This is a genomic window from Rothia amarae (assembly GCF_014705945.2).
Lineage (GTDB): Bacteria > Actinomycetota > Actinomycetes > Actinomycetales > Micrococcaceae > Rothia > Rothia amarae.
In genome coordinates, this window is the sequence record NZ_CP061538.1 from 461,372 (window position 1) to 519,042 (window position 57,671).

The 57,671-nt window shown below is 53.1% G+C and carries 46 protein-coding genes, 1 tRNA gene and 1 pseudogene (2 of these 48 running past the window's edge); 24 read left to right on the forward strand and 24 right to left on the reverse strand.

Features of this window, described 5'->3' with window-relative positions:
- The 3 genes from IDM48_RS02215 to uvrA form a co-directional block, all read right to left on the reverse strand.
- Nucleotides 1-283 carry the beginning of a hypothetical protein gene (locus IDM48_RS02215; protein WP_190617857.1) on the reverse strand. Its footprint begins 455 nt before the window's first position, so the window shows 283 of its 738 coding nt (coding positions 1-283); its start codon is at nt 281-283; the stop codon falls past the left edge of the window.
- Nucleotides 284-863: 580 nt separating this feature from the next.
- Nucleotides 864-1,400, reverse strand: a complete 537-nt coding sequence (locus IDM48_RS02220; protein WP_068169058.1) for a type 1 glutamine amidotransferase domain-containing protein — start codon at nt 1,398-1,400, stop codon at nt 864-866.
- A 245-nt stretch (nt 1,401-1,645) separates the two neighbouring features.
- The gene (gene uvrA, locus IDM48_RS02225; RefSeq protein WP_190617858.1) at nt 1,646-4,165 is read right to left on the reverse strand and encodes an excinuclease ABC subunit UvrA; all 2,520 of its coding nucleotides are present in this window, start codon (nt 4,163-4,165) and stop codon (nt 1,646-1,648) included.
- 294 nt (nt 4,166-4,459) lie between these two features.
- On the opposite strand from uvrA, the gene IDM48_RS02230 reads away from it, so the two are divergent.
- Entirely contained in the window at nt 4,460-5,659 is a 1,200-nt protein-coding gene (locus IDM48_RS02230; protein WP_145173747.1) for a glutathione-independent formaldehyde dehydrogenase, read from the forward strand.
- A gap of 195 nt (nt 5,660-5,854) precedes the next feature.
- Nucleotides 5,855-6,937, forward strand: a complete 1,083-nt coding sequence (locus IDM48_RS02235; protein WP_068169069.1) for an alkene reductase — start codon at nt 5,855-5,857, stop codon at nt 6,935-6,937.
- A 297-nt stretch (nt 6,938-7,234) separates the two neighbouring features.
- Here IDM48_RS02235 and IDM48_RS02240 read toward each other — a convergent pair whose 3' ends face one another.
- The 4 genes from IDM48_RS02240 to IDM48_RS02255 all read right to left on the reverse strand — a co-directional run bounded on the left by IDM48_RS02240 (nt 7,235) and on the right by IDM48_RS02255 (nt 12,174).
- Nucleotides 7,235-8,380 carry a VIT1/CCC1 transporter family protein gene (locus tag IDM48_RS02240; protein ID WP_151145277.1) on the reverse strand — a complete coding sequence of 382 codons (1,146 nt, stop codon included), beginning with the start codon at nt 8,378-8,380 and terminating at the stop codon, nt 7,235-7,237.
- A 376-nt stretch (nt 8,381-8,756) separates the two neighbouring features.
- Entirely contained in the window at nt 8,757-10,568 is a 1,812-nt protein-coding gene (locus IDM48_RS02245) for a S8 family serine peptidase (RefSeq protein WP_190617860.1), read from the reverse strand.
- A 325-nt stretch (nt 10,569-10,893) separates the two neighbouring features.
- On the reverse strand, nt 10,894-11,400 hold the full coding sequence (locus tag IDM48_RS02250) for a Dps family protein (RefSeq protein WP_068169077.1): 507 nt from the start codon (nt 11,398-11,400) through the stop codon (nt 10,894-10,896).
- Nucleotides 11,401-11,502: 102 nt separating this feature from the next.
- Nucleotides 11,503-12,174, reverse strand: a complete 672-nt coding sequence (locus IDM48_RS02255; RefSeq protein ID WP_068169080.1) for an HAD family hydrolase — start codon at nt 12,172-12,174, stop codon at nt 11,503-11,505.
- 37 nt (nt 12,175-12,211) lie between these two features.
- Between IDM48_RS02255 and IDM48_RS02260 the strand changes: the two genes are divergently transcribed.
- The 3 genes from IDM48_RS02260 to clpB all read left to right on the forward strand — a co-directional run bounded on the left by IDM48_RS02260 (nt 12,212) and on the right by clpB (nt 16,809).
- Nucleotides 12,212-12,799 (forward strand): hypothetical protein, encoded by a 588-nt coding sequence (locus IDM48_RS02260; RefSeq protein WP_151145283.1) that lies wholly within the window; start codon nt 12,212-12,214, stop codon nt 12,797-12,799.
- A gap of 17 nt (nt 12,800-12,816) precedes the next feature.
- Nucleotides 12,817-14,049, forward strand: a complete 1,233-nt coding sequence (locus IDM48_RS02265; RefSeq protein WP_151145286.1) for an MFS transporter — start codon at nt 12,817-12,819, stop codon at nt 14,047-14,049.
- 168 nt (nt 14,050-14,217) lie between these two features.
- Nucleotides 14,218-16,809, forward strand: coding sequence for an ATP-dependent chaperone ClpB (gene clpB, locus IDM48_RS02270; RefSeq protein ID WP_151145289.1), 2,592 nt, complete (start codon nt 14,218-14,220; stop codon nt 16,807-16,809).
- Nucleotides 16,810-17,059: 250 nt separating this feature from the next.
- Here clpB and IDM48_RS02275 read toward each other — a convergent pair whose 3' ends face one another.
- Nucleotides 17,060-17,803, reverse strand: a complete 744-nt coding sequence (locus IDM48_RS02275) for an SDR family oxidoreductase (RefSeq protein ID WP_068169089.1) — start codon at nt 17,801-17,803, stop codon at nt 17,060-17,062.
- Nucleotides 17,804-17,934: 131 nt separating this feature from the next.
- Here IDM48_RS02275 and IDM48_RS02280 point away from each other — a divergent pair, with 131 nt between their 5' ends.
- Nucleotides 17,935-18,825 (forward strand): Sir2 family NAD-dependent protein deacetylase, encoded by an 891-nt coding sequence (locus IDM48_RS02280; RefSeq protein ID WP_198924116.1) that lies wholly within the window; start codon nt 17,935-17,937, stop codon nt 18,823-18,825.
- Between the two features lie 68 nt (nt 18,826-18,893).
- On the opposite strand, the gene IDM48_RS11720 is transcribed toward IDM48_RS02280, so the two are convergent.
- The 3 genes from IDM48_RS11720 to IDM48_RS02290 are packed head-to-tail and all read right to left on the reverse strand — an operon-like array spanning nt 18,894 to nt 19,503.
- Nucleotides 18,894-19,025, reverse strand: a complete 132-nt coding sequence (locus tag IDM48_RS11720; protein ID WP_274382300.1) for a hypothetical protein — start codon at nt 19,023-19,025, stop codon at nt 18,894-18,896.
- A 30-nt stretch (nt 19,026-19,055) separates the two neighbouring features.
- Entirely contained in the window at nt 19,056-19,340 is a 285-nt protein-coding gene (locus IDM48_RS02285) for a cation:proton antiporter domain-containing protein (protein ID WP_068169095.1), read from the reverse strand.
- A 4-nt stretch (nt 19,341-19,344) separates the two neighbouring features.
- A complete protein-coding gene (locus tag IDM48_RS02290) occupies nt 19,345-19,503 on the reverse strand; it encodes a hypothetical protein (RefSeq protein WP_158004387.1) in 159 nt (52 codons plus the stop codon).
- Nucleotides 19,504-19,799: 296 nt separating this feature from the next.
- Here IDM48_RS02290 and IDM48_RS02295 point away from each other — a divergent pair, with 296 nt between their 5' ends.
- The 6 genes from IDM48_RS02295 (at nt 19,800) to IDM48_RS02320 (ending at nt 25,974) form a co-directional block, all read left to right on the forward strand.
- Nucleotides 19,800-20,447, forward strand: coding sequence for a DUF4956 domain-containing protein (locus tag IDM48_RS02295; RefSeq protein ID WP_068169098.1), 648 nt, complete (start codon nt 19,800-19,802; stop codon nt 20,445-20,447).
- A gap of 10 nt (nt 20,448-20,457) precedes the next feature.
- Complete coding sequence (locus IDM48_RS02300) at nt 20,458-21,360, forward strand: polyphosphate polymerase domain-containing protein (RefSeq protein WP_083147146.1); 903 nt, start codon at nt 20,458-20,460, stop codon at nt 21,358-21,360.
- Nucleotides 21,361-21,410: 50 nt separating this feature from the next.
- Entirely contained in the window at nt 21,411-22,994 is a 1,584-nt protein-coding gene (locus IDM48_RS02305) for a carbohydrate-binding domain-containing protein (protein ID WP_190617862.1), read from the forward strand.
- A gap of 289 nt (nt 22,995-23,283) precedes the next feature.
- Nucleotides 23,284-23,499, forward strand: a complete 216-nt coding sequence (locus IDM48_RS02310) for a DUF3073 domain-containing protein (protein ID WP_068169103.1) — start codon at nt 23,284-23,286, stop codon at nt 23,497-23,499.
- Nucleotides 23,500-23,746: 247 nt separating this feature from the next.
- Nucleotides 23,747-24,796, forward strand: a complete 1,050-nt coding sequence (locus tag IDM48_RS02315) for a phosphodiester glycosidase family protein (protein ID WP_190617864.1) — start codon at nt 23,747-23,749, stop codon at nt 24,794-24,796.
- Nucleotides 24,793-25,974, forward strand: a complete 1,182-nt coding sequence (locus tag IDM48_RS02320; protein WP_190617866.1) for a bifunctional glycosyltransferase family 2/GtrA family protein — start codon at nt 24,793-24,795, stop codon at nt 25,972-25,974. Before IDM48_RS02315 ends, IDM48_RS02320 begins: the two co-directional genes overlap by 4 nt.
- A gap of 142 nt (nt 25,975-26,116) precedes the next feature.
- Here the strand turns inward: IDM48_RS02320 and IDM48_RS02325 are convergent, their stop codons facing one another.
- Nucleotides 26,117-26,353: a hypothetical protein gene (locus IDM48_RS02325; RefSeq protein WP_190617868.1), complete on the reverse strand. Its 237-nt coding sequence runs from the start codon at nt 26,351-26,353 to the stop codon at nt 26,117-26,119.
- 106 nt (nt 26,354-26,459) lie between these two features.
- Between IDM48_RS02325 and IDM48_RS02330 the strand changes: the two genes are divergently transcribed.
- Nucleotides 26,460-26,645: a hypothetical protein gene (locus IDM48_RS02330; protein WP_190617870.1), complete on the forward strand. Its 186-nt coding sequence runs from the start codon at nt 26,460-26,462 to the stop codon at nt 26,643-26,645.
- A gap of 107 nt (nt 26,646-26,752) precedes the next feature.
- Nucleotides 26,753-27,235, forward strand: coding sequence for a class I SAM-dependent methyltransferase (locus IDM48_RS02335; RefSeq protein ID WP_190617871.1), 483 nt, complete (start codon nt 26,753-26,755; stop codon nt 27,233-27,235).
- Between the two features lie 173 nt (nt 27,236-27,408).
- Here the strand turns inward: IDM48_RS02335 and purM are convergent, their stop codons facing one another.
- The 5 genes from purM to IDM48_RS02360 all read right to left on the reverse strand — a co-directional run bounded on the left by purM (nt 27,409) and on the right by IDM48_RS02360 (nt 32,298).
- Nucleotides 27,409-28,551, reverse strand: coding sequence for a phosphoribosylformylglycinamidine cyclo-ligase (gene purM, locus IDM48_RS02340; protein WP_190617873.1), 1,143 nt, complete (start codon nt 28,549-28,551; stop codon nt 27,409-27,411).
- Nucleotides 28,548-30,269: an amidophosphoribosyltransferase gene (gene purF, locus IDM48_RS02345; protein WP_190617875.1), complete on the reverse strand. Its 1,722-nt coding sequence runs from the start codon at nt 30,267-30,269 to the stop codon at nt 28,548-28,550. Before purF ends, purM begins: the two co-directional genes overlap by 4 nt.
- Nucleotides 30,270-30,404: 135 nt before the next feature.
- Nucleotides 30,405-30,740, reverse strand: a complete 336-nt coding sequence (locus IDM48_RS02350; RefSeq protein WP_151145306.1) for a hypothetical protein — start codon at nt 30,738-30,740, stop codon at nt 30,405-30,407.
- A gap of 155 nt (nt 30,741-30,895) precedes the next feature.
- Nucleotides 30,896-31,279 carry a sterol carrier family protein gene (locus IDM48_RS02355; RefSeq protein ID WP_190617877.1) on the reverse strand — a complete coding sequence of 128 codons (384 nt, stop codon included), beginning with the start codon at nt 31,277-31,279 and terminating at the stop codon, nt 30,896-30,898.
- A complete protein-coding gene (locus IDM48_RS02360) occupies nt 31,279-32,298 on the reverse strand; it encodes an asparaginase (protein WP_190617879.1) in 1,020 nt (339 codons plus the stop codon). Before IDM48_RS02360 ends, IDM48_RS02355 begins: the two co-directional genes overlap by 1 nt.
- Before the next feature lie 246 nt (nt 32,299-32,544).
- Between IDM48_RS02360 and IDM48_RS02365 the strand changes: the two genes are divergently transcribed.
- The 4 genes from IDM48_RS02365 (at nt 32,545) to IDM48_RS02380 (ending at nt 38,337) form a co-directional block, all read left to right on the forward strand.
- On the forward strand, nt 32,545-33,237 hold the full coding sequence (locus IDM48_RS02365) for a TetR/AcrR family transcriptional regulator (RefSeq protein WP_190617880.1): 693 nt from the start codon (nt 32,545-32,547) through the stop codon (nt 33,235-33,237).
- A gap of 33 nt (nt 33,238-33,270) precedes the next feature.
- Entirely contained in the window at nt 33,271-35,970 is a 2,700-nt protein-coding gene (locus IDM48_RS02370; protein WP_238398012.1) for an MMPL family transporter, read from the forward strand.
- Between the two features lie 54 nt (nt 35,971-36,024).
- Nucleotides 36,025-37,311, forward strand: coding sequence for a phosphoribosylamine--glycine ligase (gene purD / locus IDM48_RS02375; RefSeq protein WP_151145315.1), 1,287 nt, complete (start codon nt 36,025-36,027; stop codon nt 37,309-37,311).
- 93 nt (nt 37,312-37,404) lie between these two features.
- The gene (locus IDM48_RS02380) at nt 37,405-38,337 is read left to right on the forward strand and encodes a phosphoribosylaminoimidazolesuccinocarboxamide synthase (protein ID WP_068170581.1); all 933 of its coding nucleotides are present in this window, start codon (nt 37,405-37,407) and stop codon (nt 38,335-38,337) included.
- Between the two features lie 296 nt (nt 38,338-38,633).
- Here IDM48_RS02380 and IDM48_RS02385 read toward each other — a convergent pair whose 3' ends face one another.
- Complete coding sequence (locus IDM48_RS02385) at nt 38,634-40,316, reverse strand: L-lactate permease (RefSeq protein ID WP_068170583.1); 1,683 nt, start codon at nt 40,314-40,316, stop codon at nt 38,634-38,636.
- A gap of 361 nt (nt 40,317-40,677) precedes the next feature.
- Between IDM48_RS02385 and IDM48_RS02390 the strand changes: the two genes are divergently transcribed.
- The 3 genes from IDM48_RS02390 to IDM48_RS02400 are packed head-to-tail and all read left to right on the forward strand — an operon-like array spanning nt 40,678 to nt 43,756.
- Entirely contained in the window at nt 40,678-41,478 is an 801-nt protein-coding gene (locus IDM48_RS02390) for a (Fe-S)-binding protein (RefSeq protein WP_068170584.1), read from the forward strand.
- A gap of 2 nt (nt 41,479-41,480) precedes the next feature.
- Complete coding sequence (locus tag IDM48_RS02395; RefSeq protein WP_190617882.1) at nt 41,481-43,115, forward strand: LutB/LldF family L-lactate oxidation iron-sulfur protein; 1,635 nt, start codon at nt 41,481-41,483, stop codon at nt 43,113-43,115.
- A complete protein-coding gene (locus IDM48_RS02400) occupies nt 43,115-43,756 on the forward strand; it encodes a LutC/YkgG family protein (protein ID WP_145173676.1) in 642 nt (213 codons plus the stop codon). Before IDM48_RS02395 ends, IDM48_RS02400 begins: the two co-directional genes overlap by 1 nt.
- Nucleotides 43,757-43,936: 180 nt before the next feature.
- Here IDM48_RS02400 and IDM48_RS02405 read toward each other — a convergent pair whose 3' ends face one another.
- Nucleotides 43,937-45,310: a cation:proton antiporter gene (locus tag IDM48_RS02405; protein ID WP_238398013.1), complete on the reverse strand. Its 1,374-nt coding sequence runs from the start codon at nt 45,308-45,310 to the stop codon at nt 43,937-43,939.
- A gap of 128 nt (nt 45,311-45,438) precedes the next feature.
- Here IDM48_RS02405 and IDM48_RS02410 point away from each other — a divergent pair, with 128 nt between their 5' ends.
- From IDM48_RS02410 to IDM48_RS02420, 3 genes and pseudogenes are all read left to right on the forward strand, one after another.
- On the forward strand, nt 45,439-46,452 hold the full coding sequence (locus IDM48_RS02410) for a hypothetical protein (protein WP_190617884.1): 1,014 nt from the start codon (nt 45,439-45,441) through the stop codon (nt 46,450-46,452).
- Between the two features lie 66 nt (nt 46,453-46,518).
- Complete coding sequence (locus IDM48_RS02415; protein ID WP_190617886.1) at nt 46,519-48,720, forward strand: MMPL family transporter; 2,202 nt, start codon at nt 46,519-46,521, stop codon at nt 48,718-48,720.
- A 154-nt stretch (nt 48,721-48,874) separates the two neighbouring features.
- Nucleotides 48,875-50,171: pseudogene (locus tag IDM48_RS02420) on the forward strand (IS3 family transposase).
- 57 nt (nt 50,172-50,228) lie between these two features.
- Here IDM48_RS02420 and IDM48_RS02425 read toward each other — a convergent pair.
- From IDM48_RS02425 to IDM48_RS02445, 5 genes are all read right to left on the reverse strand, one after another.
- A tRNA-Pro gene (locus tag IDM48_RS02425) sits at nt 50,229-50,302 on the reverse strand.
- An 84-nt stretch (nt 50,303-50,386) separates the two neighbouring features.
- Nucleotides 50,387-53,296, reverse strand: a complete 2,910-nt coding sequence (locus IDM48_RS02430; RefSeq protein ID WP_190617888.1) for an FAD-binding and (Fe-S)-binding domain-containing protein — start codon at nt 53,294-53,296, stop codon at nt 50,387-50,389.
- 101 nt (nt 53,297-53,397) lie between these two features.
- Nucleotides 53,398-55,215: an ABC transporter ATP-binding protein gene (locus IDM48_RS02435; RefSeq protein ID WP_190617889.1), complete on the reverse strand. Its 1,818-nt coding sequence runs from the start codon at nt 55,213-55,215 to the stop codon at nt 53,398-53,400.
- A complete protein-coding gene (locus tag IDM48_RS02440) occupies nt 55,215-57,068 on the reverse strand; it encodes an ABC transporter ATP-binding protein (RefSeq protein WP_190617891.1) in 1,854 nt (617 codons plus the stop codon). Before IDM48_RS02440 ends, IDM48_RS02435 begins: the two co-directional genes overlap by 1 nt.
- A gap of 54 nt (nt 57,069-57,122) precedes the next feature.
- On the reverse strand, nt 57,123-57,671 hold the 3' portion of the coding sequence (locus IDM48_RS02445) for a metallophosphoesterase (protein ID WP_190617892.1). 405 nt of this gene lie beyond the right edge of the window; the window shows 549 of its 954 coding nt (coding positions 406-954); the start codon falls outside the window, past its right edge; the stop codon is at nt 57,123-57,125.

The following is a 57,671-nucleotide window of genomic DNA, read 5'->3' on the forward strand; positions in this document are numbered from 1 at the left end:
CAACGCTAAGAGTGACTGAAAGGGAAGTGACGGTTTCATCCGCATCAAGACCATAAACGTCCATGCCGCCTGCATCAAGAGTGAAGTACTCAGTGGTGCGGTTAGTGTTTGCATCGACAATTTCCTCGCCATAGTCAAAGCCCGTGGCAAGCGACGCTCCTGCATCCAAGGCACAGATGTCCTTAGAAGCCGCATAGGCAGGAACCGCAGCGGTAGTAACAACAACGGGAGTTGCCCAGACAGCGCCTTTGGCAACCTGGCGACGAGTAAGGGAGGGGGACATAAGTATTCCTATTCTTCGGGGAGGGGGATGAGGGATGCTGAAGGAAGTTACCTGCGAGTGCGGGTAGAATCTGTTAGCTTACTCCGACAGTCTAAGTAATAAAAATTATTAAATCTACATTTGAATGAATTATTGTTCATTAAATTCAAAAATATGAGGCTTATTCGTTTTGATTGAAGCCCTCAAAATCGCCCTCCCAGCTGGGGCTGGCAGAGAAAGCATACAACGGGTTGAGGCTACTGACTCCGACTAAAACGGAAGGCCTCAGCGAAGATGAGAGTTGCGGTGAAATAGGATAATCGTCGGATTTGCGTTCGGTGGTTCAGCGGAACATTGCCCAGAATAAAACCTGGCGGGTTTTGCATACAGATTGCCCGGCACCCGTCGATCTTTGAAGAGACGGTTTTTTCTTTCCCAAGCCTGCCGAACTACTCCGTTATCGAGTTCAATCGCGCTACGCGTCAGGTGAATAAGTCAAGCCCCGAGGCACATGTATCAGTGCGCTCGGGGCTTGACGTTACTCTCCTCGCTACCGTAGAAGCGATATCAACAAGGAAAGTTCAGGCTTATCATTCAGGAATTAGCTTAACTTAGCGATAATTGCCTTATTGAAAGCCTCAAGATCACCGGGGTTACGGCTGGTAATGAGATTGCCATCTTCCACAACCTCTTCATCAACCCATTCGGCACCAGCGTTTTGAAGGTCTAGCTTCACCGAGGTGTAGGAGGTCAGCTTTTTGCCTTCAACCTTCTTGGAATCGATGAGCAACCAGGGTGCATGGCAGATTGCCGCAACGGGCTTCTCTGCCTCAAAGAACTGAACGGTAATGGAGCGAGCCTCAGGGTTGATACGCATTGCATCGGCGTTGAGGGTACCGCCGGCGAGAACAAGCGCATCGAAATCTTCAACGTTGACATCTGCCAATGCGAGGTCAGGGGTAAAAGTATCCGCTTTCTCCCAGTCGCCATTCATGCCCTGAAATTCCTTACCTTCAGGGGCTGCTAGTGAAACCTGCGCGCCGGCGTCCTTGAGTGCATCACGGGGTGAGGTGAGTTCAATCTGCTCTACGCCCTGGCTAGCGAGAATAAGAACTTTTTTATTGCTGAGGTCAGCCATGATTGCTCCTTGAATCTAGTGATACTAAGAAAACTTACTATTCTAACTGTAGTGGAGAGATGAAAATCTACAAAATACTTTCGAAGTTACCGAATCGGTCTAGCGCGATCAAAAGATGCTAACCGCCTCCCCCCCTATAAGACCGTCAGATGAGCCGGAGGAGGAGACAAGGTAGCCCATAAAGTTCAATACGGTACTCAATGTAGAAGGATTATAAACAAGTCTTCCAAATCATGAATATATTCTTACTTCAAGGCCGCCGCTAAAAATGGTGCGGAAACACTTTTTGCTGAAGTCGCCACCTGCGATGGGGTGCCAGCGGCAACAACCTGACCCCCGTCATCTCCTGCGCCAGGGCCCATGTCTATCACATAATCTGCCGCTGCAATAATTCGCATATCAAGCTCAACCATCACTACCGTGTTACCGGAATCCACTAAGGTCTGAAGATGAGACATCAAGCGGTCTGCATCAGAGCAATGTAAACCTGTAGTGGGCTCATCCAGTACATAGAGAGTGTCGCCCCGTTGAGACCTCTGCAATTCAGAGGCAAGTTTGACTCGTTGAGCCTCACCACCAGATAACTCTGTAGCAGGCTGCCCCAAACGCAGATAACCCAATCCAACATCACTCAGCGCAGTCAATGAACGCATAATATCGAACTCTCCCTCGAAAAAGTCCAAGGCTTCGTCCACACTCAACTCCAAAACTTCTGACACGTTCTTACCTCGCCACAAAATTTCCAAAGTGCTCGACTGATAACGAGTGCCGTGGCAATCAGGGCATTTTGTATAGACCGATGGCAAGAAAAGCAGCTCAACCATCACGGATCCTTCTCCCTCGCATGTGGGGCATCTGCCGCCAGCGACGTTGAACGAGAATCTGCCCGGTTTATAGCGGCGACGCTTGGCTTCTACGGTTTCCGCAAAACGACGTCGCACATGATCGAAAAGTCCGGTGTAGGTGGCAATATTGGAGCGAGGGGTTCGTCCAATAGGCTTCTGATCGATTGCAACAACGCGGCGGATACCGCTGAAATCTCCCTCAATGTTTCCGCTGACTGCGGCAGTCTGCTCGGCGCTTAAGAGATCATCTGCCTCTAAGGGGGGTTCATTTCCTGTCATATTCTTACCCAGACGGTTTCCTACTAGTTGAGGCAAAGCCTGGCTCACCAAAGTGGACTTACCGGAACCTGAGACGCCGGTGACCGCAGTAAGAACCCCGAGGGGGATCTCTATATCCACATTATGGAGGTTATTTCGGGTAACTCTCGAAAGTTTCATCCACTGACTGGGCTTTCGAGGAGTATGTTTTGGCAGCCCAGCGCCACCAAAAAGATAGCCTCGGGTGGCAGAATCCGCGACATGAGCCAAGCCCTCTACCTGGCCACTGTAGAGAACCCTGCCGCCCCGTTCACCTGCTCCTGGTCCCACGTCTACAATCCAGTCAGCATGTTGCATTACTTCAATAGAATGCTCCACAACAAAAAGGCTGTTTCCCCGCGCTTTGAGACCATCAAGCACACCGAGAAGCGCCTGAATATCTTGAGGATGCAGACCTGCAGAAGGCTCATCTAGTACATAGACCACCCCAAAAAGTTCAGATGATAACTGAGTAGCTAGGCGCAAACGCTGTAATTCACCACCGGAAAGAGTGGGGGTCATTCGATCGAGCGAAAGGTAGCCTAGCCCAAGGTCTATGATGGGGCGTAAGCGCTCAACGAGTCCTGCTCCTAGACGAGCAGTAGCGGCAAGTTTCTTAGAAGCATGTTCAACTTCTTCTTCCAATAAGTTGACTAACTCGTGCAGAGGTAGCTGAGAGAAATCAGCAATATCTACTCCTGCAAAAGTTACCGAAAGCGCCTCCGGCTTAATCCGTTTGCCGTGGCAGGCTGGGCAGGGGATGGAAGTGAGAAACTGTGCTACCTTACGTTTCATGGAGGCACTCTTAGTGTTGGCAAAAGTATCAAGCACATAGCGTTTTGCGCCCACATAGGTGCCGCTGTAAGAGGGTTCAGCACCTGCTTTTTTGGCTGCTTGAGCTTCGGCAAGCGTCATTCGAGAGTAGACCGGTACGTGCGGTGTTTCTTCAGTGTAAAGAATCCAGTCGCGGTCTTTTTTCGGAAGATCTTTCCAGGGCACATCCACGTCGTAGCCCAGAGCCACTAAGACATCTCGAAGCTGATGACCGTGCCAGGCGGTAGGCCAAGAAGCTATCGCGCGCTCACGGATGGTCTTGGTGGGATCGGGTACCATCTGATTTTCTTCCACTTCATACACCCTGCCAATCCCATGGCATTCCGGGCATGCACCTTGGGGTGTATTGGCGGAGAAATCCTCGGCGTAGAGCATGTTCTGGTGCTCAGGATACTGACCGGCGCGTGAATACAACATACGAACCAGACTTGAGATGGTGGTGATACTGCCAACGGTTGATCGTGAATTTTGTCCGCCTCGCTGTTGTTGCAAGGCAACAGCGGGAGGCATCCCTGTAATGGAATCAACCTCGGGCACTCCGGCTTGATCGATAAGACGACGGGCATAAGGAGCCACCGACTCGAGATAACGCCGCTGTGATTCTGCATAGAGGGTTCCAAAGGCAAGAGAGGATTTCCCCGATCCTGAAACACCGGTGAAGACGACGAGAGAATCGCGGGGCACAGAAAGATCAACGTTTTGCAGGTTGTTCTGGCGTGCTCCCATTACTCGAACATCTGGTTGAATGTGAGTTTCCTTGTCTGTGATGCGTTCATGTAAGTAGCTCATAGATAAATCTGACCAATCGCTTCTGTGTAAGGTGCAGGTAGCCTCAAAATCTTTGTAATCTCCTGCCGTTTGCAACTTTACTGTCTATTTCGTGAATGTATGACGACGATTCTTTATTCTCTTCTAACGAGTAGGTTATGATTTCCGTCCGCCACCCCTATGCTAAGCTTGCTTGGCAGCTAAGAATCCCTCGGGGATTGGTGAAACATCCGCTTTCCCGAGCGGTTATTCTCATCCAGAGCTTAGCTTCTATACCCAATAGCTTTCCCAAAGAAGAAAGTAGTGAGGAAGAACGTGGCTGATAAAAATCGTGCAGTAGTATTTCACGGCGTCAAAGATATGCGTGTGGATACTCTTGATTTCCCCAAGCTTGAGATGCCTAACGGTAAAAAAGCACCCCATGGCGTTATCGTAAAGCTTATTGCCACGAACATCTGTGGTAGCGATTTGCATATCTACCGTGGCTCATTCCCCGTGCCCGAAGGCATGGTCATGGGGCACGAAATGACTGGTGAAGTTGTAGAAATCGGGTCAGATGTTGAGTTCCTCAAGCCAGGTGACATCGTTTCTGTACCTTTTAACGTAGCCTGTGGTCGTTGCCGTAACTGTCGCAACGGACGCACTGAGGTGTGCGAGACTACTAACCCCGAGGTTTCGTGTGCCGCATATGGCTTCAATCTCGGTGGCTTCGCAGGTGGTCAGGCAGAATACATGTTTGTGCCTTACGCCGACTTCCAGCTTCTTCGTTTTCCTGACAAAGATCAGGCAATGGAGAAAATCCTAGACCTTGCAGTGCTGTCAGATATTTTGCCCACTGCTTACCATGGTCTGGTCGAAGCCGGTGTTAAGCCTGGTTCTACCGTCTATATTGCAGGTGCGGGTCCGGTTGGGCGTTGCGGTGCCGCTGCTGCTCGCCTCATGGGCGCATCCTGCATCATCGTGGGCGATTACTATGAGGATCGTCTGGAATTGGTTCGCCGTAACGGTTGTGAAACCATCAACCTTTCCGAGATCGACTCAATCAATGATGGAATTGAAGCTATCCTCGGCACCCCCTATGTTGACTGTGCAGTTGACTATGTAGGCAACGAAGCACACGGCCTGGGTCAAGAGGCTGAGGAGACGAAATCGTCTTACGCTATCAACCAGGTTCTGGATGCAACCCGTCCCGGCGGAGCAACCGGCATCATCGGTGTTTACGGTGCTAATCCCATCTCTCCTGTTCCTGCAGAGCGTGAGGGTGTTTACTCTCTCAATTTCGGTGATGCTTGGATTAAATCGCCTCGTATCGCCGGTGGTCAGGCGCCCATTATGCACTACAACCACGAATTGATGATGTCGATTCTGTGGGATCGCATGCCTTATCTTTCAGATATGCTCAACATCAAGGTCATCAGCCTGGATGAGGCACCTCAGGCATACGCGGACTTCGATAAGGGGTCATCATTGAAGTACGTTATCGACCCTCACGGTAGTATTCCTGCCGCTCGGTAATTCTATTCTGAGAAAAGGATGAAGAGGGAGGGAGGGAATTGGTGGTGACCAATTCCCTCCCTTTTCCTTGTTACTAGGAAGCTTGATGTACCTTAAGCACTCTTAAATAGGCACGCGCTTTAATGAGAGGGGAATATTACCCAAGTGCTCTCTGTTGTACTTTCAGCCAGAAAACACATCAACTGAAAGACAAAAATGCCGACCCTTTTTGAACCCGCCACCGCCGGCGCCCTTGAACTGAACAACCGCATCACTATGGCACCCTTGACCCGTTCCCGTGCTGGTCAAGACGGCGTTCCTAGCGATATGCACGTGGAATACTACAAGCAACGCGCGAATAACGGTCTGATTGTCACTGAAGGTACATTCTTCGAAGACATCAACCGCGCATTTTTAGGTCAGCCGGGGATCGCCACCGCCGAACAACAAGAAGGCTGGCGTAAGGTTGCTCAGGCTGTTCATGAACAGGGTAGCAACATTGTGATGCAAATTATGCATGGAGGCCGCCTTACTCTACCTTCTATCAATGGATTTGACCAAGGAGAGTCATCGAGCGCCATTGCCCCCGGGGTCACTTTGCACGGTGATGGAGAGTCCCGAGAAGAGGTGCCCACTCCCGTTGCTCTCGATGCCGAGGGTATTGAAAGGGTTATCCAGAAATTTACTGAAGGCGCTCGGCGAGCCATTGACGCAGGTATGGATGGTGTAGAAGTGCACGGTGCTAACGGTTATCTTCTTCATCAGTTCCTCGCCCCTAGTTCTAACGACCGTACAGATGAGTATGGTGGTAGCCCTGAGAATCGCGCTCGTTTAGCCATTGAGGTGATTCGCTCTATCGCAGATGAAATTGGAGCTGATCGTCTCGGTCTACGCATTTCGCCCATGCATAATATCCAAGGTTGCCTGGAAGAAGATGAGGATGATGTTCGTGCTACTTATAAAGCATTGTTGGACGGTATTGCTGACCTGAATATCGCTTATCTCTCTATTTTGTATCATGATGCAGAAAGCGACTTGGTTGCTTATTTGCGAGAATCCTTTGGTGGCTTCACAATCCTCAATACCGGTTTTGGCGTGGTGACAGAGTTGGAAGAGGCTCGTCATATCGTGGAGGATGACTTGGCTGATGCGGTGGCGGTGGGCCGTGAGATAATTGCTAATCCTGATTTGTCCTATCGGTGGAAGAATAATCTAGCGTTGAATTCAATTGATTCCGATACTTTTTATACACCCGGTCCTCACGGTTACATCGATTACCCCGCGGCGGAACAAAAATAGTTATCTCGGAAGGTGGAAAGCTCGTTTATTTCTTCCTGCGGTTTGAGCTCAGAGGCAATCCAGCTAAGTCTGCGGATACCAGAATGCTACACAGAAGTTTCTCTTCTTAGCACTGGTTTACTAAGCACCGAATAAAAGATCAAGGCGGGGATTAGAACTTAAGTTCTAATCCCCGCCCTATATCATAGAAGGCTAAGACTGCGAAATCTCTATTTACAGGAAATCAGCAGAGCACTAGAGTCTGGAATCTCCCGCAGGCAAAATAAAGTGAATCTTACCGGTGAAACTTGATGTTAGCTAGCCAATAGTTGTATTAAAGAGTAGCCCCAATGCGTAGGTCACCAACGCCGCTCCGAGACCAATGGCAATTTGGCGCAGTCCGCGCTTCAGCGGCGATGCGCCCGATAGCAAGCCCACCACACCACCGGTAAAGCCTAGAGCGATAGACACCAACACCAGCGATAGCACTACACCCAACAAGCCTGAGGCACCAAAGATATAGGGCAAAATCGGAATCAGTGCGCCGGTTGCAAAGAAGCAGAAGGACGCCGCCGCCGCGCCAATATCGGTACCCAACGCGGCGTTGTTGCGTTCGTCGTCGGGGTCCTCTGCTGGATCCTTGAAAGAAAGCGAAGGGTCGCAGTCACAATCCAAGTGACCGAAGCGTTCTAGCGCCCGATGATGTGCCGCTTCTTCACTCATACCGCGAGCCTTGTAAATGAGTTCCAGCTCGTTTTGATCAATGTCGAGCTGATGGGCGACGTCCAGAGTCACCTGGGTGGGGGAGGATGCATCCAAGAGTTCGCGTTGAGACCTTACCGACACAAACTCTCCGGCGGCCATAGAGAGCGCGCCCGCCAGCAAACCTGCGATACCAGAAAGCAAAATCATCTGAGAACTCGCACCGGATGCCCCAATACCCATAATCAGCGCGACGTTTGAAACCAAGCCATCATTGGCACCAAATACTGCAGCACGAAAATTTCCCGAAAGCTTTTCGCGGCCAGAAGTAGAAAGCGCGCGAATAATTTCTTCGTGGATAGCTTCATCGGCTGCCATAGCATCGGTGGCATCGGGGTCTTCGGCGTAAGGGGAACGCCCCTCGGCACGCTGCGCTAAAGCCAGCACAAAGACCGAACCAAAATGCTTAGCCAAGAATTCCAGAGTGCGTGCAGAGACCGACGGCGTCGGTTCCGGCGTAGCGTGTGCACCCAATAGGTTGCGCCAATGCTGTTGGTGCCGTTCTTCTGCCTGTGCGACTTCGCGTAAAATTTCGGCGTCTCGACCCGTCGAACGCTCGGCAAGAGCCGAATAAATGCGCGCTTCGGAGATTTCCTCTGCCAAATAGCGGCGCCAGCGGCGAATCTGTTGGGATGTGGGGTCAGGGGAGCCAACGTGTCTGCTGGAGGCAGTAACTGAGGCTGAAAGTTCGTTTCGGTCCATGATGAGCCTTAGGGTCAGACCGAAATCATCTAAAAATGAGACTTCGGCCGTTGCTTGCAATATAGCGCGATGATTTAAGGACATCACGGTATATATTTCGGGCCGAAGGTCTCGTTCGCCTGAATTCTGAGAGCCAGAAACTACAGGTGGTTTACCGGGCGCATTCTCTGCAACCAGTATGTCGATAAACCGCTTAGATTAGAGGAGATCCACAACGAATCACATCTAACCTGTGGGAACTACTCCCCTTCGCTGGCATAAGCATAGCGAAAAATAACCTCTCACTGGAACCCAATGTGACTCAAATGAAACCTAAAAAAGACCGGCTTGGAAACCCAACAGGGATTCAAAGCCGGTCTTCAGCTGCCAACATAAGTTAGTTAGCTTGAGCGAAGCGGTAGACAAAAGCCGCCATAGCGCCACGTGAAATAGGTTCCAGCGGTCGGTATGTGCCGTCGCTCCAACCCGTGGTTATTTCTTCTTTGGCTAGCCAAGATACTTCTTTATAGAAGCTACTGCCGCGAGGGTAATCGGTGAAGGGGCTGCGCGCACTCGGTGTATAGGCAGGGGATCCAGCCATACGGTAGAGGAAAGCTGCCATAGCCTCACGTGAAATAGAGTCATTGGGTCGGAAGGTGCCGTCGCTCCATCCTGTTGTAATTCCCTTGCTGGCTAGCCAAGAGACTTCTTTGTAGAAAGGATCACCGGGACGAATATCTTTGAACGGTGAGCGAACCGGAGGCGCATAGGTGGGTGAGCCCGCTAGACGATAGAGATAAGCTGCCATAGCCGCACGAGAAATACCTTCCTCTGCGCGATAGGTTCCATCAGCCCAGCCGGTAGTTACACCCATGTTGCGAGCCCAGCTAATTTCTTTGCGGAAAGGATGGTTCGCGGCGACGTCGCTAAAAGGAAGCGTGACGTGCGTGGGAGTAACTGCCTGAACAGCTCGTTCAGCGTTGACAAATTTATAGTCACCCACGTAGCTCCCAGTCCCTTGCAAAATGGAACGGATAGTTTCGACCGGAAGGTCAGGATTGCGCTCCTTCATCAAAGCAATGACGCCTGCAACGTGAGGTGCCGCCATAGAGGTGCCGTTGAGCGGACCGTAGCTTGGATTGCCCGGTCCCTGAGTGCCGTCGGTGATAGTGGACCATACATCAGTACCCGATGCACCGCCAGGTGCCAAAATATCAAGGGGCCAGCCCCAATTGGAGTAACCAGTCATGGCTTGCCAGCCGTTACCTGCGGTAGCGCCTACAACGATTGCACCCCAGCAGTTGGCGGGGGCGTACTTCCCGGCGTCGTCCCCGTTATTACCGGCTGCCACCACCACGGGAACGTTGCGTTCATGAGCTGCCCAAATGGCGTCTTCAAACACCTTGGGGCAGGTATTGGCAGGGAAAGCCGCAGAAATATTCACGACGTCGGCGGGTGTGGGATTGAGTGGTGCACCGGGAACGTAAATACCCGCTGACCATGCGACACCGGCTGCCATATCTGATACGTAGCTATCACCACCAGCACCCAAAATACGGGCATGCTGAACAGATGCGCGCGGTGCAACGCCTGCTACGCCCAGGCGATTGTAGGCTGATCCAGCGGCGATGCCAGCCACGTGCATGCCGTGCCACATCGAGTTTCGACCGTCTGACCAGTCACCCTGATCTTGCGGGTTAGAGTCCCATCCGTTTCCGTCGCGAGAAAACTCTGAGCTGGTGAAGTCATAACCGGGTAGTGTGCGGGCGTCCAACTCGGGGTGTGTGGAATATCCTTCGTCGGCGACGCCGATGACCACGCCGTCGCCCACGTTAGTTTCCCAAGCTTGAGGAGCGTTAATGGCGCGCATGTTCCACTGCAGATACCACAGGGGGTCAGTGGGAGTGACAGGAGCATATCCGGCATCAGTGTTCTTGACGCGCAAATCTGCCTCAGCGTATTCCACACTGGGATTGGCGTTCAGGGTCTTGACTACCTCTGTTTGCTCGCTGGGGGAGAGCTCCGCAGTAGATTTCACGACGTCGGCTGAAGCGACGGTCTGGCTTACTACTTCGGTGGTGGAGTCATCCAGTGCCGATTTCTTTGCGGTGGACTCTAGAACTTTCGCTTTGGTGTCTTCGGCGGTGCCCTCTTTGAATTTAACGACCACCTGATCGGTATCTTCTTCAACGGTGGGAGCGTTTTTCACGCTGGCTTCTGCGTGAGTGCCTGCGGTAAGCGAGGGGTCACCTTGAGAGTGAGGTGCGGAAGTGTCCGCGCCTTTGGGGGCCGCTATTGCAGGGGAGGTTAATCCTAAAGTCAGCAGGACAGTAAGAGACGATGCGAATACGATTTTGGGAGTGCGATGTGAAATTTTCAAGGGGGGGAGGGCTTTCGGGGGAGTCGAAGCTGATGGGTACCGATTCAGGTTACCCCAAATCGAGGTTTTATTAGGTGGTTTAGGGGACAAAAAATAATCTGCCCCGGGAAATCGGGGCAGATTGAGAAAATAGGATGGGTATAAGCGACGACGCTTACTTGATGTCACCCTTTGAATTTTCAAGATGCGCACGTACAAACCACTGGAACTTTTCAAGCTCGGCAGTCTGTCCAATGAGCAAATCCTCGGTTACGGGGTCGAGTTCTCCCGCTTTTGCAATAGCGGCGCGGTGATCCTCAATGACGCCGTCGTAAACCTTGTTGATAGCTTCTAGATGTACGGTGGTGTCTGCGCGGCCTACCGAGTAGTCTTCCCAGGAGCGTTTAGCTACTAAATCGCCGGGAGTGCCCACCGGGGATACACCCAGGGTTGCCATGCGTTCTGCGACTTCATCGGCAAAGCCGCGGACTAGCTCAATCTGAGGGTCAAGCATTTCGTGTACACCGATGAAAGAGGGGCCGACGACGTTCCAATGAGCATGCTTCAGGGTGAGCTGAAGGTCATTGAGCGCGTGCAGGCGCATTTGAAGCAGTTCACCTACTTGATGACCGGTCGCTTCAGTAAGTCCAGGAACGGTATAAGGTGCATTGGTTGCAGGCATGTTCAATCCTTTTCTGAGCTCGGGAATTATTACACATACGCAGTAATATCTTGGAACCTGCGTTCACTTACCATTTTAGTAAGCGCATCCCCAAAGTCAAGATTATTTTGAATTATTCATATTAAGGATTTTGGCTAGTGTGAGCTCTTCATGTTGCATTCGAGCATGCCCTAAATCTTCCGGTACGGGCACTTCACCGGGAACCACAATGACCTTCATTCCTGCTGCTAGTGCGCTTTGCACGCCGGAGGGGGAATCCTCAACAGCTACACACTGGGTTGGATCAACGCCGAGCTTCTTGGCTCCCAATAAGTATGGTTCGGGGTTAGGTTTCGGGTGAGTCGTTTGTTGGTCGCCAATCAAAGCGGTGAAATAACCGGGCGCGAGTTCGGACGTGCGCTGGGCAACCGCCGTCGTCGCGTTGGTGACAATACCCATGGGAATTCCTGCCTGATGAATCTCATCGAGTAGCGGGCGAATGCCAGGGAGGAAATCGTAAGAGCTTCGTGAAAATTCCTCCATCATGTAGGTGATGAGTTTCTTCTCAATCTCAGGCAGGGGCAAATCCACTCCTACCTTTTGGAGCTGTTCAAGAGTCTTGCGAATCGAATAACCCAACACCGCCAGGGTGTCTTCAGAAGTCCACGTGGCATTGTGCTCAGCTGCAATGCGCTGCTTGGCTGCTTCCCAGAGGGGTTCGGTGTCCACTAGGGTGCCGTCGTGGTCAAAGAGAATAGCTGCAGGGTAGTTCGATGTGCTCTCATTTTTACTCATAATTCCAGCCTATCCTGAACTGAATCTTTAGGGGGCAATGACCTACTATTACAGTGTGGATAACCAGTCATCTGAACAGATTTTGCACCGTCCATCGTCCGCTTTTCAGCGCCTGATGCTCTGGGCCGCAGTACCCGGCGCCTTGCTGTGCGCCCTGTGGATTACTGCCGGACGAGCTTTGTTTGGCGCCGGCGGTTCGCTGGTGGGTATTTTTGCCATCAGCTTTGGTCCGGCGCTTTTGGCTATCTTGGGGGTTGCTGCATGGTGGATGTGGCACGACGCCAAGCGGTACGAAGGATCGGCGGGGACGACGTCGACGTTAGCGGTTCTGCAACTGGTGACCTGGGCAATTGCTTTCATTTTTGGAATGCTCTGCCCAGACGTGGTGGATGGTAAGACCGTTTCTGCGGCGTCGAAAATTTTGGGTGAAGACTTTATTGGACTCTCGGCAGGGTTTGGCAATACTTCAGGAATTTTGACGTTCGTGGCAGCATTCTCTGTATTTTTTGTGGCGTGGGGTGAGAACAGGCGCTCGCGTAAACGTGCAGCAGGAGTGAGTGAAGAAGACGAAGAGCTCATTGCCCGGCAATACAGCGAGTATGAATTTTTGGATGAGATGGAATAAACGGGGAGCTTGCGTCTATGAGTCACAATGAATCTGTGCTTGCCCGGTTGAAGCCGCTTATTATTCCGATTTATCTGCCCACGCTGGTGTATGCGGCAGGTGGCTCTATTGTGGTGGCAGTTCAGGTTCTACTGGCTCTTAAGCTCGGATTAAATGAAGCTGGCGTTGCCACTCTCATTACCGTTTTGGGAGCCATCGCTATTCTTTCCTCGCTGGTTGCTGGATTCATCGTCCAGCGATTCGGTGAAAAACGTGCGGTTGCTGGGGTCAGTATCTCTGGTGCTGCAATTCTTTCAATCGCCTGCGGATTTATCTATTGGAGTAACGAGCATGCTCTTTGGATCTTTCTGGGAGCGCTCGTCTTTTTCGACGTGGTTGATGCGGTCTGGGCAATTGCCCGCCAAGGGATGGTATCCGACCTTGCTCCGGCGGACTTGCGGGGTAGGGCAACTAACCTCTATGGAGCGTGCCAGCGTATTGGCAGAGTATTTGGACCCCTGTTTGCAGCGCCTTTTCTTCTTTTCTTTTCCCCCGAGTGGTTATTGCCCATTGCTGGTGTCATTATCTTATTGGCTTCAGGTATTTTGGTGCGTTTATCTCCGCTTGCGAACAAAGTTGAAGTGCAAGATGTAAAAGCTACTGGTCAGACGCTCGACAATGAGATAGCACCTACCAGTGTGTGGAAACCCTTTATATTTTTAGGGGCGGGCATCATGGTACTTGCAATGCTTAGAACCTCCCAGAGCACCCTCGTTCAACTCTGGGGGAAAACGGGGATTGATTTAGCTGATTCCACCCTTGTCTTGGTACTGGGGCTAGCTTCTGCTATGGAACTGATCCTTTTCTGGCCTGCAGGAATTGTTCTGGATAAATGGGGGCGCATGCCTGTTATCGTGACTGCATTAGTTTCGATGGGCTTAAGCATGATGGTCCTACCTCTTAATGCGACTCTTGCCTGGTATGCCATTTTTTCGATGACTATTGGTCTAGGAAACGGAGTAGGATCGGGAATTATTAAAACGATGGGAATGGATATAGCCCCGCAGAGGGGACGTTCTACATTTTTCGGACGATGGCAGGCGATTGCCTCGACGGGCGCGCTACTGGCACCTGCTTTATCTGCAGTCGTTATGACACATGGATCGATTTCGTTGGCGCTTATGGTGATTGGCGGAATAGGCATGCTGGGCGCTTTTTGGATGGCCTGGTGGACCCCTCGCTTTATCCCGCGCGTACGCCGTTCCGGGTGACCGTTTTCAGGAAATTTATTGTAATTTATCCTGTGAAAAACTCTTGCCTTAATAAGTTGAGTGGAGTAGACTCAAGTTAATAGATAAATAGAAACGCAGGGTTTGGGCCTAAATTCCGTATTTCTCAGTCTCTAACAGAGAAAACTTCAACTCGAAAGGAAGGCTTTCATGGAACAAAAATTCACCACTAAATCACAAGAAATCATTAGTAGCGCGAACATGAACGCGCAAACCGCCGGGAACCCCAGCATCGAACCTGCCCACTTACTCAAAGCGCTCATGGATCAGCGCGACGGCGTGGCTGTAGCTGTACTCAAAGCTGCAGGAGTGGACATCGACGCCGTCTCCGTTGCTGCCTCCAATGAAATCGCCAAGCTGCCCAAGAGCAGTGGCTCATCGGTAGCGCAAGCACAATTCAGCCGCAACGCACTGCGTGCAATTCAAACCGCTCAAACCAAAGCAGAGCAATTCGGGGATACTTTCATCTCCACCGAAATGATTTTGCTCGGGCTTGCATCAAACGACGACGCTACAGCGAAAGCTCTGGCGGATAACGGCGCTAGCGCCGACGTCATCGCTCAGACCATTCCGCAGGTAAGAGGAGATCGCACCGTGGACACTCCAGACCCCGAAGGCACTTTCCAAGCGCTTGAAAAATTTGGTACCGACCTCACCAAGATTGCTCGCGAGGGCAAACTAGACCCTGTGATTGGTCGTGACTCAGAAATCCGTCGCGTCGTGCAGGTACTTTCTCGCCGTACCAAGAACAACCCCGTTCTTATCGGTGAACCAGGTGTAGGTAAGACCGCTGTGGTAGAAGGTCTTGCTCAGCGCATGGTTTCGGGCGACGTTCCTGAATCTTTGCGCGGCAAAACCCTGATTTCTTTGGATCTTGGCTCAATGGTTGCCGGTGCAAAATACCGCGGTGAGTTCGAAGAGCGCCTCAAAGCTGTTTTGGATGAAATCAAGAAGTCCGAAGGCCAAATTATTACCTTCATTGACGAGATTCATACCGTCGTCGGTGCTGGCGCTTCCGAAGGTTCGATGGATGCCGGAAACATGCTCAAGCCCATGCTGGCGCGCGGTGAGTTGCGTTTGATTGGCGCTACCACCCTCAACGAATACCGTGAAAATATTGAGAAAGACGCCGCTCTAGAACGCCGTTTCCAGCAGGTCTACGTGGGTGAACCCAGTGTGGAAGACACCATCGGTATTCTGCGTGGACTCAAAGAACGCTACGAAGCGCACCACAAAGTAGCCATTGCAGACTCGGCTTTGGTCGCTGCGGCAACGCTGTCCCACCGCTACATTCCCTCGCGTCAACTTCCCGATAAGGCAATCGACCTCATCGACGAAGCTGCTTCGCGCCTACGCATGGAAATCGACTCGGCACCCGAAGAAATTGACATGCTCCGGCGCCAGGTAGACCGCTTGACCATGGAAGAACTGGCACTTCAGAACGAAACCGACCCAGCCTCAGTAGAGCGCCTGGAACACCTTCGTGCTGAAATGGCAGACAAACGAGAAGAACTCGACTCTCTCAACGCACGTTGGGAAGCCGAAAAAGCAGGACTCAACCGAGTCGGCGACATCAAGAACAAAATTGATGAACTGCGCTCTCAGGCAGAGGTTGCTCAGCGCGAAGGTAATCTCGGTGAAGCCTCACGAATTCTTTACGGTGAAATTCCTGCCCTTGAAGGCGAACTGCATGCAGCGCAGCAAGCTGAAGAAGAGCACACCGAAAAAGAATCGATGGTTTCTGAAGAAGTAACCGCCGATGACATTGCCGAGGTTATCTCCGCTTGGACGGGCATTCCCGCCGGCAAGATGCTACAGGGCGAATCGGAGAAACTGCTGAACATGGAAGACGAGCTGGGCAAGCGACTCATCGGACAGAAGCAGGCGGTCACCGCCGTAGCCGATGCCGTGCGTCGTTCACGCGCAGGCATTTCTGACCCCGACCGTCCGATTGGTTCCTTCCTCTTCCTTGGCCCAACCGGCGTCGGCAAAACCGAACTCGCCAAATCACTCGCCGAATTCCAATTCGACGATGAAAAGGCACTGATTCGTATCGACATGAGCGAATTTGCTGAAAAGCACAGTGTCTCACGTCTGGTGGGTGCCCCTCCCGGATACGTTGGTTACGATCAGGGCGGTCAGCTCACCGAAGCGGTCCGCCGTCGTCCCTACTCCGTAGTGCTGTTGGATGAGGTGGAAAAGGCTCACCCGGACGTCTTTGACATCCTCTTGCAGGTACTCGATGATGGCCGCCTTACCGACGGTCAGGGGCGTACCGTAGACTTCCGCAACGTCATCCTGATTCTTACCTCTAACCTGGGATCACAGTTCCTGGTTGATCAGAACATGGAAGAAGACGCCAAGAAGCAGGCGGTTATGAACGTAGTCAACGCTTCGTTCAAGCCCGAGTTCCTCAACCGTTTGGACAACATCATCATGTTCGATCCTCTTTCGGCTCAGGATCTCTCTAAGATTGTGGACATTCAGATTGACGCGATGGCACAGCGCCTGGGCGCCCGCCGCATCAATTTGAACGTTACAGATGCCGCTAGCGAATGGCTCGGACTTGCTGGCTACGACCCCGCCTTCGGTGCTCGTCCGTTGCGCCGTCTGGTGCAAACCGAAGTGGGCGACCGTCTGGCACGAGGAATCCTCTCCGGCGCCATCCACGATGGCGATACCGTAAAGGTAGATGTGAACCCCGATGTTGCTATCGATGGGCTGACGGTGACGGCTGAGTAATGTTGCTTGGCTGAGCTATGTGATATTTCGCTCTAGCTAGGTTGCGGCTTCGTCAGGGACAAACGCTTGAGCTCAAACATTAAGAGGAGGACGCCGCCCGGTCGGCTCTTACGGAACTTTTAGTCCGAGGGAGCTGAGGGGGGCGTCCTCCTCTTATAACTCGCCTGCGCATTTATCCCTGCACTCCACCACGAGATGAGCTGGGGCGCGTAACACTGCTAGGCTCAGCTTTTTACTCAATCCAAGCAGATTACTGCTGCCTCAACCATTGTTCGAGGGTGGGTTCGAGGATGATGGCGTCGACCGGTGCGTAGAGAGATCCATCGGCAAGCGCCGGCAGGACGGCGTCCACGGTGGTGACCTTGCGGGAATCGTTCGTAGCTGCGAGATAGCGCTCGGTCAGCTCAGGCAAGGTGAGGCGTTCGCCGCCTGCAACGGTGATGAGCCCTTCCCCGTGTTTACCTTCCGCGGCTTCTACCAAGAAATCTGCGACGGCGCCCATAGGGGCTGGCTGGATAGCCCAGTTCTGTGCCTTCACCTCATCATCGGAAACTTCGGAGCCAGCGGGATTGAGCACAAACTCAAACCACTGCACCGAGCGAACCACGACAGATTCGAGCTCCGCCTTCTGAACGAGCTGTTCCTGCTCGAAGCGTGCCTTGTAGAAGGGGAATTCCTGGAGCTGGGGCTTTTCTACGCCGTTAATGGAGAGCATCACGAGGCGGTGAACGCCAGCTTTTTCTGCGGCGTCGATAAGGTTTTTAGCGCCGTCGAGGATAGGGGTAATCGGATCGTCAGAAGCAGGATCGCCCACCTGAGAAGCATCAATCACAGCGTCAACGCCGTCGAGCTGCTCCAGAATGCCCTCGCCAGCGAGCAAATCTACGCCTTCGGAGCGGCAAATCTTGACGACATCATGACCTGCTGCTTCAGCTTTTTCAACAATAACTTTTCCCATAGCGCCGGTGGCGCCAGCAACTGCAATCTTTAACATTCCTTTATTCTATGCCTGCTGATGTTTGCCTTGCTATGACTTGTAATAATAGAGGGGTGAACTTTGAATCATCCTCCCGCGCGTCTTCGTATGTTTCTGATGCGGAAAGTATTGCCCGCCCCGATATTGCGATGGCGCACCGTTCGGCAATTCGCTCGATTGAGCGGGTGGTCAGTGAAACGGCGACACCTCACGATCCAGTTTTTGCTCGTGAGGGTATCGCGGCAATGTTGGATGCCGGGGGAGTGTTGGTACTCACCGGTGCGGGAGTATCGACCGGTTCGGGAATTCCCGACTACCGCGGTCCCAACGGTTCGCTCAAGAAACACCGCCCCATGACCTATCAGGAATTTAGATACGACGACGGCGCTCGCCAGCGCTACTGGGCACGCTCGTTCGTGGGCTGGCGGCATATGCGCCGCGCCGAACCTAACGCAGCTCACTACCTACTGGCTAAATTTGAAGAGCGAGGCGCGCTAGCCGGTCTCGTGACTCAAAACGTGGATGGTTTGCACCAACGGGCAGGGTCAAAAAATATCGTGGCGATCCACGGTGATCTTGACCGGGTGATTTGCCTGATGTGCAGGCACCTAGAAAACCGCGCTCATATGGACACCCGCATCGACGCCATCAACCCCGGCTACCTTGCGCGGTTAGAAGGTGAAGAGCTGCAGGTTAACCCCGACGGCGACGTCGAACTTTCAGACACCTTCATTCGCGATTTTAAAATGGCAGGGTGCGAGAACTGCGGTTCCACCCGCTTGAAACCTGATGTGGTGTATTTCGGCGAAAACGTGCCCGCCGAACGCAAGGCTGCAGTCGCAGAGATGAAAGCTGACTCGAAATCCCTGCTCATTGTGGGTAGTTCGGTAGCGGTGATGAGCGGGTACAAGCTCGTGCTAGACGCGCAGAAGCAGGGCAAACCCATCGGCGTCATGAATGGTGGCCCCGGACGCGCGGACACCCGTGCAGATTACCTCTGGCGCACTGAAGTAGCAGCAGGGCTAGCTCAACTGATCTAGCTCCGAACAAAAAAGCCGTTCACCGAAAAATGGTGAACGGCTTTTTCTACACTCTGAGCCCTGAACTTTTAACGGTCAGGGGACGAAAGGTTGTAGCTAATTTCGAAAGCATCGAGCCGCTCCAACTCATGCGAATGGGCTTCGAAAGAGAATGAGCCAATTTCGCGTGCATCCAGCAAAGCCGCAGCTTCTTTCTGCACCAGTTCAGGGTCTTCACCCTTAGTCTTGACTCAGCTCACCACTGCGCTGAGAGTACTGCCCTGAATAACCAGCGAAAGAAGCGCCACGAGAAAGGCGATAAAAATCAGTAAGGAACGCTGCGGAGTTCCTTCGGGAAGGGTGTGCACCGTAGCCAGGGTAAACGCACCGCGCATACCTGCCCGCACCAAAATAACCGAGTGCTGCCACGTCAGCGGGCGCTCCATCTCGTAGCGAACCGTGGTTCCTACCCGTCGAATACGCTTAATCATGTTTTCCTGCTTGCGGAAAAGACGCTGCTGAGAGCGTTCAGACACCGACTCAAAATCTTGCGGCTGAGGGTTCTTCCGACAGCAATGCTTTCTCTGGGGTACCTCTCAAAACGAGCAGGATAGGCGCGGTAACCCGAACCCGGTTTTCGAGGGAAGCAACCACGGCGATAACCGCCAGAGCGAGAACGATAGAAATAATAACGATCATAGGCAGAAAAACCTTCAAGCGCTGGAGAACAGCTAATCCTTAGGGTACTGCCCTCACTCGAACAGAGGGGGGCAACGGCACGGGTTGAGATAGCTCCAGGTCTGCGAGATACCAGAAAGATGAATGAGATACCGCCTCGAAACGGTACCTGATGAACTTTTCTAGTATCTCGACGTCGACTCCTTACAACATATTTTAAACGCTTAAGTTAGCCCTACATCCAGCACAGCTTAAACATAGCTACAGGTACGAATCTATAAATAACGCAAATTCCCCATGATTCGAAAGACCTGAAAATGTACCTCACTCTGGCATTCGCCGCACTTGACCTAGCCGCCATCCTCGCTCTCTGCGCCATGTACGTTCGCCGCCATCGCCGTCGCGACCTGGTGGTTTCATACCTGGTGATTAACGTGGGCGTCTTTGCCGTGACGGTCGCGCTCGCCAACGCCGACGCCACCAGCGCAGGCATGGGAATGGGGCTTTTCGGTGTGCTTTCGATTATCAGGCTCCGTTCCACCGAGCTGGACCAGCGCGAGGTAGCCTACTTCTTCGCCGCACTCGCCCTAGGTCTGCTTGCGGGAATCGGTCTTGAGCCTGTAGGCCTGGCTATAGCGCTGATGGCAGTGCTACTGATAGCGATGCTTGCCGTGGATTCGCCTCAAGTCATGGCAAACCTCCGCTCGCAAACCGTGACGGTCGACCGCGCCATCAGCGATGAAAATATCTTGCGCACTTACCTACAAGATCAGCTGGGGTACGTGATTGAAACCGTGAACATTCTAGAACTTGACCTTATCAACGATAAGACGGTAGCTGATATCCGATTCAACGCAGGTAAAGCAACTGTCCCTCATACTCCCGATCATCCCGAGCTCTACTCCGACCAGCATCCCCTCACCCCGAATACCGCCACTCTGACCTCCCCTGCCCAACATCGCTAAGGAGAAAACCATGAATGAAAACACCCTCAAACTTCAGCCCCTGACCTTCGCGAACCAACATGAAGCGGCGCCGGCGTCCATTGTTCCCTCCCACTGGCGCCCCATCAACCTCGAAGAACTCAATGCACAGGCTGCCATGCAAACTCGCGTAGACCGCAAATATATTGTGGATGCGAAGCTGGCTCAGAAGGTGCTGGCTACGCTCCCCGCACAGGCGGCGGTGCTTACGATGGATGGCAAACGCGATTTCGCCTACGACTCGGTGTACTTCGATAACCCGGCGCTACAAAGCTACCGGCTAGCAGCCCACGGGCGACGCAACCGCTTCAAAATCCGAACACGCACCTACTGCGATACCGGAGATACTTTTCTTGAAGTCAAGACCGAAGGCGCACGAGCTGTCACGGTCAAAGAACGAATTCCTTATCAGATAGCTGATCGCGCTCGTCTGAATACCGAAGGGCGCAGATACGTGAACGAAGCCCTGGGCGACATGCTTGAATGCCCGGTCACCGACTTTGAACCGGTACTGGCTACCAACTACCGCCGCACCACGGTGTTCCTGCCAGAGGCAGAAAACAATCCGGTGAACTCCCGAATGACCATTGACTGCGCTTTGACCTGGACGCCGCTAAGCGAACTGGCGCTCTCACCGGCAACACCTTTTGAAGTGGGTGAGCACTATGTGGCGGAGGGGATGGTGATTATCGAAACTAAATCTTCCTCCGCCCCCTCGGTAGCAGATAAACACCTGTGGCAGGCAGGAATTAGACCGACAAAAATCTCCAAATTCGCTACGGGAATGGCGGCTCTCAACGCCCAGCTCCCCGCTAACAAATGGCGGCGGACGATTCGTCGGAACATCCATTTGAGCCCCACCGAGAAAACCCGCAGCCTTCATTTTGCCGCCTAATCAGCGTCCCCAGATTTACTCCAACAACTCCAAGCGAAAGCAAAAACATCATGAAACTCAAGAATAAATTCTCTAAGTCAGCTCTTTCCCTCGCCTTTGTAGGAATCATCGGGCTCTCGGGCTGCGCCGCTCAAGAAACATCCAGCACATCCTCTACCACGAGCGTAAGCGCAAGCTCAGCAAGCTCCACTGCTTCGTCAAGTTCATCTGCTTCCTCTAGCTCAAGTAGCACGCTCTCCTACGACACCCATTTCAGCCAGGGCGATTTGAGCTGGGACGATTCTTCGGTCAAGACCATCGATCTCTCTAATCCTGAAGCGACCGATGGTGTGACGGTCAAGGACGGTGTCATCACCATTACCACCGCTGGTAACTATAAGCTCACCGGCACTCTTGAAGACGGGCAGATTGTAGTTTCTGCAGGCGATGAAGATATGGTTCGCTTGATTCTCGATAACGCGTCGATTACGAATTCTGACGGTTCAACAATCAATATTCAAAGCGCTAACGAAGTTCTGCTGTACTCCAATTCAGGAACAACCAACACTATTAGCGATGGTTCCGAGTACAGCTCAACGGGAGAGGACGACCCTGATGCAGCGATTTACTCTAAGTCAGATTTGACCTTGGCTGGCGAGGGAACACTCAACGTCACTGGCAACTACAATGATGGTATTACCTCCAAAGACGGCCTCGTTATTGCCTCAGGCACCGTTGATGTAACCGCTCAAAACAGCGGTATCAAGGGTAAAGACTATGTAGATATTCTCGATGGCACCGTGAAGGTTACCGCTACCGAAGGCGATGGCATCAAGGCCACTAATTCGGACGAAGAGGGGCGAGGCTGGACTCGTCTTCAGAGCGGTACCGTAGAAATTTCTGCCGGCGATGACGGTTTCAAGGCTGAAAAGGAACTTGAGATTGACGGCGGAACTCTAACCATCAGCCAGTCCAATGAAGGTATTGAAGCGCAGTACATTACTTTCGCCGGCGGTGAAATCACTGTGGCATCAGACGATGATGGTGTCAACGCCAGTGTGCCCGATACTGATACTGACTCGACTTCAACCGATTCGGCTGACTCAACTTCAACCGATTCAAGTACTACCGATCAGCAGCAGGGACAGATGCCTTCAGGTGACATGGGCGGTCAGGCACCCGGCGGTGACATGGGCGGTGGCGGTGGCATGGACACCGTTGAAGACGCCAGCATTACTGTTACCGGCGGCACCATCAATGTGACTGCTGAAGGCGATGGCTTCGACTCTAACGGTACTGCCACCATGAGCGGAGGTACTCTGACTGTCAACGGTCCCTCACGAGGCGGCAATGGCGTCTTTGATACCGCCGGGGACTTTACTCTAACGGGCGGAACACTTCTAGCTGGTGGAACCTCGGATATGTTCGTGGCGCCCGCCGCAGACGGCCAGGGATATATCAAATCAACCGATTTGAGCACTTCAGAAGGTGACACCGTGACCGTGGTGGATTCTTCAGGCAAGACCGTGGCTACCTATAAAGTCACCGACAAGGGAACACAGGTATTCTTCGCCTCAACCGAAGGAATCACCGCCGGGCAGACCTACACTTTGCAGGTCAACGGTGAAGACGCCGGAAGCGTCACCGCCCAGTAACTCCGCACCGTATCGGATAGTGGGACGGTGGTGAGACCCTCCCGCCCAATGACGGCACCGAAATATCCGCCCGAACGTGATTCACGACGCCGAAGAGTGTAGTTTCCCCTACACTTTTCGGCGTCGTCCAGAAAAAACTTCAGATGAATTTTCGCCCAGCGGGATATCAATCTGCATATAACGCTAAAAACATGTACGCTTAAGAAAAGAAAACTGTAAGCATTCCGGTGGCTTAAGTGCGCCTGCACGGTAGCCAAAAGCGGACCCGACGGATAAAGGGGGTCACGCCATGGGGCGCGGCCGTCAAAAGGCTAAAGCAACACGGCAGGCTCGGGAAATGAAGTACTACAGCCCCGAGACCGACTACACTGCGCTTGAACGTGAGCTCAGTAGTGCCAAAAAAAATTCATCAAGTGCAGCTCCGGCGTCAACCTATGACGACGAAGATGACTACTCAGCGTACGCAGACAAGTACACTGACGACTACGCCGATCGCCGCCGCTAACCGGGAAACCGGATAGTAGGCAATCAGCACATCACAAGACAGCCTCGGCAACGCGCCGGGGCTGTTTTGTTTTAAGAACTAGTGGAAACTTCTTGAACACTTACGCTCGGTATTACATTCGCTACGCTCATAGCCTTCAATTCGGAAACCTCTTGTGTGCTCGCGCGCTCGCACCCGGTTTCCTCATCACAGGAGAGGCATAGGTTTGGCAAATCCTGCACATGGGAACGCACCACATGCTTAAACCATGACAAAGACCGAACAGCACCCCACTGAACCCCTTACCCAGCAACAACCAGCCACTGGCTCCACCGCCGTCGACCAAAACCGCGGTTTCTGGCAGAAAAAAACCACCCGCCGCACAGCCCTCTTCGGAGGAGTCGGCGCACTTGCCGCAGCAGGCCTGGGTGGTGGCTGGGCATACAACCGCTACCTCGCCGAACACACCGAAATCTCCGACGTCGCCGCCTACGAAGCCGCCGCAACGGCATCCTCAGGGAGCACCAAAGCTGCAGCAACCGAGCTCACCAACGTCTCGGTGACAGACAGCGGACTTACCGCAGATAACGGTTCCATAGCCATCAACAAAATCGTCAACGGCTCAGGTAGCGATACCGTCACCGCATTCTCCGCCGAAATCAAACTCGACGATGCCACCCTTCTCAAATCGGCTTTCGCCAACAACGAATTCGGTTTGAACATCATCGACGTACCCACCGCCATCGCCGCCGAACACAACGCAATCTGGGCAATCAACGGCGACTACTACGGCTTCCGCGAAACGGGAATCGTCATCCGCAACGGCGTCGTATACCGTGACGCCAGCGCTCGCGAAGGTCTCGCTTTCTACCGCGACGGCTCGGTCAAGGTCTACGACGAAACCACCACAAACGCTCAAACCCTGGTCGATGCAGGAGTCTGGAACACTCTTTCCTTCGGTCCCTCTCTGATAAGCGACGGCGCAGTTGCCAGCGGTATCGAAGATTATGAAGTGGATACAAACTTCGGCAACCACTCGATTCAGGGAGAGCAGCCTCGCACGGGCATCGGCGTCATCGGCGATAACCACCTGATGGTTCTTGCAGTAGACGGGCGTTCCGAAGGTTACTCCCGCGGCGTCACCATGACCGAATTTGCCCAAATGTTCATCGATCTCGGCTGTACCACCGCTTACAACATCGACGGTGGTGGCTCAACCGATATGCTCTTCAACGGCTCGCTCGTCAATAATCCACTGGGCAAGGGCGAAGAACGCGGAACCAGCGACATTCTCTATATTGCAGGAGCGGCATCATGATTATCCTGATTCCTGCTTATCGCCCTGACGAATCGCTCGTCGAGCTGTGCAAGAAACTCATTTCTCGCGTTTCCTCAAGTCAGTCGCGGATTGAGATACTCATTGTGGACGACGGCTCAGGCGAAAAATATAGCCCCATCTTCCGCGTGGCCGAAGCCCTCAGCTACCGGGTTCGCATCCTTACCCTGGCAGAAAACAGCGGCAAAGGCGCGGCGCTGCGCGCGGGGTTCATCTGGTGTCGGGAAAACCGGGCGGGGCAGTGCGTCATTACCGCCGATGCCGATGGCCAGCACCTGGCCGCCGACATCCTTGCGGTGGGCGTGGCAACAGAGTTACGCGCTCAACAGGGTCTCTCAGCAATGGTGTTGGGTGTGCGCACGGTAGATGATCCACTGGCACCTGAGCCTGCCCGAGCGCCCTTGCGCTCTCGATGGGGCAACGCCATTTCGGTTGCATTCTTTAGACTCGCTACCGGGCAAAAAGTAATTGATACACAGACCGGTTTGCGCGGTTTTACCCCCGAGCTGCTGCCCTGGCTCGATATGATTCCGGGAAACCGCTACGACTATGAATTCACCATGCTGCTGCGAGCCACTCGCACCGACATGCTGATTGAGCAGGTGGCGATTACAAAAGTTTACGAGCCCGGTAATCCCACCAGCCATTTCCGGCCGGTACGCGATTCCTTAAAAATCTATGCTCCCCTGCTGGGGTTCTTGGCTACCTCACTGGCTGGATTCGCTATCGATACGGTCGCTTTGTTGAGTTTCGTAGCGTTGGGAATACACGTGATTCCAGCGGTAATCTGTGCGCGTTTGGTATCTGCTCTATGCAACTTTGCCTTGAATCGGGTGATTTTGCACGACGGCGGCGCGGCACCTGCCACCCGCACGTCCCTGGTGCGCTACGGTGTGCTGGCAGCGGGCATTCTTGCCACCAACGCTGGACTGATGGAACTTCTCACCTGGGCTGGTCTGCCACTCATTGTTGCCAAGGTGCTGGTTGAAGCTACCCTGGTTCCCCTGAGTTTCGCGGCGCAGAAGCGATGGGTTTTTGGCGAGCGTGAGACAGCACTGGAAACTTTACGACCGGATGCATCTTTTGCTACCCGCGCCCCGGTCGCAGCCTCGCAGGGGGAGCTGCCGCCCGCGCGTCGACGTCGCGAGTTAGTGGGTTAGGCTTGGGCGAAAGTTAGCTAGGTACAGTCAAAGTGGCGTTCTGGGGCGCAAAAATGGAGCGCAGAACGTCGCTTTAGCTAGCAGTAATGGGTCGGGGCCAGGGCGGGCGCCTAAACTTGACGTCGACGCGCGGGCCAGGAACTTACCGGCTCATCGCCCGAACCACGTTAATTCCGTGGCACACGAACCCAATCATAAAAAGGACCATACCGAGAATCCCTAACAGATTATTGATGCCTTGAGCGACGCCAATCAGAATAAATCCGGGGATAGCCGTCAGAATCGTGACGATAAAGAGTGGTTTATTAATTTTAGAAAATGCGCCCTGCATGGACAGCTGACCGTAAGATCCACCGGTGTCCTGCTTATTCTGTTTCAAGAACCTGAAGCCAAAAAACGTGAACGCGATACCGGCGCACAGAAATAGAATGCCCGCCAGCGGAAATGAGTCAGCACGCAGTTGAAAATACGTGAGGAGACCTCCGATGAGGAAGAAACCGAAAGATAAGACCGAGACCATATATCGGGGACCGGGGCGTAGCATGGGGAATACTTCACTTTCTGAAGAAGTAGGATGTGGTTTATCCTACGGTTACGGCGAGGTTTTCCCTAGCCAGGGCGAAATAAATACTTTCTTGGAAGAAACAAATGACCGTCGTAGCGTGTTTTGACCAGGTATACCTGGTCAAAACACGCTACGACGGTCAGAAACATTTGGGAGTGGCGGCCAAATAACCGGCCATAATGGGAATAACTGAACAAATCTAGAGGAGACCGGATGACAGATTCCCAGCCTTATGAAGATTTGCTTGCCCGAATCTACGACGAAGATAATCCTGACGGGCCGGACCACGACTTTTACCGGGAACTGGCGGATGAGGAGAGCGCTAAAAATCTTTTAGATTTAGGGTGCGGCACAGGAATTCTTACTGTGACATTTGCGCAACAGGGGCGGTCAATCGTGGGTATAGACCCATCCGAATCAATGCTCAATATTGCGCGAGAGCGCCCTCAAGAGAGCGGAATTGAATGGAGGATAGGAACTTCTCAAAATATTGAGACTAACAGGTTTGATTTTGCAATTCTGAGTGGGAACGCCGTCATGCATATCTTGGGTGAAGACTGGCACAATGCATTGGCGGATATAGCACGAGGTCTCAAGAAAGGTGGGACCCTCGCCTTCGAAACGAGAAACCCAGAGGCAAAAGCCTGGGAATCGTGGGGTCACGAAAAGTATCAGAGACAGACATCGGTAGGGTAGGTTTGGGCGCATGTTAGCTAGGTACAGTCAAATTGGCGGGGTGGTCGGAAAACGAAACCCGATCTTGCCTCTCCGCCTCTAAAGCGTTGAGGTACAAGAAAGGGTCAACTTTTCGTGAAAAAGTTGACCCTTTCTTACATCTCAACGGGATGGGCCGATATGAACGTAAAATCCTAACGGTACTGGTTCAGCAGAACCGCTGCGCCGCCGTCAACACCCTTAGCGCCCTGAACATAATCAGAGTTCGAGGAGTACGAACCGTCGTCCTTTTGCACGGTACCCAGAATCCACGAGGAAAGCCCTCGGTCATTCAGGCGCGCAACAGCGGCATCGGCAACTGAAGGATCAACCACGGCAATCATGCCTACACCCAGGTTCAGCGTGCGTTCCAGATCAGCCTGGGGCACCCCGCCGAGCTCTTCGACGAGACGGAAAATCGCGGGAATTTCCCACGTGGAACGATCAACCAAACCAACAGTTCCTACCGGGAGGACGCGCGCCAGGTTAGCCGCCAATCCGCCACCGGTTACGTGGGAGAATCCACGAATACCGGACCCGGTCTGACCATCTTCACCGTTGACGGGGAAAGCCTCCATCAAATCAAGGCAGTCTGCGGTGTAAATACGGGTTGGCTCCAACAGTTCTTCACCCAAGGTGCGACCGAGCTCGTCTACCTGACGCTCCAAACCCCAGCCTGCCACGTTGATTACCTTGCGCACCAGCGAATAGCCGTTGGAATGGATGCCTGAAGATGCCATCGCGATGAGAACATCTCCCTCACGAACGCGATCTGGGCCGAGTAACTCGTCGGCTTCAACAATGCCGGTTGCCGCACCTGCGACGTCGTATTCGTTCTCCGCCAAAAGACCGGGGTGCTCGGCTGTTTCGCCACCTACCAAAGCGGTTCCAGCGAGCGAACAACCCTCTGCAACACCGCGCACAATATCAGCGACGCGTTCGGGAACTACCTTGCCGGTAGCGATGTAGTCGGTCATAAAGAGAGGGCGAGCACCGGTAACTACGATGTCATCGACCACCATACCCACCAGGTCTTGACCGATGGTGTGGTGAATATCGAGTGCCTGCGCAATAGCAACTTTGGTGCCGACGCCGTCAGTAGAGGTCGCCAAGTAAGGCTTCTTGAAATCCTTGAGAACAGAGAGATCGAAGAGACCGGCAAAGCCACCTACTCCGCCCACAACTCCGGGGCCGTGAGTTGCTTTGACGGCGTCTTTCATGAGTTCGACCGCGCGGTCGCCGGCTTCGACGTCCACACCTGCGGAGGCGTAAGTTACTGGGTTGGGGGTTTCACTCATGAGTTGTCCTTCTCAGTGGTTGCTTGATCTGCGGGTTCTTTATCTTCGGGCAGAACGAGGTTCTCTAAATCAGAATCGGGGCCGGGTTCGCAGGAACCGGTGGTGTTAGGCTCGGTAGCTAACTTATTTTCCAGCTCTTCGGTGCCGGGGCGGGTCTCTACCGAAACCGCGTGGGCATGTTCGGGCTTGTGCGCGACGGGGCGCTCAACGGTCACCTCGGCAATGGAGCTAGAAAGCGGGCCCGCAGAGCCGTCCTTGGTGTCAAAGAGATTCTTGCCGATTCGCTCGGGAATCGGAATAGGGTAATTGCCGGTGAAGCAGGCGGTGCACAGATTTTTGCGTTCCTGCTTGGTGGAGGCAATCATGCCCTCTTCAGAGATGTAACCCAGCGAATCAGCGCCGAGCGAATTGCAAATCTCTTCCGCTGCCAGCCCATTTGCAATGAGCTCGGAGCGGGACGCAAAGTCGATGCCGTAGAAGCAAGGCCACTTAACGGGCGGCGATGAAATACGAACGTGCACTTCGGCAGCGCCGGCTTCGCGCAGCATACGGACCAGGGCGCGCTGGGTGTTGCCGCGAACGATCGAATCGTCAATGACGATGAGGCGCTTGCCTTCGACCACTGATTTGAGCGGGTTGAGTTTGAGCCGTATGCCGAGCTGGCGGATGGTCTGTGAGGGCTGAATAAAGGTTCGCCCCACGTAGGCATTCTTCACCAAACCGTTGCCAAACGGAATACCTGATTCTTCGGCGTAGCCAATCGCTGCAGGCACACCGGATTCAGGGGTAGGCATCACAAGGTCAGCCTCAACTTGGTGTTCGCGGGCGAGCTGGCGACCCATTTCCACACGAGACTCATAGACCGAGCGTCCGTTGATGGTGGTATCAGGGCGAGCCAGATACACGTATTCGAAGACGCAACCGGCAGGCTTTGCTTCGGCAAAGCGGCGTGAGCGGAGACCACCTTCGCGGTCGATGATAATCATTTCGCCCGGTTCAATTTCGCGGACGAACGATGCGCCCACAATGTCTAGCGCAGCAGTTTCAGATGCCACCACCCAGCCGCGTTCAAGACGGCCGAGAACCAGCGGGCGAACCCCTTGCGGATCGCGTGCGGCGTAGAGGGTGTGCTCGTCCATGAAAGTGAGGCAGAAAGCGCCCTGAAGCGAGGGGAGTAAATCGAGGACGGCGTCTTCGAGCGAACCAAAATCGCTGTTATCAAGAAGTGCCGTTACCAAGGCGGTGTCGGTAGTGTTACCCTGCGCCAGCTCGCCACGCAACGGAGCGTCGCCGCCGTTGCGTTCCAGCAGACGGTCGTAGAGTTCAGCAGAATTAGTGATGTTGCCGTTGTGAGCAAGCGCCAGCGTGCCATAAGGAATATCGCCCAGAGTAGGCTGCGCATTAGCCCAGTGGGAAGCACCGGTGGTGGAGTAACGGCAGTGACCAACCGCCATATGCCCTTTCATCGGAGCGAGCGTTGATTCATCAAAAACCTGGGAAACGAGACCCATATCTTTGTACACGCTAATGCGGTTGCCATCGCTGGTTGCAATACCAGCGGATTCTTGACCTCGGTGCTGCAGAGCGTAGAGACCGTAGTAGGTCAGTTTTGCGACGTCTTCGCCCGGTGCCCAAACGCCAAAGACACCACATTCGTCTTTGGGGCCGTGGTCGATTGGATCGAGATCGTGTGTGAGTTTTCCGTCAGGACGAACCAATGAATGCCATCTTTTCGAGGTTGGAGATGCGGTAGAAGCTCTTAGAAATTGGTGTATTTCTGTTTGCTCAGACGCTAACCAGTGTAACCGATAGCACTGGTTGAGTGGAGAAATATTGAGACGTGAGGTGTGGTCTTATTGGTCAGATGTTTCAACGGCACGTAGAGTTTCCGGATTTTTTGCCGAACGACGGTCGAGAATCAGAGCAATGATGATGCCGACGGTCGCGCCAATTGCCCCGATAACTACTGCCAGGACGCCGAATACAGCTGAACGAGAATAGTCCAGGGTCAGCATCTCAGTGGGGGTGAAGATGAAGGTAAGCAGAGTTGCCACAATTAGACCGATAACCCCACCTGTAATGGCGAATGCCGGGATAGACGGGGCACGACGGACACTTACAATCTGATCGCTGTGATCGTCCTGGTGTGTTGTGCGCGAGGTGGGGCTGGTATTTTGCTCGGTGCTCATGGGTCTTAACGTTACCGTATGAGACTGGCCAGGGGTTTGTGCCCGAAATCGAAAGCACACCATATGCCCACAGCACACGGTTCTTAGCTGTGTTGGTGGGCAAATGGTGTGTTCTCGAAGGTGGCATAGGTAGCGACGGCTGGGCGCCGGGCGTCCTAAAGAATCGGCATCCGATCTGATAAATCCGAGCGTAACCCTGAAGCGGAAATCTTAGTGGCGTTCTCTTCCCACGTAGATACGCCCAACGCAACCGAACACCAGGTGAAAGCGTCGATTTCCACCACATTTGGTGGGGTTCCGCGTGTATGTCGCGGACCGGCAATACACTGTGTGACGCCGAAGGGCGGCACTCGGGCTTCCACCGAGTTACCGGGGGAGAGGGTGGCTAACTCCTCCAAAAGATAGCGCACCGCAGTGGCGCGCTGGTTGCGCGAGAGTGCCTGAAAAGAAGCTTCCGGTGAATCTGAGGAAAGCGCTGCACGAACCGCAGAAATTGCTGCTGCACCGTCGTCCTCAGAAATTCTGCGCCGAATCGCCATTAGGAATCAGCTCCCAGAGACTCCTTCAACTCTTCAACTGCCAAGCCTAGCTCAATCGAACCGACGGGCTCACCGCCACCGAAAATGGGTCTGACGACCGCATCAACGCACTCATCGGCAAGGGCGGCAGAAATATAACCGCACGCTTCCAAAAGTCGCACAGCCACCAGCGAAGTTGCCCGCGAAGAACCGTCTAAAGCCTTTACTGCCACCGAAGCACCCGAGCGCAGACCAATCGCCAAAATGCCTTCGGCGCCGTTCTTCACCACGGCATCCAGTTTTTCAATGAGAACAGTGACCGGCTCCCCATATCCCTGCACGAACTCGGGATAATCCACCATTGCGGTGGCGACCGTGGCAGCGCGGGCATCGGCGCGAATGTTTTCTACAGCCGCTCCCAACGTGGAGTAAGCGCGAGCTAAACCGGTGAGGGAAATGGCGGCAACGGGGGCACCACAACCATCAACACCCACTGCGGAGATTTCCTCTTGCGCATACTCACTGATAGTTTCTAACGTAAGTTTTTGGAGGGGATGCTCGGCATCCAGATAAGTCTCAACCGGCCAGTCGCTCTTCTTGCAGCCCCACAAAAACGCCGCATGCTTACCGGAACAGTTGAAGGCAAGTTTTTGCTTGGGGTGTCCGGCGGAAACCAGCGCGTGATAGCTCGACTCATCACTGGGCCAAGCGGCGGGGCACTGAAGAGCGGAAGCGTCGAGGGAAGCTTCTTGAAGGATCGACTGCGCCACCTTCATATGTTCAAAAGAGCCGGTATGGGATCCCGACGCCAAAGCAATCTGTGCACCCTGTAGTTCAGCCCCCGCGTTCATCGAGGCAATCGACTGGAACGGCTTGAGCGTAGAGCGCGCAAAAATAGGGGTCGTGACGTCACCGAGAGCGGCAACAACTTTGCCTTCGGGGGAGAGGACGACGGCGGAGCCCACGTGGCGGGATTCAACGAATCCGCTTCGGACGATGCGGGCGAGTTCTACGGCGTCAGAGGCTGAAAAGGTCTGCATGTTTTAAGTATTCCATAGGATTTGCACCGATAGCTCGGCGCAGCGGGAGGCAAGCTGGCTGGGTCTGGCGTGAATCGCATTTGCGAGCGCTAGCGAGCCATGCGAGAAGGATCGCTTGCCAACGCTGTGCCGAGCGGAGGGTAAGGGCATGGATACTCAAACTTTGTGCAGTTTCTGCATTAATGTGGCACAAACTACTCCCGAAAGTAATTGCAGTTTCTGCATCGTTGCAGTTACTGTAAATTTATGAAGTTTCCACATTCCTGCATACGTGCGGACGAGCGAGAGGGTTTTTCTGACAAGCGAAAAGCCCGTGCTGCCGCCACGCATCAAGCCATTTTGCAGGCGGCAGAAGAACTCGCTCTGCGAGAGGGGCGGCAGGCTCTCACCACCAAGAGGTTGGTGGCTGAGGCCGAAGTCTCCGAGCGAACTATCTTCAATCACTTTGAAAACATTGACGCTATTTTGCTGACCAGTCTGGGTCAACACCTGGCTGATTTGGTAGATGTCAATGCTTTCCCTGCTCAGATAGAACTTTCCCAACTGCCCCTGGCTTGCGAGGATTTTCTCATCCAAAGCTTGCAGCGGGAGCGAAGCGCTGAAGCTCTTGACCACTTCGTCAATCTCGCGGCTACTTTTGGTTCCGCAGAAGACATAGGGGAGAGCATCGGGCAAAAAGTCTTTGCCACCGTGCAGAGCATGAGTATGGCGCTCTGCCAGCATGTGCAAGAACTTTACCTCGCAGAAGATGATTTGCGAGTGGTTGAGCTGGCTCTGTATCTGCAGAATCTCCTCACGGGGATGCTCTTTGGCATGTGGCGTTATATGTACGAAAATCCACAGCTGCAAGAGAATCCTTCGCAGTACTCAAATTCGGAAATTCGTCAGAACATGATGTGGGGAGTCACCCAGGTGAGCACCGGACGTCCGAAGTTTTAGAACCTTATAAATTTTCCCAAGAGTTAGAAGATTATGTCTAAATTTTTGTATCGGCTCGGCTATTTTGCCGCGAGAAAGGCCTGGACTATTGTTGCTCTCTGGGCAGTGATTATCGCGCTTTTAGCCGGCTCATTTTCCGCTTTCCGCGGTGAAATGACTAATCAGATTACTATTCCCGGTACCGAAGCTCAGCAGGTTCAGGAAACTCTTTCGGAGAAGTTTGATACGAATACCACTGCTGGTTTTGGTCAGGCGATTCTTGAGACCGAGAATGGTTCTGCTTTCACTGAGGATCAGAAGAAGGCAGTTGCGGACGCCGTCTCTCGTGCTGAGGGCGTTGACCAGGTTGATTCCGTAACCGATCCGTTTGCCACCGCTACGAAAATTGCCGACGGCAAGAAGCAACTAGAAGACGGCAAGACCAAGGTTGCCGACGGCGAGAAGCAGATGGCTGATGCCCAGAAGCAGCTCGACGATACGCAGAAAAAAATCGATGATGGCTCACTTGAATCTGAGGCTCGCGCCAAGATTGAAGCAGGTCAGGCTGACATCGATTCGAACCGTCAAAAACTTGAAGGTGGCCAGCAGCAACTTCAGATGGCTGAAACCCTTCACCTGCCTCTCACTCCTGACATGCAGGAGCAGAAAAAGCAGCTTGAAGAGGGGCAGAAGAAGCTTGAAGAAGGCCAGAAAGAGCTTGATGCTCAGAAAGCAAAGCTTGAAGATGGCTCTCTCCTTAAAGATGCTCAGAAGCAGGTTGACGACGGTCGCACTGAGCTAGAGAAGAAGCGCCCCGAACTTGATGCGGCGAAGAAGGAATTGGATCGCAACCAGGCTCTTCTGGATATGACTTCGGATGCGGCGTCTATCTCTGAGAACGGTTCAGCAGCTATTGCAACAGTTTCTTTTACCGATGACATTATGGCTGTGAGCCCTGAACATCTGGCGAATACTCGTGACGCGTTTTCTTCTTTAGAAGATCACGGGGTTAAGGTCTTGTACGATACCAACCTCTCTGGTCAGCGGCCTGAAATGGGTATGACCGGTGAAATGATTGGTATTGCTCTGGCTCTGATTATTCTCTTCGTCATGCTGGGCACGTTGATTGCTGCTGGTCTGCCTATTTTGATGGCGGTCATTGGTGTTGCTGGTGCCATGATGGGTACTCTGGCCCTTTCTGGCGTAGTGGATATGACGTCGACTACTCCGACCCTCGGTTCTATGCTGGGCCTGGCTGTGGGAATCGACTACACCCTCTTCATCTTGAACCGCCATCGCAATAACTTGGCGCAGGGCATGGACATGAAGAAGTCGATTGCTCTGGCAACCGGCACCTCTGGCGGCGCTGTTCTCTTCGCGGGCACCACGGTTATTATCGCTTTGCTTGCTCTCAATGTGGTGGGAATTCCCTTCCTTTCGGTCATGGGTAACGCTGCGGCGTTTGCCGTGTTCATGGCGGTTGCCGTAGCGGTCACGCTCTCGCCAGCCATCCTTTCTCTGGTAGGACGCCGCATTATCAGCAAGAAGCGGTGGGCAGATATTGACCGTCGCTCGGCTCTTCATACCGACGACGCTGAAACCGCTGAAGCTGCGCATGTTGCCGCTACCGAGAAAGAAGAGCGCCCCACTGGCTGGTTGAAGGCGATTTTGGCTAAGCCGGTAGTGACTATTATTGCTGTGGTGCTTGCGCTGGGCGCTGTGGCGATTCCTGTGAGTGACATGCGTTTGGGCCTTCCCACCGGTGCAAGCCAGAAGGAAGATACCCCTGCTCACCAAACTTACGAAGCAATTAGTGAAAACTTTGGCGAAGGTCAGAACGGTACCATCATCGCTGCGGCGAACCTGCCCGATGGAACTACCGAAGATCAGGCTAAGGATTTGCAGGTTGAAGTAGGGCAGAAGCTCCTGGAACAAAACGATGTCAAAGCGGTTATACCCGCGTTGATTTCTAAAGATAATTCCACTCTGCTCTACCAAATCACCCCCGATGCGGGACCATCTGAGGTGTCCACGGAAAATCTCGTTTCGAATATCCGCGACTTGAAGCTGGATACAGACGACGGCGAAGTTACTTTTGGTGTGACCGGACAGACCGCAATGAACATTGATATTTCAGAGAACCTGGCAAAGGTACTCCCCATTTACATCGCTATTGTGATTGGGCTGTCCCTGCTGGTGTTGATTCTGGTGTTCCGCTCCATTTGGGTTCCGCTCACTGCAACCCTGGGGTTCCTCTTCTCCCTCGCTGCGGCATTCGGTGCGACCACCGCCGTCTTCCAATGGGGTTGGGCAGCTAGTCTCTTTGGGGTAACGACCCCCGGGCCTATCCTCTCTTTCTTGCCGATTATTGCCGTAGGCGTGCTCTTTGGCTTGGCGATGGACTACCAGCTATTCCTGGTTTCGTCCATGCGCGAGGCATACTCGCATGGTCGAAACGGTAAGAAATCAGTGGTGGTGGGTTATAACCATTCCGCTCGCGTTGTGGTTGCTGCGGCGTTGATTATGGCGGGTGTGTTCATCGGCTTTGTCTTTGCTGGCGATCCCATGATGGCATCCATCGGATTCGCGCTGTCGGCGGGTGTCTTGTTCGACGCATTTGTGATTCGTATGACTCTCATCCCCGCGCTGATGTACCTGCTCGGTGATAGGGCATGGTGGTTGCCCAAGTGGCTCGATAAAATCCTCCCCGATCTTGACGTCGAAGGCACCCAGCTAGAACGCGAAAAGCACTAGCAGAGGCTAGCCGACCAAGTACCAAAACCCCTTCTTTCGGGGTAGCCTATGAGAATGAAGGTTTTGGTACTTGGTCCCGGCGGGCGCGAACACGCAATTATCCGAGCATTACTTGCAGATCCACAGGTTCAAGAGGTGCACAGCGCACCCGGTAATGCGGGCATTTCCCAAGATGTACCTGTACATCAAATCGACGCTAATAATCCTGAAGCAGCTGTTTCGCTGGCGCAGGATCTTGGCGTCGATTTAGTTGTAATTGGCCCCGAAGCTCCTTTGGTTGCCGGTGTGGCCGATGCCCTCCGCGCGAAAGACATCAATGTATTTGGTCCGAATCAGGACGCCGCTGCGCTGGAAGGCTCTAAAGCTTTCGCTAAGGAGATTATGGCGGCAGCGGATGTTCCCACTGCCCTGGCGTATGTGGCAACGAATGCCGATGAAGCTATCAAGGCTCTAGACACCTTTGGCGCTCCCTATGTGGTCAAGGACGACGGACTGGCAGCAGGTAAAGGTGTGGTGGTCACCGAAGACCGCGCCGCCGCGATTGCTCATGCTGAGGCCTGCTTTGAAGCGGGTGGATCAGTTGTGATTGAGGAATACCTTGATGGCCCCGAAGTCTCCCTCTTTGTTCTCTCTGATGGTACAAACGTTGTACCTCTAGCACCTGCCCAAGACTTCAAACGCATCTTCGACGGCGACGAAGGCCCCAATACCGGCGGCATGGGTGCGTATTCTCCCTTGGAATGGTTGCCTGCAGGTTTTGTTGAAGAAGTCGTTGAACGCGTAGCTCGCCCTACCATCGGTGAGATGGCTCGGCGTGGAACTCCTTTCAATGGCGTTTTGTTCTGCGGTTTGGCAGTGACTAAGCGCGGCATCCGCGTCATTGAATTTAATGCTCGTTTTGGAGACCCCGAAACTCAGGCAGTTCTCTCCCGCCTCAAGAGCCCTCTGGGGCAACTCTTGCTAGCAGCCGCTCGTGGCAAACTTGATGTCCAAGGCGAGCTGGAGTGGGATTCTCGGACCGCCCTCGATGTGGTCATGGCTGCTAAGAACTACCCGGACACCCCGCAAAAAGGTGATGTAATCTCAGGCTTGCAAGAGGCTAATGAGCTAAAAAACGTTCACGTAATCCATGCGGGCACCGCTGAGAAAGACGGCGAAATTATCACCGCAGGTGGGCGCGTACTTGCTGTCGTTGCCCTCGGCGGTACCCTCACCGAAGCCCGCCAGGCAGCCTACGCCGGGGTCCAAAAAATCAGCTGGGACAGCGCGCAGTACCGCTCCGACATCGCCCAAGCTGCAGCAGAAAACAAGATTCGCGTTCCAGATACTTCATCTCACTAAACTTCAGTGGCTACCCATACAGGGTGGTCGCTGATTTCGCTTCTATCTTTTTTCCTTATCCCACTTCAACAACACTGAACACACAGGAGAATAATGAGCTCTCGAAATACCCCACTTGAGATTCCCGGCTGGACTCACGTTTACTCGGGTAAGGTACGCGAATTGTACGTGCCGAATGAGGGAGCTAGTGATGTCACGGGTATCTGCGTCAAAGACGACGCGGAGTTGCGCGCCGGTTCTGTCATGGTGGTTGCTTCTGACCGTATTAGTGCCTTCGACCAGGTAATTCCTAACGATATTCCTGATAAGGGCAAGATTCTTACGCAGCTTTCGCTGTGGTGGTTCAAGCAGCTTGACGGCGTACCGAACCACGTGCTGTCCACCGACGTGCCCGACGTCGTTGCTGGTCGAGCAATGATTTGTAAGTCGCTCAATATGTTTCCTGTAGAGTGCATCGCCCGCGGTTACCTGACCGGTTCTGGCTTGCAGAGCTACAACGAAACCGGCAGCATCGCCAATGTTCACCTTCCCGCTGGTTTAGTGGATGGTTCCCGCCTCGACCCGCCCGTTTTCACCCCTACCGGGAAAGCGGAGGTCGGAGAACACGACGAGCAGATTACTTACGAGCAGCTCTACGAAGAAGTAGGTCAGCCCATTGGCGAGCGCCTTGAAGAGCTCACCCTGTATGTTTATTCCACTGCAGAGAAGATTGCTCGGGAGCGCGGCATTATTATTGCCGATACTAAGGTGGAGTTCGGGCTTGATTCCTACCGTGGCGAAATTACTTTGGGCGATGAGGTTCTCACCCCTGATTCATCCCGTTTCTGGGACGCAGAAAAATATGCCCCCGGTCAGTCACAGGCTAGCTTTGATAAACAGTTCATCCGTGACTGGCTGAAGTCAGACGAGTCAGGTTGGGACGGCAAGGGAGCTATTCCCGCGCTACCTGAGGAGATTATTGAGAAGACCCGGGCGCGGTATGTTGAAGCCTTCGAGCGTTTGACAGGTGAGACTTTCAAAGCATAAATCCGGTGTAATTTTGCCTTTATTTTTGGATATTGGTCAGTCGGTAGAACCATAAAATATGCTCTTGTGCGGCTTGAGTATTACAACCCTCCTCAGCAGCCAGAATATTTCTGTGCTGGTGTTGGAGGGTCTTTTCGTGAAGTGACCACGCTTTTTCACTGTAGCTCTTATTCCGACTCCCGGATAATCGTAATCTGAGCCTTGCCGCGTGTATTTCTTGTTCTTAAAGCCCTTCAGCGGCATCTCCCCGCATGGGTGAATGCCGCTGAAGTGGTTAGCGTTACTAAATATATGAGTTAGTGCCCGGTAACCAAAAAATGCAAAACGTTAGTTTGGAGGAAGACCAGGGTGCAGACCGCAAGGAGGAACACCATGGACCAGGGGAGTACCGCCTTGAAAATCTCAGACTCCTTACCTTCCATATCCACTGCGGTAGCCGCAATAGCTAAGGACTGGGGTGAAATCATCTTACCGACAACACCACCCGTGGTGTTCGCAGCTAGCAAAAGCTCAGGAGTTACTCCGGTGACGCCCTGGTGGCTTAGGTTATCTGCAGCTGCTACCTGGAGCTTAGAGAAGAGAGCGTTCGCTGAGGTGTCGGATCCTGTTACTGCGGTACCAATCCATCCTAGCGAGGGGGCTAGGAAGGCATAGATTGGTCCAAGACCTGCAACAAATTCACCCATGGCTACAGTTTGGCCAGAGTAGTTCATGACATAAGCGAGAGCAAGAACCAAAACAATCGTCAGAGCGGAATAACGCATACGATACGCGGTGCGTCCGATTTCTTGAACGACATCGCCAAAGCGCAAGGCATAGCGACCCTTTTCGTTGAAAATCATGTAGAGAATAGCCACAATGATGCCCGAGATAAGCAGGAAGGAACCGGGGTTATTCAACCAAGTAAAAGAATAATCAGACTTGACTGGTTTACCGGCCGCAGTCACCAGTCGCTCTTTGAGCAAAGGCATATGCACGGCAACGTTGGTGGTCTTGAGCCAGGTAGCAACCCCGGTTGCCAGGTTAGCGATACCAAAGATGAGTACAACGATGGCATAGGGCATAAGAGCCATCCATACCCGCATAGGGGTGAGGTCGCTCTTGGCGTTTACATCCAAGGGTGGTAGGTTGTATCGCTCGCGCACCCCGGCAACACCACGAGGTTTCCAGAACCGAAGGAAGACTACAGCTACGCCAAGGGAAACAATGCAAGCAATAACGTCGGTCAGTTGGTAAGCGAAATAGGTCGCAGTAAACCACTGGGCAACGGCAAACGAAGCACCAATGATGACCGCAGGCACCCAAGCATCCTTAACGCCTTTCATTCCGTCCAAGATGAAAAGCAAAATGAGGGGAACAAAAAATGCTAAGAAAGGAGCCTGATGGCCAACGATAGCACCGATAGTTGCTGCATCTTTGCCACCAACTTCGCCAGCAGTAGTGATAGGGATTGCCACCGCGCCAAAAGCTACCGGAGCGGTATTAGCAATCAAAACCGTAATAGCGGCTTTAAGGGGTTTAACGCCCAGGGCCAAAATCATTGTGGCAGTAATTGCAACGGGTGCGCCGAAGCCAGCGAGAGCTTCCAACAGACCGCCGAAGCAGAAAGCGATGAGAATTGCCTGGATACGTAAATCTCCACCGCCAATAGCATCAAAGGTTCGACGGAGATCTTCAAAGCGTCCAGAGAGAACGGTAATTTGGTAAAACCAAATTGCCATGAGGATAACCCAGACGATGGGAAAAGCACCGTAAAGTCCACCGCGAATAGCGGACATGCCTGCCAAATCCCAGGGCATACTGAAGCCAAAGATTGCAACTAAGATCGCAACGATAAGCGACACTAAACCAGCGACGTGTGCACGGGCTTTTACACCCAGCAACATAATAAAGAAGGTGACTAAGGGCAGAGCTGCTACCGCTGCGGAAAGCCCAAGGCTTCCACCTACCGCGTCAGTTTCAGCGAAGAAAGTATTCATACTTTTCCTAGGAGAGGGGTCTTCGCGATTCCGCGAAGGTGCTATTTGATGTGTGATGTGGTCAGACCAGAAAATCTGTGAATAGTTTACTGTAGCCTATCTCACCGAGAGGCGGTGAAGAAAGATGAAAACCTCTTCAATTTTGGCGGTCAAGTCAGCTTTTTTGATGCATTTCATGCTGAAGTCTTTAATAAGTTAAGAAAAAATGCGCTTATTGCATTCGTAAGTACGCTTTCAAGCATGTTTAGATAGATGAAAAGTAAATTCATTAATTCTTGTCATGAGTACATCAACTTACGACAGAATATGGCCCAAATTATCGCTGCTGAAGCCAAAATCGCAGTAGTTATGGAGCGAGTCAATGCGAATAGCACTCTTTTCAACGTGCATCGTAGATGGTATGTATCCCAAAGTTGCGAAGGCAACTGTTGATATCCTCGAACGTCTTGGCCACGAAGTTGTGTATCCCCAAGGGCAGACTTGTTGCTCACAGATGCATGTGAACTCCGGGTACTTTGATGACGCTTACCCCATCGTCAAGAACCATGTGGAATCATTTGAAGAATGGGACTTTGATGTAGCCGTGGCTCCCTCGGGATCTTGCGTAGCTTCACTAGGTCACCAACAGCCAATGATTGCCCGTCACGGTGGCAATGAGGATCTCGCCAAACGAGCAGAGATGTTGGCCGATCGCACTTTTGAGCTTTCAAACTTGCTGATTGACGTTTTGGGCATCACCAATGCTTCCGAGCAGCTAGGTTCCTATTTCCCCCACCATGTAACTTTCCATAGTTCATGTCACGGTATGCGCCTTCTCCACTTAGGAACTCGCCAGCAGGACCTGTTGAGAACCGTTGAAGGTTTGGAATACACCCAAATTGAAGATATTGATCAGTGCTGTGGCTTCGGCGGAACTTTTTCCTTCAAAAATGCTGATACATCTGGCGCTATGGTTGCCGATAAGGTTATGCATATTGAAAAGACAGGGGCCAGCGTGTGTGCTGGAGGCGATGTCTCCTGTCTTATGAACATCGGTGGAGCACTTTCTCGTAAGAAGTCAGATGTTCGCACATTGCACTTTGCTGAAATCCTTGCCTCCACGAAGGAAAGCCCGCTAAAAATTGATGGACCTGTCTCACTGAGTATCGCAGGAGGAAAATAACCATGACAGCTGTATCTCTTGGAATGCCCCGCGTTTATCACGGTGAGGGCAACATCTTCGAAACCGAAGCATTCCCCAAGTATGCTGCGAAAGAGCTGACGAATGAACAGCTCCGTGCCAATCTGGGCTTTGCCACCCATAAGATTCGCACTAAGCGTGAACACGTGGTCGGTGAATTACCTGACTGGCAGGGTTTGCGTACTGCGGGTTCTATGATTAAACAGCGTGTTATGGCAAACCTTCCCGAATATCTTGAAATGTTCGAGAAGAACTTCACTGCTGCCGGTGGACACGTACATTGGGCACGGAACGCGGAAGAGGCTAACCAGATTGCCCTCGATTTGATTCGTGCGGAAGGTGTAGATGAAGTCATCAAGATTAAGTCCATGGCAACCGCGGAAACCGGACTCAATGAGTATCTGCGTGAAAATGGCGTTGAGGCTATCGAAACTGACTTGGCTGAAGAAATTGTCCAGCTAGCAGATGATCGACCTTCGCATATTTTGGTACCGGCAATCCACTTCAACCGCACCCAGATTCGCGATATTTTCCTGAAAAAGATTGATGGAGTGAGTGTTGACCTCTCCAATGATCCTGCCGATCTTGCGGAAGCTTCCCGAATCCGGTTGCGCGATAAGTTTCTCCAGTCCAAGGTTGCTGTCTCTGGCGTTAACTTCGGCATCGCAGAAACCGGTAGCTTAAGCATTGTCGAATCTGAAGGTAATGGACGTATGTGCCTCACCCTTCCAGATACTCTGATTTCCTTCATGGGCATCGAGAAACTTTTGCCTTCTTTCGAAGATTTTGAAGTCTTCCTCCAGCTGCTGCCACGTTCTTCTACAGGTGAACGCATGAACCCCTACACCTCCCTGTGGACAGGTGTAACCCCTGGAGACGGACCCCAGAACATGCACGTCATCCTTATCGATAACGGGCGTACTGCAGTACTTGACGATGAGGTTGGTCGTCAAGCTCTTCACTGCATTCGATGCTCAGCATGTATGAATGTTTGCCCCGTTTATGAGCGAGCAGGCGGACACGCCTACGGATCGACCTACCCCGGTCCTATTGGCGCGATTCTATCCCCCCAACTCGGTGGTATCGAAAATGAGTACAACTCCTCCTTGCCTTTTGCATCATCACTGTGTGGCGCCTGCTATGACGCATGCCCTGTGAAGATTAATATTCCCGATGTTCTCGTCCACCTCCGCGGCAAAGCGGTAGACCATGAGAAAGCTCAGGGTGACTTCAAGGGCGGAAAGAAAGACCCTCATTACCAGATGGATGCCATGATGTTTGGAGCCAAGCAACTGTTTAGCTCAGGCAAACTAATGTCTCTAGCTGAAAAGGGGCTTCCTATGTCTAAGCTGGTTACTGGTAAGGACCACAAGATTTCTAAATTCCCTGGTCTGGTGGGCGGATGGACTAAATATCGTGATATTCCTGAGCCACCCAAGGAATCATTCCGCAACTGGTGGAAGAAGGAAGCTCCCAAGGCTTCCCGACGTGATTCATCAGAGCGCGTGGACATCCAGGCTCTCATCGAACAGAATAAGGGCAAAGTCGTGGAGGCTCACCAGCAGGCCGAGCAACGGGGGCAGACCATCGCACACCCCGCAGAGGAGAAGGAACAATAATGAGCACCGCGAAAGAAGATATTTTAGGGCGTATACGTTCATCATTGAGCGATCATCCTTCACCCCCTGAGCCAATTCGTAACTATCGCCGAACTAGCAAGCTCTCCAAAGAAGCAACTTTGGAGATGCTGGTGGATCGCCTGATTGATTACAAGGCGAATGTTTTCTACGCTACCGAGGAAACCATCGCTCATCGGATTGACGAGCTCTTACAGGACGCCAGCCGCTATGTTGTTCCTGTGGGCATCAAGGAGTCATGGTTGCCTGAAGATACCGCGCGTCGATCGAGAATCTTTGACGCTGGTAACCTCAAGAAGGCAGGTACTCTATCCACTCGTGAACTCGACAGTGTCAATGCTGTGGTGACTAACTCCACCGTTTCTTGCGCTGAGACAGGCACTATCTTCCTGAACACCAATTCTGATGAGGGACGTCGAGCAATTACCTTGGTTCCCGACCATCATATTTGCGTGGTAAAGGAAGACACTATTGTTGAACTTATTCCTGAAGCGTTTGAACGTATCGATTACAAACGTCCAGTGACCATGATTTCTGGTCCCTCGGCAACAAGCGATATCGAATTAATTCGTGTGGAGGGTGTCCATGGTCCGCGTACTTTGGACGTCATTATTCTCCAATAATTTGAATTCTTTTTGCTTAAGCGATGCGTAGCGAAGTAGCAAGACCACCCCGGTTGACCTGCTTGTAAAACAAATCTTGTGAAAGTACATGACCCTCGTAAAGATACATAATTACATGTGTATCTTTACCAGGGTCATGTACTTTTCACCAGTAGTTAGTCCAACTAAAAAGTAGGGTTCTTAGTTGGTCTTCTCAGTAGCCTTCGAAGGCTTAACCACCGGTATCGTAGAAGTTACCGTGCGTACGGTTTTCGTGCGCTCACTCTTTTTCCGATTAATTTTCTCTTTAGTGCTACTCACCTGTGGTTCTTTAACCGTTGATCCAAAAATTCGGTGTATTGCTGTTGCCTGCAAGGGAAAAATAAGGATGGTCAGAGCCCCGCCTGCTACCAACAGTGAGGCGGCTTTTTCTGAAATGAGTGCATTATGGAGCGCTACGTTGGTGACTGCCACCAGAATGGGCAGTCCCGCCGCTGCGTAGAGCCCCAGCTGAACCCGCTCATGGGTAGATTCCAAACCGGAGTGGGTATTAAAGAAGATTTCGCAGAGGACGACGGGAAGCCCGCGCACTGTCAAGAGCGCAAAGACGATTCCGATGAGCACGAGTGGTTCTTCGGCGAGGACTGAAACCTTGATACCCATGCCGGAACAGACGAAAAATAGTGGGATGAGGAAGCTGAACCCCAGCACGTCAAGACGCTTAGAGAAAGGCTCAAAGGCACCGTGAGGCGTGAGAGAGCGTAATATGATGCCCGCAGCAAATGCCCCCAGCACTACATCGAGTTCAAAGACCGCAGCGGCCATCATCAGAGTCACTAAAATAAGCATGGCAAGGCGCAACATGGTTTGGGTGGTGGCGCTGGCGTTTGCCGCCATTGTGCGGCGTAATCCCGGAATATGCTCGAAAGCGCGGTGAGGAACTACTGCGGTAATAAAAGCCACCAGCATGAAACCCAGCAGAATGAGCACGGAAATTAGCGTGTTATGGCGGGAGAGGAGCAACGCCATAGCAAAGATAGGAAGTACCTCACCGATGGCGCCGTGAATTAAGATAGCATCACCTAATCGAGTGCCCGTCTTACCGTTATTACGCACCATCGGCAAGATAGTGCCCAGCGCAGTAGAGGTGAGCGCAATAGCAAACACCGCCATCTCATCGATGCCTTCCGCCCATCCGGTGACTACCCCGCCAACTACCAGCCCCAGGGCAAAACTCACCAACCAGGTGCCCGCAGCAAATCCGCCCTGGCGCGTTTTGAGGGCGCTGGCATTGACTTCATAACCGGCAATAAGAAAAAGAATGCCTAACCCTAAATCTTTCAGCAGAGAGACACCGTTGGACGTATCTGCCAGTCCTAGCGCGTGGGGGCCGATGATAATGCCCAGTACTAGAAGGATGACGACGTCGGGTAACTTCTTACCGGTCATGGAAGAAATCAAGGGCGAGAGCATCGCAGCCAGCGCAATCCAGAACATTGAGATATAAGCGCTGGTGTTTGCCGTTTCAGAGCTGGCGAGTAGCGCAGCGTGAGAGACAGCGTAAGCAGTGTTCACAATGAGTTCCTTGAGTTCGGGGAGAAGACCTGCACATTCTATTCTCTTTTGCGGGTTGCCTCCAAAGTGGAGGCACCCAAGGTAGGCTGTACCTCGTCACCCCTGTTTCACCCTATGAGGAGCCATGAATGACCGCTGCATTTTCCCCAGGCGGCAGACTCATCGGTATCGATATAGCACGTTGTGTGGCGCTATTGAGTATGTTTGTAGCGCATACCGCGCCTTCCCCCGGTCCCGCCGGCGTCCTGAATCTCACAGAGTTTCTTACCGTAGCGCTTTTTGCCCTATTAGTGGGTGTGTCTGCTGATCTTTCTGCCGACCGCATGACATTTTCTGCTCTTTTTGCCGGTTCGGTGGTGAGAGCTCTCGCACTGATTTTTCTCGGATTATGGTCTGATACCTGGGGCGCGCAGGTTGATAATGTTCTGCCTTATTTGGGGGTGTTGAGTCTTTTTGCGGCTCTTTTGGTTTATTTACCGACGGTGGTGCTAGCGGTGTTGGCCCTTCTTTTTTGGTGGTTTACTCCCTGGGCTATCACTGCTTTTGAGGAGCTGCATGTGCAGCTTTATCAGTCGGGCTCATGGATGCACTATCTGACCCTGTGGATGTTCGAAGGGTCTTCTTATCGTGTCTTTACCATGCTGGGGTGGGCGTGCGCTGGAATTGTTCTGATTCGTTTGATGCACCGGTGGGGAGCCGTCGGTGACATAGCCGGCGCTCTGGTCTTTACCCTGGCGGCGGGCTCTACGTGGTGGTATGCCAGCCAACAGTTCGAGTTCTTCCCCTATACCGGTAACCGCTGGGAAGTGGGGTTCGATATGCTCCTGGCGGTAGCCATCGTCTGCTGGTGCTCCCTCCTTGCTCGTATCTTCAGCTCCCGGCCGTCTGCTCTAGAACCATTAGCTGTCACCGGTCGAATGACCCTCACCCTCTATCTCGCTCAACTGGCTTTGCTGGCGGGGTATGTGAAGCTGGCGCAAGAGAAAAGCTGGGGAGGTACTGACGATTCATGGTGGGTCATGGCAGGGCTCATCATCTTCGCCCTCGTCTTTGCGAACCTTTGGCACCGTTTACTCGGTGGGACCTTTGCAGCCCGAGGGCCTGTGGAGACCGTTTTGGGATGGGTTTCCGGACGCCGCTAGGTAAGATACCCCAACTTTGTATAGGGTGGAGGGTAACCATCGTCGTCTTCCCCACCAAGGCTTTTCATGCCCTCTTCAAGTACCTCAGCCCCTACTCAACAAAGGCCGAAGAACTGGTTACGTGTACTTCTCGCCGCCGCTCTTGTCATTGTATGGATCGGCGTAGCTGGTACTGGCGGACCTTACTTTGGCAAAATCTCCGAAGTCTCCACCAACTCTTCCACGGACTTTCTCCCCGCTTCCTCGGATTCCACGAAGGTTGCCCAGCAGATTACTGACTTTTATGATTCAGATTCTGCCCCTGCCATCATTCTGTTTGAATCTGATCAGAAACTGAGCAAGGAGCAGAACGCCTATCTGCAGTCCCTGCCTGAAAAATTTAAGGACGCCGGAGTAGCCTTTGACCAGGCGTCCCCGGTAATCCCCTCTGAGGACGGCAAAGCCGCGCAAATCGTCATTCCGCTAAGTGACCCTGAGGCGCTGGCAGATAACGTCGAGACCATCCGTTCGGAAATCGAGAACGCACCCGAAGGTCTAGAAGGCTATGTGACGGGACCTGCCGGTTTCGCCTCTGATCTCACGCAGGCGTTTGCCGGCATCGATGGCATTTTACTGCTGGTAGCCCTCGCCGTAGTCTTCGTTATCCTTCTCATTGTTTACCGCTCACCTATCTTGCCCCTCATCGTGTTGATGTCCTCCATGGTCGCGCTCTCTGGCGCAATCTTTGTGGTCTGGCATATGGCAGATGCTGGTTGGGTGAAAATCAACGGGCAGGTTCAGGGCATTTTGCTTATCCTGGTGGTAGGCGCCGCCACCGATTACGCCCTGCTCTACGTGGCGCGCTACCGTGAGGCACTCATCGCCCACCAGAATCGTTTTGCCGCTACCAAGGCAGCATGGCGCGGTTCGATTGAGCCCATTGCAGCATCGGGCGGTACCGTCATCGCCGGTTTGCTGTGCCTGCTTTTCTCCGAGCTTGCTTCCAACAAGGCACTGGGCCCTGTAGCGGCTACCGGTATTGTGCTGGCAATGCTGGCATCTTTGACCTTCCTCCCCGCAGCGCTCGCCCTGTGCGGACGCGCGGTGTTCTGGCCCGCGCGTCCTCGATTCGACTGCCATGCCGTTGAGCACGGTGTGGAACATGACTCGAAGCTGTGGACCAAGATTGCAGATTTTGTGGCAGCAAAACCCCGCCCCATCTGGATAGTTTGCTTTGTTGGGCTCGCGATTTTTGTGGTAGTTTCCACCGGCTTCAAAGCTGAGGGTGTTCGCCAGTCTGATTTGGTCTTGGGCGGTTCCCAAGCGTCAACTGGACAGGAAGTTTTGGCTGAGCACTTCCCCGGCGGCTCAGGTACACCGGCTAACGTGATTCTGCCTGCGGCAGATGAAGCCAAAGCGGTGGACGCCATTGAGCAGCTTGCAGGTGTCTCCTCCGTTGCGGTAGTTTCGCAAGATTCGCCGTCGGGCACCATCCCGGTGGGGGAGAGCGCCAAGAACGTGCCACCCATGATTGCTAACGCACAACCTACTGAATCTAATGGTCGCATCTTAATGCAGGTAACCTTATCCGACCCCGCTGACTCCCAGGCAGCTACCGATACCGTGGTACAGATGCGGGAGAAGCTAAAGAGCGTCTCACCCGATGCACTCGTGGGTGGAGACACCGCTTCAGATCACGACACGATTGTCTCGGCTCAACGTGATAGAGCGGTCATTATCCCCATCGTTTTGGTTGTCATTACGCTGATTCTGATGTTGTTACTACGCTCCATCGTGGCGCCCATTCTGCTGGTTGTCATCACCCTGATGTCTTACCTGGCTACTTTGGGTATCGCTACTTTGGTCTTTGACCACCTGTTCAAATTCCCCGGTGCAGATCCCTCAGTACCTCTCTACGGGTTCGTTTTCTTGGTAGCACTGGGTATTGATTACACCATCTTCTTGATGACGCGCGTGCGAGAAGAATCGCTCAAGATAGGCACGCGCCCCGGTATGCGCCGTGGTTTGATTGCTACCGGCGGTGTGATTACCTCAGCGGGTATCGTGCTGGCGGCAACCTTCGCGGCATTGGCAGTAATTCCGCTGATGTTCATGGTGCAGCTAGCGTTTATCGTTGCCTTTGGCGTGCTACTCGATGCCACGCTGGTGCGAGCTTTCTTCGTCCCCGCGCTAGTAGAAGATATTGGACGCAAGGTTTGGTGGCCCTCTCGCCTGTCTAAGGAGGAGCGCGTTTCTCCCAACGAGTTTGACCGCCCCGAGGTGCGCTAACTAGCCGTTCTCTCAGAGACAAAGAAAAAGCCCCAGAAACTTCATGTTTGAACTGCTCCCCATTAGTTGGACTGAGAAATCAGTTTCTAACTAGTGGGGAGTATTTTTTTGAGAGCACGAAGTTCTTTGAGTGAATCTCAGCGCGAGCAGCTCGTTGATTTGTTTGAGCAAGGGCTGGGCTATGCGGCAGCGGCTCATCGGTTAGGAGTTGGCCTCTATTCTGTAAAGAGATTTGAGCGTCGTTTCAAGCTGCATGGCAGACTATGTCTTGTGGAGAGACCAACTAAGCAGCACTTTTCCTTCGAGGTGAAGAAGGAAGTCGTCGATCGGTTCATTGCCGGCCAGTCCAAGATGGAACTGGCTCGGGAGTTTGGTTTGTCATCGGATCAACTTGTCGCTAATTGGGTGAGGGCTTGGCGTGCGGGTGGCGATGAAGCGTTGCAGCCGAAACCGAAGGGACGACCGAAAGGCAGCGCCCGCTCGACACCGTTGACCGAGGAAGATCGGCTCCGCCGAGAGGTGGAGAAACTACGGGCAGAAAATGCGTACTTAAAAAAATTGCGGGACTTGAGGAACCAGCGACGAGGCTGAAAGTAGAAGCTATCGTCATCCTCAAGTCAGCCCACCGCCTGGAGGACCTACTGGTTGCGGCAGGTCTTGCCCGGTCAACATTTTTCTATCACCAACAACGCCTCACCATGGCTGATAAACATGCCCAGCTCAAGCAGGCAATCGTCGATGTCTTTGAGCGTATGAACCGTCGTTATGGTTACCGGCGGGTGCATGCTCAGCTACGCCGGGAAGGATGGGTGGTCAACCATAAGCTGGTCTACAAGCTCATGGATCAACTAGGGCTTAAATCCAAGATCAGGGCGAAAAAGAAGTACAACTCGTACAAAGGCACGGTAAGTCACATCGCAAGCAATGTGTTGAATCGATGTTTCACACCTGATGAGCCAAATACGGTGTGGGCAAGTGACGTCACGGAGTTTCGCGTTGCTGGCACCAAGGTCTACCTGTCGCCGATCATGGACTTATGCGATCGGTCGATCGTGTCGTACAGCATTTCAACCTCACCGAATACGGCGTTTACGTCGCAATCTTTACGCGATGCCATCGCGCAAGAATCACCAGATAAAGGTTTGCTTGTACATACCGACCAAGGATTCCAATATCAACATTCCAGCTGGCGCACACTCATCACAGCTATCGGTGGCACACAATCGATGTCAAGGAAAGGAAACTGTTACGACAATGCGGTAATGGAAAACTTCTTCGGACACCTCAAATCAGAGATGTACCACGGGGAATCATTCACCAGTCTGGAGACGTTCTACCACGCAATTGATGACTACATCCGTTGGTACAACCATGAACGCATCCAAAAACGACTCAAGGGCCTGACTCCGATGCAATACCGGAACCAGACCCTAAAGCCTCTAACCGCCTAGAATAAAACCAGTCCAACTTTCGGGGGCCAGTTCAGTTTCTGGGGCTTTTCTATTCTGTCGGGATGACAGGATTTGAACCTGCGGCCTCGTCGTCCCGAACGACGCGCGCTACCAAGCTGCGCCACATCCCGATTGTTAACTTCACAGAAGAATCTGCAAGCAACTGTTCTATTTTAGCGCAAAGTGCACACTGCGCAAAGAAGGGGGTGTGTGAGCTAGCGCGTAGCGCGCTCCAACAGCTGCAAAATATTTTGATAAGTATGCCCGGTAGCTTCGGTCATTCCCTGCTCGCAGGTGCGGTTAGAAGAAGCATAGGCAGCATATTCTCGGGCATTGACTTCTGCAGTTTCCGCGCGAGTAGCCGAAGCGGTCAGCTCAGGATGAAGCATTCCACGGTCGCCAGCATAGGCGCAGCACCCCCAGTTCAAGGGGACGACGGCGTCCTCAGACAGTGCCTGTGCAATCATCTCGAACTGGGGCTGAATGCCCAGGTGAGTCATGGAACAGGTGGGGTGAAGTACCAACGAATCGAGTTTATGCTTGACCTCTAATCGGGGAAGTATCTGCTCGGCAGTAAAAGCTACGGCATCTATGAACTCAATACGAGAGAAATCGGGCTCATCGGCGTCTAGGGAACGTCCTGCCTGATATTCCGCGGCTGCGCGGACCTTAGCCTTCATGGTTTCTAGACCCTCGGTACAGGACGTTGCATCGCAGACCACCGGTAGCCGTCCACCGCGCGTCGCCAACCAGAGATTCTGCAAGACTCGATCGCTCATCACCTGATATCCCGAGGTAAAACCCTTGGATTTCCAGGGCGTGCCGCAACACATCGCCTCAATACCTGTGGGGATATTGAACTCAATTCCTGCCCGCTCACACAGCAGCTCGAAAGCCTGGGAAGCATTGGTTTCATCTGCCTTGCCCCGGTGGTCAACGCCACCAAACATTGCGTTGACGCAGGCGGGGAAGAACACGATTTCCGCCAGTGGGTTCGCGCGGGGCTGGCGCCGCCGTCCACCGGCAGGTAACTGCGCGTTGTACTGGGGAACCGTATCTTCATCGAGCACTTTGCGGGCGATTTGGGTGGCTGTGCGGGGGAGGAGCGACGGCACCAGATGAGCGAGGTTGAGCGCCTGAGAGGCAGCAGGGGCGAGAGCTCCCCAGCCCTGAGCCGCTACCTTCCACCCCTGTGCAGCCACAGGGTTTTGATTTTTGGCACGCAGGTCTCGGATGAGGTCACCGGTATTGATGTGCACGGGGCAGCGTGTCAGGCACATACCATCAACCGCGCACGTCTCAATACCCGAGTAACGGTAGTCATGCTGGAGCCGGTTCAGTAACTCGGTATCCCCGGCTGCCTCAGCATTTTTCATTTCCCGCCGAATCACAATGCGCTGGCGTGGTGTCAGCGTGAGGTCCTTGGACGGGCATGCTGGCTCGCAATATCCGCACTCCACACAACGGTCGACGGTATCTTCTACTTCTTCTGCAACCTTGAGGTTCTGAACTAGTGATTGCTTATCTTCGTTGATGAGCACACCGGGGTTGAGCATGCCGGTGGGGTCAATGAGGCGTTTGATAGCTACCATGATTTCATAGAGCTCATCCCCGTACTGCTGGCGCACGAACGGAGCCATAATCCGACCCGTTCCGTGTTCTGCCTTGAGCGAGCCGGCATTTCCGAGAATCAGTTCTACCATGTCCTCGGTAAAGGCTTGATAGCGGCTGAGTTGGGCGGCATCATTAAACTGCTCGTTGAGCATGAAATGAATATTGCCGTCCTTCGCGTGGCCGAAGATGACGGAGTCCCGGTAGCCGTGCTGGTCGAACAATTCGCTGAGATTTCTACAGGTCTCTCCTAGCTGTTGGACGGGTACGACGACGTCCTCAAGCAGCGCGTTGGTACCTGAGGGGCGGTTGCCCGCAACCGTGGTGTAGAGCCCGCGGCGTGCAGCCCAGAGCTTATTGCGCTCTGCTGGGTTCGAGCTCATTGTTACCGGAGACGCTAAATCAAGCGATTTCCAGAGCGGTTCGGCGCGGTGGGAAAGCTCATCAATCTCACCCTGGGTTTGCCCCTGAAATTCTACGAGCACTGCCGCGTGGTTCTCTACATTAATCTGTGCCAGCGCATCGGCTACCAAACCGGTTCGCTGAGCTACCCGGATAGAGGTGGCATCCAGCAATTCGGCGGTAGCTGTGTCGTGAGCTATCAAATCAGGAATGGACTCAGAGGCGTCAATCAGATTTTTGAAAACCAACAAACCCGTGGTGACAGCTGGCAAAATGGGGAGGGTTCGATAGGTCGCCGAGGCAATAAATCCTAGGGTTCCCTCTGAGCCAATCAGCAGATGTTCCAGAATATCCACAGGTTTTTCAAAATCCAGAAAAGCATTGATGCCGTAGCCCATGGTGTTCTTCATAGAGAACTGCTGGCGGATTTTATCGACAGAGGCAGGATTTTCTACTACCCGCTTGCGCAGGCGAATAAGTCCTTCGTGGATCTCAGGTTCTTGTTCGCGTAACTGGGCATCGGCATCGTGGTCTGCTGTATCAATGACGGTGCCAGAAGGCAGCACGAACACCATAGAATCCAGTGTGTTATAGGTGTTGAACTCGGTGCCAGAACTCATTCCCGAGGAATTGTTAGCGACTACTCCACCGATGGTGCATGCGGACCAGGACGCCGGATCGGGCCCTAACTTATATCCGTAGGGCGCCAGATGGTTGTTGACCATCATGACCGTAGCACCGGGTGCAACCCGGACTCGCCGTCCTGAATCAAGTACCTCAATCTTCTTGAAGTGCTTGCGGGTATCCAGCAAAATACCGTCAGAAGAAGATTGACCAGACAGCGATGTACCCCCGGAACGGAAAGCTAGAGGGATCTGATGCTCGCGGGCAGCAGCGAAAATTTTACCGATGTCCTGGGCATTTTCGGGTCGAACAATACCGCCGGGTACCAAAAGATAATGCGAGGCATCGTGGGCAATTGCTAACCGGTCAATCTCTCGCCCTGAAAAGTTCTTTTCATCCATCGCACCCTGCAACGCCGAGGTGAGCTTGATAAAGTCCTCCTGCACTCCATTTTTGAGTGCATCAGGAGTATGAGTCACGGTGGGCATAATTGACCTCGCACACTAGGGGATATTTCTTTCACTCTAGTCTGTTTGAACAGGAAAGCGGAGAATTATTAAGTCATTTTCATATGCCCGAATAGGTATTTCTACGCTGCCATGGCGTCGTCCCACGCCTGAACCATCTGGGCGAATTTGCCGGTGCCAGCGGTCAATTCCGCCGGAGAGCCGTCTTCAATAATGCGTCCGTCATCCACCACCAAGACTCTGTCCGAATCCAGAACGGTAGAGAGCCTATGGGCAATAACGAACGAGGTGCGCCCGTCCAGTAATTTTGCCAATCCTTCTTGAACGAGTCGTTCGGTAGGAATATCCAGCGATGCCGTCGCCTCATCCAAAATGAGCACCGCAGGATTCACTAAGAATGCCCGGGCAAAGGAAATCAGCTGTCTCTGACCAGCAGAAACACGTCCGCCGCGCTGCGCTAGATTGGTTGAATAACCCTCCGGTAAAGACATGATGAAGTCGTGGGCGCCTACTTTGCGAGCGGCCTCTTCTACTTCTTCATCGCTCGCATCGGGGCGTGCTAAGCGAATATTATCGGCAACCGTGCCTTGAAAGAGGAATGCCTCCTGCGTCACCATCACTACCTCCTGGCGCAACTGCGCATCAAGGAGCTCTCTAATATCGACGCCATCCAGTAGCAACCTGCCTTCGGTCAGGTCATAAAAGCGAGCAACGAGTTTGGCTATGGTTGATTTACCCGCTCCGGTTTTCCCGACGAGCGCGACATGCTGCCCCGCAGGCACGGTGAGGTTGAAGGGGTGAAGTGCCGGGCGACCTTCAATGTAGCTAAATGAAGCGTTCTCAAAAACAACTTCACCTTGAGCTGGGCTTCTGCGTTCAATCGGATGCTCAGGATCAGCTACCGTTGGTTTTTCGGCTAAGAAACCTGAGACCTTTTCCAATGCGGAGACCGCTGACTGAAACATGTTGTAAAAGTCAGAGAGCATCACCACAGGTTCGAAAACACGGGTTGAATAAATGGTCAGAGCCAGTAGCGTACCTACCTGCATACTGCCGCCGAGCACAGCATACCCACCAATAATCAGAGCGGCTCCCACAAAGATATTGCCCAGCGCAATCAGAGTGGGCATGTAGATGCCATTGAGTTTGATTGAGTCCATGACTTTCACGCGGAGGTCTTCGGCTTCAACACCGAATTTATCGCGTGATTCTGCCTCTGAACCGAATGCCTTGACCGCGCTGATTCCGGTGAATGTTTCGACAAAGCGACCAATCAACCGGGCATTAGCTACTCGTTGAGCACGATAGGCAAGGGTGGAATGCTTGCGGAACCATTTCGTCAGGAAAAACAGCGGAATGGCAGCAACGAGCAAACCGAGCCCTGCCCGCCAGTCCAGCAGAATGATTGCAACAACGGTAAAACACATGTAGAGCAGGGTTGATGCAACCTGCGAGAGTCCCGAATCGAGAAAGGCTTTGAGCGTATCGAGATCAGAAGTCAATCGTGAGACTACCCGCCCCGAGGTATATGTCTCGTGAAAACCAACAGAGAGGGTTTGAGCCTGGGCAAACATGCGTTGTCGCAGGTCAAAGAGCGCCTTTTGAGAAACGCGGGCGGTCAAAACGGTATTGAAATAGAGCGTGATAGCCGAGACGGCGGCCACCCCAAAATAAATCACAACAACTGTTGTGGCGGGCGCACCGTTTCCTTCTACCAGCGGCGTAATAGTGCGGTTGATTCCGTAGGAAAGGAGCAGGGGCAAGGCGGTGGAGAGGATTTCCGAGACGACTACCAGCGCAATCGTCCAGATCAGTTCCTTCTTCAGCGGTTTCAGCACAGATTTCAAAAGCGCCATCGACCGCGCCCGAACCTCTTTTTGTTCCTGCGCCGAGAGTTTCACGCGGTCTTCCGCCAGCGGAGCCATTGAACCGTGAGGCATTAGAGCACCTCCTGATTCTGCGAAGTATGGTTTTTCGCCGTTGAATCGTCGGGGTTCAGCAACATTAACCGGGCATAGGCAGGGTTCTTCATCAATTCGCTATGGGTTCCTATCGCGGCAATCCGTCCTTTATCGAGGAGCGCCACTCGATCAGCTAACGCAACCGTAGAGGGGCGGTGGGCGGTAATGATTGTCGTCGTATTCTTGAGTTGCTCTTTGAGCATGCCCACCACCGCTTCCTCTGTGTTCACATCTAGTGCTGAGAGCGGATCGTCTAAGAGTAGGACGCGCGGGTCGCAAGCGATAGCGCGCGCCAGCGAGAGGCGTTGCCGCTGACCGCCAGATAGACTCATGCCTTCTTCGCCAATGAGAGTCTCGACGCCGTCGGGCAGTGTGTCTACGAAATCTGAAGCGGACACGCGCAGGGCTGTGGCGACGATAGACTCCAGTTCTTCAGAGTTGAATTTTTCGGTTTCAACCCCCATGAGAACATTCTCGCGAACCGATGAGGAAAAGAGAACGGGCTCTTCAAAAGCAATAGCCATCTGCGCGCGTAGCTCAGGCAAAGGAATAGTTGAGATATCTGTGTTATCCAGCAGTACCTTCCCTCGGGTGGGTGCATATAGGCGGGGGATGAGCTGCAAAACCGTGGACTTTCCGCTGCCGGTAGAACCCACCAGCGCGAGAATTTCGCCGGGAGCGACGTCGAGGGTCAGTTCGTGAAGAACCTCTTTTTTACCCCTGCCAAAAGTGAAGCTGACATGCTCGAACTTTACACCTGCGGCGTCGTGCCTGCTCACTTGCGGGGTAGTAACTCCGCTGACCAGAAGAACATCCTCGCCCACTGGTTCCTGCATAATTTCGCGGTGACGTTCCATGGCAACTTTGGAGTCCAGCCACATACTAATGAGCATTCCCGCACGTTGAATCTGGGGAGTCAATACTGCGGTCGTGGCAAAGTACGCGGTGAGTTCGCCGAGGGACAATTTCTCTTGCGCCACCTGATGAATACCCACAAAGAGCGAAATCGCCATAGTGACTGCTGTGATGCTGATGGTTTTCACCAACATGCTACCCACCGCTTGAGAGCGGGCGATTTCGGTATTCATAAGAGTTGAAGCTTGCGCCGTAAAACGGGAGAGCGAGTTTTGTCCCTGCCCCAGTGCCTTCAGCACGCGAATACCCTGTACCGATTCTTCAACAGACGTTGCCAAATCACCCGACTGTTGCTGTACGCTGCGGGTCAGGCTCTTCATCGTCCTCACAAACAACCACAGCGTCAGCAACATAAAGGGCACCGAGCACAGATATATCAGCCCCAACAACCAGGAGCCTCGAAACAAATAAAACAGACCAGCCGCAAGCATCACGGTGGAAGAAATGGACTGAATAGAACCAAACGCTATCCAGCGGCGCATCAATGACAGGTCTGAGGTTGAACGGGTCAGCAGCTGCCCCGACGGCCAGTGGTCATGGAAAGCTGCAGGCATACGCATGAGGTGGTCGAAGAGAGACATCCGCATGCTCATCTCGACGGTCGACGCCTGGTCAATCACCAGCATGCGGCGGACAAAAATGAGACCTGCTTGGAGTAGCCCGAGCCCAATCATCAGCAAACCACCGGCCCAGACCGTGGAACCTGACGGGTTTTCGTTTGCCACCAGATGATCCACAATCCACGCCAAAACCTGCGGAATGGAAATACCAATAACTGACGCACAAATCGCAACCGCCACACCTGTCAGCCACTTGGCGCGAATGGGCTTCATATACTGCCACAGCGTAAGGTTTTGCGGCTGATCAACAACGGTGGGAGGAGGAACGGGCAGATGGGAGGTGTGGATCAGGCTCATAGGGATTTACTTTACCCCTATGAGCCTGATGACAGTTTGTGTTTCTCTGCTGGTTTATTGACGCGCAGCGGTAAGCGTCACTACCACTGCTTCTGGTGGGCAGAACAAGCGAACTGCAGCAAAGCGAGAGGTGCCCAAACCTGCAGAAACTTCCACGGGTACGCCTGACTGCAGGGACACTCCCTTCGCGCGGGATGGATCCAAATCACAGTTTGAAACCAGGGCTTTTCCGCCGGGTAGGCAAACCTGCCCACCGTGGGTGTGCCCGGCAAAGATTGCTTGAGCGCCGTCGTCCACAAACCGAGTGAGCGTGCGCATATAGGGTGCGTGGCACACCCCCAAACGAACAGACGGCGCAGGTTCTGTATCAAAAGCAGTGGGGGAGAACCCCGGGTGACGGTCGAATTCCAGGTGGGGATCATCCACACCGGAGAACTCTAAACGCAACCCATTGAGGGTCAATGTGTCGAAGCGGTTGATGAGTCCTACCCAGCCGCGAGCGTCAAAAGCGTCGTGCATATCTTGGGTTGGTAGGCGCTCCTTAGAAGGGTCCACGCCCTCATCAGAAGTAGATTCTTTCCACAGATACCGTGCGGGGTTTTT

What these genes read in the sequence shown, in the direction of transcription:
- IDM48_RS02430 (WP_190617888.1), bottom strand. Translation starts at nt 53,296, where the DNA reads ATGCCCACCGTGACTCATACTCCTGATGCACTCAAAAATGGAGTGCAG.
- IDM48_RS02350 (WP_151145306.1), bottom strand. Translation starts at nt 30,740, where the DNA reads ATGAGCACCGAGCAAAATACCAGCCCCACCTCGCGCACAACACACCAG.
- IDM48_RS02260 (WP_151145283.1), top strand. Translation starts at nt 12,212, where the DNA reads ATGACCTACTATTACAGTGTGGATAACCAGTCATCTGAACAGATTTTG.
- IDM48_RS02320 (WP_190617866.1), top strand. Translation starts at nt 24,793, where the DNA reads ATGATTATCCTGATTCCTGCTTATCGCCCTGACGAATCGCTCGTCGAG.
- IDM48_RS02290 (WP_158004387.1), bottom strand. Translation starts at nt 19,503, where the DNA reads ATGATCGTTATTATTTCTATCGTTCTCGCTCTGGCGGTTATCGCCGTG.
- uvrA (WP_190617858.1), bottom strand. Translation starts at nt 4,165, where the DNA reads ATGAGCTACTTACATGAACGCATCACAGACAAGGAAACTCACATTCAA.
- IDM48_RS02365 (WP_190617880.1), top strand. Translation starts at nt 32,545, where the DNA reads ATGAAGTTTCCACATTCCTGCATACGTGCGGACGAGCGAGAGGGTTTT.
- IDM48_RS02250 (WP_068169077.1), bottom strand. Translation starts at nt 11,400, where the DNA reads ATGCCTGCAACCAATGCACCTTATACCGTTCCTGGACTTACTGAAGCG.
- IDM48_RS02330 (WP_190617870.1), top strand. Translation starts at nt 26,460, where the DNA reads ATGAGGAAGAAACCGAAAGATAAGACCGAGACCATATATCGGGGACCG.
- IDM48_RS02400 (WP_145173676.1), top strand. Translation starts at nt 43,115, where the DNA reads ATGAGCACCGCGAAAGAAGATATTTTAGGGCGTATACGTTCATCATTG.
- purD (WP_151145315.1), top strand. Translation starts at nt 36,025, where the DNA reads ATGAAGGTTTTGGTACTTGGTCCCGGCGGGCGCGAACACGCAATTATC.
- IDM48_RS02240 (WP_151145277.1), bottom strand. Translation starts at nt 8,380, where the DNA reads ATGGACCGAAACGAACTTTCAGCCTCAGTTACTGCCTCCAGCAGACAC.
- IDM48_RS02275 (WP_068169089.1), bottom strand. Translation starts at nt 17,803, where the DNA reads ATGTTAAAGATTGCAGTTGCTGGCGCCACCGGCGCTATGGGAAAAGTT.
- IDM48_RS02265 (WP_151145286.1), top strand. Translation starts at nt 12,817, where the DNA reads ATGAGTCACAATGAATCTGTGCTTGCCCGGTTGAAGCCGCTTATTATT.
- IDM48_RS02410 (WP_190617884.1), top strand. Translation starts at nt 45,439, where the DNA reads ATGACCGCTGCATTTTCCCCAGGCGGCAGACTCATCGGTATCGATATA.
- IDM48_RS02415 (WP_190617886.1), top strand. Translation starts at nt 46,519, where the DNA reads ATGCCCTCTTCAAGTACCTCAGCCCCTACTCAACAAAGGCCGAAGAAC.
- IDM48_RS02370 (WP_238398012.1), top strand. Translation starts at nt 33,271, where the DNA reads ATGTCTAAATTTTTGTATCGGCTCGGCTATTTTGCCGCGAGAAAGGCC.
- IDM48_RS02440 (WP_190617891.1), bottom strand. Translation starts at nt 57,068, where the DNA reads ATGAGCCTGATCCACACCTCCCATCTGCCCGTTCCTCCTCCCACCGTT.
- IDM48_RS02280 (WP_198924116.1), top strand. Translation starts at nt 17,935, where the DNA reads ATGGCGCACCGTTCGGCAATTCGCTCGATTGAGCGGGTGGTCAGTGAA.
- IDM48_RS02335 (WP_190617871.1), top strand. Translation starts at nt 26,753, where the DNA reads ATGACAGATTCCCAGCCTTATGAAGATTTGCTTGCCCGAATCTACGAC.
- IDM48_RS02385 (WP_068170583.1), bottom strand. Translation starts at nt 40,316, where the DNA reads ATGAATACTTTCTTCGCTGAAACTGACGCGGTAGGTGGAAGCCTTGGG.
- IDM48_RS02355 (WP_190617877.1), bottom strand. Translation starts at nt 31,279, where the DNA reads ATGGCGATTCGGCGCAGAATTTCTGAGGACGACGGTGCAGCAGCAATT.
- IDM48_RS02435 (WP_190617889.1), bottom strand. Translation starts at nt 55,215, where the DNA reads ATGCCTCACGGTTCAATGGCTCCGCTGGCGGAAGACCGCGTGAAACTC.
- IDM48_RS02380 (WP_068170581.1), top strand. Translation starts at nt 37,405, where the DNA reads ATGAGCTCTCGAAATACCCCACTTGAGATTCCCGGCTGGACTCACGTT.
- IDM48_RS02395 (WP_190617882.1), top strand. Translation starts at nt 41,481, where the DNA reads ATGACAGCTGTATCTCTTGGAATGCCCCGCGTTTATCACGGTGAGGGC.
- IDM48_RS02390 (WP_068170584.1), top strand. Translation starts at nt 40,678, where the DNA reads ATGCGAATAGCACTCTTTTCAACGTGCATCGTAGATGGTATGTATCCC.
- IDM48_RS02315 (WP_190617864.1), top strand. Translation starts at nt 23,747, where the DNA reads ATGACAAAGACCGAACAGCACCCCACTGAACCCCTTACCCAGCAACAA.
- purM (WP_190617873.1), bottom strand. Translation starts at nt 28,551, where the DNA reads ATGAGTGAAACCCCCAACCCAGTAACTTACGCCTCCGCAGGTGTGGAC.
- IDM48_RS02220 (WP_068169058.1), bottom strand. Translation starts at nt 1,400, where the DNA reads ATGGCTGACCTCAGCAATAAAAAAGTTCTTATTCTCGCTAGCCAGGGC.
- IDM48_RS02300 (WP_083147146.1), top strand. Translation starts at nt 20,458, where the DNA reads ATGAATGAAAACACCCTCAAACTTCAGCCCCTGACCTTCGCGAACCAA.
- IDM48_RS02255 (WP_068169080.1), bottom strand. Translation starts at nt 12,174, where the DNA reads ATGAGTAAAAATGAGAGCACATCGAACTACCCTGCAGCTATTCTCTTT.
- IDM48_RS02305 (WP_190617862.1), top strand. Translation starts at nt 21,411, where the DNA reads ATGAAACTCAAGAATAAATTCTCTAAGTCAGCTCTTTCCCTCGCCTTT.
- IDM48_RS02360 (WP_190617879.1), bottom strand. Translation starts at nt 32,298, where the DNA reads ATGCAGACCTTTTCAGCCTCTGACGCCGTAGAACTCGCCCGCATCGTC.
- IDM48_RS02310 (WP_068169103.1), top strand. Translation starts at nt 23,284, where the DNA reads ATGGGGCGCGGCCGTCAAAAGGCTAAAGCAACACGGCAGGCTCGGGAA.
- clpB (WP_151145289.1), top strand. Translation starts at nt 14,218, where the DNA reads ATGGAACAAAAATTCACCACTAAATCACAAGAAATCATTAGTAGCGCG.
- IDM48_RS02235 (WP_068169069.1), top strand. Translation starts at nt 5,855, where the DNA reads ATGCCGACCCTTTTTGAACCCGCCACCGCCGGCGCCCTTGAACTGAAC.
- IDM48_RS02295 (WP_068169098.1), top strand. Translation starts at nt 19,800, where the DNA reads ATGTACCTCACTCTGGCATTCGCCGCACTTGACCTAGCCGCCATCCTC.